53 protein-coding genes and 5 pseudogenes (1 of these 58 only partly in view) are annotated in these 55,926 nt (G+C 70.8%); 28 read left to right on the plus strand and 30 right to left on the minus strand.

All coding sequences use genetic code 11. The features are described 5' to 3' along the window. Together ABZ880_RS29170 and ABZ880_RS29175 are read right to left on the minus strand one after the other, a co-directional pair. Nucleotides 1–261: pseudogene (locus ABZ880_RS29170) on the minus strand (DNA-directed RNA polymerase subunit alpha); the annotation flags it as partial. Between the two features lie 344 nt (nt 262–605). Next, on the minus strand, nt 606–956 hold the full coding sequence (locus ABZ880_RS29175) for a metalloregulator ArsR/SmtB family transcription factor (RefSeq protein WP_361268432.1): 351 nt from the start codon (nt 954–956) through the stop codon (nt 606–608). Between the two features lie 214 nt (nt 957–1,170). Between ABZ880_RS29175 and ABZ880_RS29180 the strand changes: the two genes are divergently transcribed. Together ABZ880_RS29180 and ABZ880_RS29185 are read left to right on the plus strand one after the other, a co-directional pair. Continuing rightward, complete coding sequence (locus tag ABZ880_RS29180; protein ID WP_361268435.1) at nt 1,171–1,356, plus strand: hypothetical protein; 186 nt, start codon at nt 1,171–1,173, stop codon at nt 1,354–1,356. Nucleotides 1,357–1,390: 34 nt separating this feature from the next. Then, nucleotides 1,391–1,900, plus strand: coding sequence for a hypothetical protein (locus ABZ880_RS29185; RefSeq protein ID WP_361268438.1), 510 nt, complete (start codon nt 1,391–1,393; stop codon nt 1,898–1,900). 296 nt (nt 1,901–2,196) lie between these two features. Here ABZ880_RS29185 and ABZ880_RS29190 read toward each other — a convergent pair whose 3' ends face one another. The 6 genes from ABZ880_RS29190 to ABZ880_RS29215 form a co-directional block, all read right to left on the minus strand. Next, a complete protein-coding gene (locus ABZ880_RS29190; protein ID WP_361268441.1) occupies nt 2,197–2,610 on the minus strand; it encodes an anti-sigma factor antagonist in 414 nt (137 codons plus the stop codon). 36 nt (nt 2,611–2,646) lie between these two features. Continuing rightward, nucleotides 2,647–3,057 (minus strand): ATP-binding protein, encoded by a 411-nt coding sequence (locus ABZ880_RS29195; protein WP_361268444.1) that lies wholly within the window; start codon nt 3,055–3,057, stop codon nt 2,647–2,649. Then, nucleotides 3,057–3,500, minus strand: coding sequence for a pyridoxamine 5'-phosphate oxidase family protein (locus tag ABZ880_RS29200; protein ID WP_361268446.1), 444 nt, complete (start codon nt 3,498–3,500; stop codon nt 3,057–3,059). Before ABZ880_RS29200 ends, ABZ880_RS29195 begins: the two co-directional genes overlap by 1 nt. Beyond that, the gene (locus ABZ880_RS29205; RefSeq protein ID WP_361268449.1) at nt 3,497–5,221 is read right to left on the minus strand and encodes a SulP family inorganic anion transporter; all 1,725 of its coding nucleotides are present in this window, start codon (nt 5,219–5,221) and stop codon (nt 3,497–3,499) included. The genes ABZ880_RS29200 and ABZ880_RS29205 overlap by 4 nt, the downstream gene beginning before the upstream one ends. Continuing rightward, nucleotides 5,218–5,559, minus strand: coding sequence for a metalloregulator ArsR/SmtB family transcription factor (locus tag ABZ880_RS29210; protein ID WP_361268452.1), 342 nt, complete (start codon nt 5,557–5,559; stop codon nt 5,218–5,220). Before ABZ880_RS29210 ends, ABZ880_RS29205 begins: the two co-directional genes overlap by 4 nt. Before the next feature lie 163 nt (nt 5,560–5,722). After that, nucleotides 5,723–6,082: a zinc ribbon domain-containing protein YjdM gene (locus tag ABZ880_RS29215; RefSeq protein ID WP_361268454.1), complete on the minus strand. Its 360-nt coding sequence runs from the start codon at nt 6,080–6,082 to the stop codon at nt 5,723–5,725. 163 nt (nt 6,083–6,245) lie between these two features. Here ABZ880_RS29215 and ABZ880_RS29220 point away from each other — a divergent pair, with 163 nt between their 5' ends. The 8 genes and pseudogenes from ABZ880_RS29220 (at nt 6,246) to ABZ880_RS29255 (ending at nt 12,741) form a co-directional block, all read left to right on the plus strand. Beyond that, nucleotides 6,246–6,812, plus strand: coding sequence for a dihydrofolate reductase family protein (locus tag ABZ880_RS29220; RefSeq protein ID WP_361268457.1), 567 nt, complete (start codon nt 6,246–6,248; stop codon nt 6,810–6,812). A 60-nt stretch (nt 6,813–6,872) separates the two neighbouring features. Beyond that, on the plus strand, nt 6,873–7,100 hold the full coding sequence (locus tag ABZ880_RS29225) for a ClpX C4-type zinc finger protein (RefSeq protein ID WP_361268960.1): 228 nt from the start codon (nt 6,873–6,875) through the stop codon (nt 7,098–7,100). A gap of 36 nt (nt 7,101–7,136) precedes the next feature. Then, nucleotides 7,137–8,666, plus strand: a complete 1,530-nt coding sequence (locus ABZ880_RS29230) for an FAD-dependent monooxygenase (protein WP_361268460.1) — start codon at nt 7,137–7,139, stop codon at nt 8,664–8,666. Nucleotides 8,667–9,209: 543 nt separating this feature from the next. Next, a complete protein-coding gene (locus ABZ880_RS29235; RefSeq protein WP_361268463.1) occupies nt 9,210–9,800 on the plus strand; it encodes a hypothetical protein in 591 nt (196 codons plus the stop codon). A gap of 83 nt (nt 9,801–9,883) precedes the next feature. Then, nucleotides 9,884–10,006, plus strand: a pseudogene (locus ABZ880_RS29240) (IS630 family transposase); the annotation flags it as partial. Nucleotides 10,007–10,131: 125 nt separating this feature from the next. Beyond that, nucleotides 10,132–11,643, plus strand: coding sequence for a hypothetical protein (locus ABZ880_RS29245; protein ID WP_361268465.1), 1,512 nt, complete (start codon nt 10,132–10,134; stop codon nt 11,641–11,643). A gap of 68 nt (nt 11,644–11,711) precedes the next feature. Next, a pseudogene (locus ABZ880_RS29250) lies at nt 11,712–11,891 on the plus strand (hypothetical protein); the annotation flags it as partial. A 64-nt stretch (nt 11,892–11,955) separates the two neighbouring features. Next, complete coding sequence (locus ABZ880_RS29255) at nt 11,956–12,741, plus strand: hypothetical protein (protein WP_361268985.1); 786 nt, start codon at nt 11,956–11,958, stop codon at nt 12,739–12,741. Here ABZ880_RS29255 and ABZ880_RS29260 read toward each other — a convergent pair. Further along, a pseudogene (locus ABZ880_RS29260) lies at nt 12,730–13,079 on the minus strand (helix-turn-helix domain-containing protein); the annotation flags it as partial. The gene ABZ880_RS29255 and the pseudogene ABZ880_RS29260 sit on opposite strands and share 12 nt — an antisense overlap. A gap of 739 nt (nt 13,080–13,818) precedes the next feature. Here ABZ880_RS29260 and ABZ880_RS29265 point away from each other — a divergent pair. From ABZ880_RS29265 to ABZ880_RS29295, 7 genes are all read left to right on the plus strand, one after another. After that, the gene (locus tag ABZ880_RS29265) at nt 13,819–15,987 is read left to right on the plus strand and encodes a hypothetical protein (RefSeq protein ID WP_361268468.1); all 2,169 of its coding nucleotides are present in this window, start codon (nt 13,819–13,821) and stop codon (nt 15,985–15,987) included. Nucleotides 15,988–16,016: 29 nt separating this feature from the next. Beyond that, a complete protein-coding gene (locus tag ABZ880_RS29270; protein ID WP_361268471.1) occupies nt 16,017–17,633 on the plus strand; it encodes an ABC transporter substrate-binding protein in 1,617 nt (538 codons plus the stop codon). Between the two features lie 136 nt (nt 17,634–17,769). Then, entirely contained in the window at nt 17,770–18,468 is a 699-nt protein-coding gene (locus ABZ880_RS29275; protein ID WP_361268474.1) for a FadR/GntR family transcriptional regulator, read from the plus strand. Between the two features lie 40 nt (nt 18,469–18,508). After that, nucleotides 18,509–19,954, plus strand: a complete 1,446-nt coding sequence (locus ABZ880_RS29280; RefSeq protein WP_361268476.1) for a four-carbon acid sugar kinase family protein — start codon at nt 18,509–18,511, stop codon at nt 19,952–19,954. Beyond that, a complete protein-coding gene (locus ABZ880_RS29285) occupies nt 19,954–20,805 on the plus strand; it encodes a class II fructose-bisphosphate aldolase (RefSeq protein WP_361268479.1) in 852 nt (283 codons plus the stop codon). The genes ABZ880_RS29280 and ABZ880_RS29285 overlap by 1 nt, the downstream gene beginning before the upstream one ends. 113 nt (nt 20,806–20,918) lie before the next feature. Further along, nucleotides 20,919–21,836 (plus strand): NAD(P)-dependent oxidoreductase, encoded by a 918-nt coding sequence (locus tag ABZ880_RS29290; protein WP_361268482.1) that lies wholly within the window; start codon nt 20,919–20,921, stop codon nt 21,834–21,836. Beyond that, nucleotides 21,833–23,275, plus strand: a complete 1,443-nt coding sequence (locus tag ABZ880_RS29295; RefSeq protein WP_361268485.1) for an SLC13 family permease — start codon at nt 21,833–21,835, stop codon at nt 23,273–23,275. Before ABZ880_RS29290 ends, ABZ880_RS29295 begins: the two co-directional genes overlap by 4 nt. A gap of 74 nt (nt 23,276–23,349) precedes the next feature. Here the strand turns inward: ABZ880_RS29295 and ABZ880_RS29300 are convergent, their stop codons facing one another. The 4 genes from ABZ880_RS29300 to ABZ880_RS29315 form a co-directional block, all read right to left on the minus strand. Further along, nucleotides 23,350–24,993 (minus strand): DHA2 family efflux MFS transporter permease subunit, encoded by a 1,644-nt coding sequence (locus ABZ880_RS29300; protein ID WP_361268487.1) that lies wholly within the window; start codon nt 24,991–24,993, stop codon nt 23,350–23,352. Between the two features lie 196 nt (nt 24,994–25,189). Continuing rightward, nucleotides 25,190–26,338: an MBL fold metallo-hydrolase gene (locus ABZ880_RS29305; protein ID WP_361268489.1), complete on the minus strand. Its 1,149-nt coding sequence runs from the start codon at nt 26,336–26,338 to the stop codon at nt 25,190–25,192. Nucleotides 26,339–26,535: 197 nt separating this feature from the next. Continuing rightward, a complete protein-coding gene (locus tag ABZ880_RS29310) occupies nt 26,536–27,447 on the minus strand; it encodes a LysR family transcriptional regulator (RefSeq protein ID WP_361268492.1) in 912 nt (303 codons plus the stop codon). A gap of 245 nt (nt 27,448–27,692) precedes the next feature. Further along, nucleotides 27,693–28,298, minus strand: coding sequence for a TetR/AcrR family transcriptional regulator (locus ABZ880_RS29315; RefSeq protein ID WP_361268963.1), 606 nt, complete (start codon nt 28,296–28,298; stop codon nt 27,693–27,695). Between the two features lie 233 nt (nt 28,299–28,531). On the opposite strand from ABZ880_RS29315, the gene ABZ880_RS29320 reads away from it, so the two are divergent. The 9 genes and pseudogenes from ABZ880_RS29320 (at nt 28,532) to ABZ880_RS29360 (ending at nt 38,251) form a co-directional block, all read left to right on the plus strand. After that, on the plus strand, nt 28,532–29,878 hold the full coding sequence (locus ABZ880_RS29320; RefSeq protein ID WP_361268494.1) for an aminomethyl transferase family protein: 1,347 nt from the start codon (nt 28,532–28,534) through the stop codon (nt 29,876–29,878). A 186-nt stretch (nt 29,879–30,064) separates the two neighbouring features. Further along, a complete protein-coding gene (folP, locus tag ABZ880_RS29325) occupies nt 30,065–30,985 on the plus strand; it encodes a dihydropteroate synthase (protein WP_361268966.1) in 921 nt (306 codons plus the stop codon). 102 nt (nt 30,986–31,087) lie between these two features. Then, nucleotides 31,088–32,431, plus strand: a complete 1,344-nt coding sequence (locus ABZ880_RS29330) for an aminomethyl transferase family protein (RefSeq protein WP_361268497.1) — start codon at nt 31,088–31,090, stop codon at nt 32,429–32,431. Nucleotides 32,432–32,460: 29 nt separating this feature from the next. After that, nucleotides 32,461–33,333, plus strand: a complete 873-nt coding sequence (locus ABZ880_RS29335; RefSeq protein ID WP_361268500.1) for a methylenetetrahydrofolate reductase — start codon at nt 32,461–32,463, stop codon at nt 33,331–33,333. A gap of 5 nt (nt 33,334–33,338) precedes the next feature. Beyond that, on the plus strand, nt 33,339–34,235 hold the full coding sequence (purU, locus tag ABZ880_RS29340) for a formyltetrahydrofolate deformylase (RefSeq protein ID WP_361268969.1): 897 nt from the start codon (nt 33,339–33,341) through the stop codon (nt 34,233–34,235). A gap of 19 nt (nt 34,236–34,254) precedes the next feature. Next, nucleotides 34,255–35,121, plus strand: a complete 867-nt coding sequence (locus ABZ880_RS29345) for a bifunctional 5,10-methylenetetrahydrofolate dehydrogenase/5,10-methenyltetrahydrofolate cyclohydrolase (protein WP_361268503.1) — start codon at nt 34,255–34,257, stop codon at nt 35,119–35,121. Between the two features lie 118 nt (nt 35,122–35,239). Next, nucleotides 35,240–35,350, plus strand: a pseudogene (locus ABZ880_RS29350) (integrase); the annotation flags it as partial. Between the two features lie 290 nt (nt 35,351–35,640). After that, nucleotides 35,641–36,564 carry a LacI family DNA-binding transcriptional regulator gene (locus ABZ880_RS29355; RefSeq protein ID WP_361268505.1) on the plus strand — a complete coding sequence of 308 codons (924 nt, stop codon included), beginning with the start codon at nt 35,641–35,643 and terminating at the stop codon, nt 36,562–36,564. 307 nt (nt 36,565–36,871) lie between these two features. Further along, entirely contained in the window at nt 36,872–38,251 is a 1,380-nt protein-coding gene (locus ABZ880_RS29360) for an aminomethyl transferase family protein (protein ID WP_361268508.1), read from the plus strand. A gap of 151 nt (nt 38,252–38,402) precedes the next feature. Here the strand turns inward: ABZ880_RS29360 and ABZ880_RS29365 are convergent, their stop codons facing one another. The 6 genes from ABZ880_RS29365 to ABZ880_RS29390 form a co-directional block, all read right to left on the minus strand. Next, nucleotides 38,403–39,779: an alpha/beta hydrolase-fold protein gene (locus ABZ880_RS29365; protein ID WP_361268511.1), complete on the minus strand. Its 1,377-nt coding sequence runs from the start codon at nt 39,777–39,779 to the stop codon at nt 38,403–38,405. Between the two features lie 45 nt (nt 39,780–39,824). Next, complete coding sequence (locus ABZ880_RS29370; protein ID WP_361268514.1) at nt 39,825–41,204, minus strand: hypothetical protein; 1,380 nt, start codon at nt 41,202–41,204, stop codon at nt 39,825–39,827. Between the two features lie 563 nt (nt 41,205–41,767). Next, nucleotides 41,768–42,586 carry an ABC transporter ATP-binding protein gene (locus tag ABZ880_RS29375; RefSeq protein ID WP_361268516.1) on the minus strand — a complete coding sequence of 273 codons (819 nt, stop codon included), beginning with the start codon at nt 42,584–42,586 and terminating at the stop codon, nt 41,768–41,770. Between the two features lie 13 nt (nt 42,587–42,599). Next, nucleotides 42,600–43,382 carry an ABC transporter permease subunit gene (locus ABZ880_RS29380; protein WP_361268519.1) on the minus strand — a complete coding sequence of 261 codons (783 nt, stop codon included), beginning with the start codon at nt 43,380–43,382 and terminating at the stop codon, nt 42,600–42,602. Nucleotides 43,383–43,386: 4 nt separating this feature from the next. Continuing rightward, nucleotides 43,387–44,136, minus strand: coding sequence for an ABC transporter permease (locus tag ABZ880_RS29385; protein WP_361268971.1), 750 nt, complete (start codon nt 44,134–44,136; stop codon nt 43,387–43,389). A gap of 98 nt (nt 44,137–44,234) precedes the next feature. Beyond that, nucleotides 44,235–45,212, minus strand: coding sequence for an ABC transporter substrate-binding protein (locus ABZ880_RS29390; protein ID WP_361268522.1), 978 nt, complete (start codon nt 45,210–45,212; stop codon nt 44,235–44,237). A 370-nt stretch (nt 45,213–45,582) separates the two neighbouring features. Here ABZ880_RS29390 and ABZ880_RS29395 point away from each other — a divergent pair, with 370 nt between their 5' ends. Next, a complete protein-coding gene (locus tag ABZ880_RS29395; RefSeq protein ID WP_361268525.1) occupies nt 45,583–46,470 on the plus strand; it encodes a PaaX family transcriptional regulator C-terminal domain-containing protein in 888 nt (295 codons plus the stop codon). 46 nt (nt 46,471–46,516) lie between these two features. On the opposite strand, the gene ABZ880_RS29400 is transcribed toward ABZ880_RS29395, so the two are convergent. Continuing rightward, nucleotides 46,517–47,377 (minus strand): PaaX family transcriptional regulator C-terminal domain-containing protein, encoded by an 861-nt coding sequence (locus ABZ880_RS29400; protein ID WP_361268528.1) that lies wholly within the window; start codon nt 47,375–47,377, stop codon nt 46,517–46,519. Between the two features lie 155 nt (nt 47,378–47,532). Between ABZ880_RS29400 and ABZ880_RS29405 the strand changes: the two genes are divergently transcribed. Next, on the plus strand, nt 47,533–48,681 hold the full coding sequence (locus ABZ880_RS29405) for an acyl-CoA dehydrogenase family protein (protein WP_361268531.1): 1,149 nt from the start codon (nt 47,533–47,535) through the stop codon (nt 48,679–48,681). 40 nt (nt 48,682–48,721) lie between these two features. Here the strand turns inward: ABZ880_RS29405 and ABZ880_RS29410 are convergent, their stop codons facing one another. The 10 genes in view from ABZ880_RS29410 to ABZ880_RS29455 are tightly spaced (at most 31 nt apart) and all read right to left on the minus strand, a layout consistent with a single transcriptional unit that may run on beyond the window. Beyond that, on the minus strand, nt 48,722–49,252 hold the full coding sequence (locus ABZ880_RS29410) for an SRPBCC family protein (RefSeq protein WP_361268534.1): 531 nt from the start codon (nt 49,250–49,252) through the stop codon (nt 48,722–48,724). A gap of 31 nt (nt 49,253–49,283) precedes the next feature. Further along, complete coding sequence (gene paaE, locus ABZ880_RS29415) at nt 49,284–50,387, minus strand: 1,2-phenylacetyl-CoA epoxidase subunit PaaE (RefSeq protein ID WP_361268536.1); 1,104 nt, start codon at nt 50,385–50,387, stop codon at nt 49,284–49,286. After that, entirely contained in the window at nt 50,384–50,902 is a 519-nt protein-coding gene (gene paaD, locus ABZ880_RS29420) for a 1,2-phenylacetyl-CoA epoxidase subunit PaaD (RefSeq protein ID WP_361268538.1), read from the minus strand. Before paaD ends, paaE begins: the two co-directional genes overlap by 4 nt. Beyond that, nucleotides 50,896–51,762 carry a 1,2-phenylacetyl-CoA epoxidase subunit PaaC gene (paaC, locus tag ABZ880_RS29425; RefSeq protein ID WP_361268540.1) on the minus strand — a complete coding sequence of 289 codons (867 nt, stop codon included), beginning with the start codon at nt 51,760–51,762 and terminating at the stop codon, nt 50,896–50,898. Before paaC ends, paaD begins: the two co-directional genes overlap by 7 nt. A 19-nt stretch (nt 51,763–51,781) precedes the next feature. Next, nucleotides 51,782–52,078, minus strand: coding sequence for a 1,2-phenylacetyl-CoA epoxidase subunit PaaB (gene paaB, locus ABZ880_RS29430; protein ID WP_361268542.1), 297 nt, complete (start codon nt 52,076–52,078; stop codon nt 51,782–51,784). Continuing rightward, entirely contained in the window at nt 52,075–53,019 is a 945-nt protein-coding gene (gene paaA, locus ABZ880_RS29435) for a 1,2-phenylacetyl-CoA epoxidase subunit PaaA (RefSeq protein ID WP_361268545.1), read from the minus strand. Before paaA ends, paaB begins: the two co-directional genes overlap by 4 nt. 23 nt (nt 53,020–53,042) lie before the next feature. Beyond that, nucleotides 53,043–53,858 carry an enoyl-CoA hydratase-related protein gene (locus ABZ880_RS29440; RefSeq protein ID WP_361268548.1) on the minus strand — a complete coding sequence of 272 codons (816 nt, stop codon included), beginning with the start codon at nt 53,856–53,858 and terminating at the stop codon, nt 53,043–53,045. After that, nucleotides 53,849–54,712: a 3-hydroxyacyl-CoA dehydrogenase family protein gene (locus ABZ880_RS29445; RefSeq protein WP_361268550.1), complete on the minus strand. Its 864-nt coding sequence runs from the start codon at nt 54,710–54,712 to the stop codon at nt 53,849–53,851. The genes ABZ880_RS29440 and ABZ880_RS29445 overlap by 10 nt, the downstream gene beginning before the upstream one ends. Continuing rightward, nucleotides 54,709–55,500, minus strand: coding sequence for an enoyl-CoA hydratase/isomerase family protein (locus ABZ880_RS29450; RefSeq protein ID WP_361268553.1), 792 nt, complete (start codon nt 55,498–55,500; stop codon nt 54,709–54,711). Before ABZ880_RS29450 ends, ABZ880_RS29445 begins: the two co-directional genes overlap by 4 nt. Beyond that, on the minus strand, nt 55,497–55,926 hold the 3' end of the coding sequence (locus tag ABZ880_RS29455; protein ID WP_361268556.1) for a thiolase family protein. Its footprint extends 752 nt past the window's final position; only the last 430 of its 1,182 coding nucleotides appear in the window; its start codon lies beyond the right edge, outside the window; the stop codon is at nt 55,497–55,499. The genes ABZ880_RS29450 and ABZ880_RS29455 overlap by 4 nt, the downstream gene beginning before the upstream one ends.

Genomic DNA, 55,926 nt, shown 5'->3' on the forward strand with positions numbered 1-55,926 from the left:
CGAGGAGACGACCAGCTGCTTGATGTTGAGGATCAGGTCGGTGACGTCCTCCTTGACGCCCGGCACGGTGGTGAACTCGTGCAGAACGCCGTCGACGCGGATGGACGTGACCGCCGCACCCGGGATCGAGGAGAGGAGCGTACGACGCAGGGAGTTGCCGAGGGTGTAGCCGAAGCCCGGCTCCAGCGGCTCGATCACGAACCGGGAGCGGAACTCGTCGACGACCTCTTCGGTCAGAGACGGACGCTGAGCAATCAGCACGGGGTGTTGCCTCCAGTGGTTTGGCGCCCGCTATGTGACGCCGTGGATACCACGAAGGGTACGGGCGATACGGGCGATACGGTCTCCACAGAGGCCGAACGGCCCGACTCTCCGACCCGGCGCGGGTGTCGAAAGTGGCCAGGACGTGTCACCGGAGCGCGCGGATGTGGTGTTGGAGGCACGATCCGCTCCGACGCCGCAGGGACGTCATCGAAGCCTGGCTGCGGGTGGCGGGCGCGGTAGAGCACGGCGTCGACCGACGGGACCTGGGGTGAAGCGACCGCCTCCCGATGCCGCAGAGCGCTGTCAACTCCCGGGAGGCGGCCGCCGATTGAGGGCCGTCGCTACGACGGCGGTTTCCCCTCGACCTGGGCTGCTTGCAGGTCGGCGAGGAGTTCGGCCTGGCCGGCCAGCACGCCCTGGAGGATCGTGCGGGCCACCCGCAGCAGCTCGGCCACGTGCGGGCTGGTCAGCGAGTAGTACACGGTCGAGCCCTCCTTGCGGGTCACCACCAGGTTCGCCCGGCGCAGCACGGCCAGCTGCTGCGAGAGGTGCGCGGCCTCGATGCCGACCTCGGGCAGCATCTCCGCGACCGCGTGCTCGCGTTCGCTCAGCAGCTCCAGGACGCGGATGCGGGCGGGGTGGCCGAGAGTTTTGAAGAACTCGGCCTTCAGCTGGTACAGCGGCGTACTCACTGTGCCGACCCCTCCCTCGTACTGCAGCACGGCCTCACCGGCCGGTCCTCGGCGTATCGCATCCACCCACTCGTCAAGAACATGCGGCCCATCCTCGCGTGCGGCACCGGTCAGGCCGAATCCGTACCGGGAACGAGAGCCACCGATTTCAACAGTGATGACCTCAGCAGTTGCTAAGATTAGCAACTGCTGAGGTCATCTGAGTGAGGTTCATGTGAGGATCACACCGCTGCGCGGGTTCGGCGTCGCCTGGCTCAAGTGCCCGGCCTGCCGACTGAAGTGCCGCCCCACCGCCGTCGCCCCGGACGGCAGCTGCCCCCGCTGCGGCGAGCCCCGCCTGCTGAAACTGTCCCTCGGCGGCCGTCCCGACCGGCCCTCCCAGGACACCGACCACCACTGACCCGCGCACGGCAGGTGAGCCGGGGAGAGCTGCCATGGGTGAGTGGGACGTCCAGTCCGGCAGCGGGATCCGCTTCGAAGGGGGGCCCGCGGGAGCGGGCCGCCTCGCGACGGAAGCGGCCTGTCTGGTCACCGTGGATGTGCTGTCGTTCACCACGGCGGTGAGCGTCGCCGTCGACAGGGGCATCCGCGTCCTGTCCTTGCGGTGGCCGGGCGGGCTCGCCGTCGAGGACGGGCGCGGCGGTGCCGCGCAGGCCGCCGCCGCGTACGCGCGCCGGCCGGGCGCCCGGCCGGCCGCGCACCGCCACGCCGTCACACCGGACACTCCCTGGTCGCTGTCGCCCGCCCACCTGCGCGCCGCCCCCTTCGTGGCCCGCCGGGTGCTGCCGTCACCCAACGGCGCCGCGATCGCAGCGGCCGCGCCGTCCGGTGTGCAGGTGCTCGCCGCCTGCCTGCGCAACCTCACCGCGGTCGGCAACTGGCTCACCTCCCGCAATTACGGCACCCCCGAACGCCCCGTCGCTGTGATCGCCGCCGGGGAGTGATGGCCGGACGGCAGCCTGCGCCCCGCCCTGGAAGACCTCCTCGGCGCCGGAGCCCTCGTCCCCGAGCTGTTCTCCCAGGGCGTGGGTCCCCTCTCCACCGAGGCCGCCGCCGCGAAGGCGAGCTACGAAGGCACCGCCGACCTCGCCCACGCGCCCGCACCAGCGCCTCCGGCCGCGAGTTGGCGGCGATGGGGTTCGTCGAGGGCGTGGCGATCGCCACCGAGGAGGACGCCTCCGCCCTCGTTCCCGTACGGGACGGCGACGGCGCCTTCGCCTCCGGCTGACAGCCGGCGAGGTCAGTCGCCCGACTCGGCTGCCTGCGGCCACCCCGTGGTGCGCCACTCGTGACGCCCCTCCACCTGTCGGCCGTGCACTGCACTGTGCGCGGCGAGCGCGGCAGCCAGGTCGGCATGGACCGGGATGGGTGGGCAGTCGCCGGCGGGGACGAGGGAGCCGTCGGCGGGAATGGCGGCCAGCTCCAACACGCGGCCCGCCCGGGCGAGGCGACGGGCGGCTTCGGTGATCGCCAGCTGTCCCTCGGCCGACCAGCTGCGCAGCTCGGTCAGGTCGACGACGACCGGGCCCGTGCCACGCGCCAGCGCCCAGCCGACCGCACCGGTGAAGCGGCGGACGGCGTCGGGGCCCAGGTACCCGGCGACGGAGAGGATGCCGAGGTTCTCCTCGACGGTGTAGCGCCAGTCGATGGTCATGGTGGTGAACTTCCTTGCCGTGCGGCCCGGTCGGATTCAGAGGGGGAGGGTGATCGAGATGCTCTTGCCGTCTGTGTCGCCGTGCACGGCCGCGGTGCCGCCGAACTGCCGGGTGAGCTCCATGACGGTGCCGAGACCACCACCGGTGGCAGCTTCGTGCAGCGGCGGCTGGTGGGGGTGGCGGTCGTGGACGGCGAAGACCAGGCGGCTTCCGCTCGCCGCATACATGACCATGATCTGCGGGGACAGCTCGGCGGCGTGCCGGACGCTGTTGGTCACCAGCTCACTGAGGATCAGCAGCGCCACGTCCACGACGGGCCGGTGCAGGTCGATCCCCCATTCGGCCAGCGCCTGTTCGGCGGTCTCGCGGGCGAGGCGGACGGCGCTCGGCTCGGCGGGCAGCGTGACTATGTGCCGGTGGGGCAGGGCTTCGAGCTGCATCGCCATCAACCCTCCGCACCCCGGGTGAACCGGAAGCCGGTCAAGCTCTGCGAGCGGATGCGGACGAGGGTGTCGTGCAGACCGTGCACCCGGCCCGGCAGGGTCCGCTGGACGGGGGCACCTCCCATGCCCTTGAGGCAATGGGGGAGGGCCGCCTCGTCCGGGTCGGTGATCACGTCGGCCGGGCCGGTCGCGGTCACCGTCCAGCCGATGCCCGTCTCGGCGCCCACCTCGTCCACCTTGTACGTCACGGACAACGGCACCGCCGCGGCCGGAGTCGGCGTACGGACGATCAGGCCGCCGAACTCCCACACGTGCCGGGCCGGACGGACCACGGCCTGCCCCCGCCGCACGAACACCGGCCGCCTCGGAGCGCTGCCCTCCAGCAGCCACACCGCCTCCGCACCGGAGACGTCGGACATGCGCAGTACGGCCGGACGGGCACTCATCGGGCTGCTTCCTGTCTCGTGGCCTCGGTCGACCGGGCCGGGACGGTCGACAGGACACCGGCCATCTCCAGGTGATCGCGCGCGCCCCGGATCGCCTCGGGGGTGGTGGCGTACTCCTGGCCTTCGTGGCACAGCAGGTCCAGGGCGCCGACGGAGTCGAGGACCTGGCGCTGTCCGGGGCGTATCCCGGAGGCCAGGACGAAGATGCCGCGGCGGTTCAGCTTCTCCACGGCGTCCTTGAGGACCAGCGCCCCGGTGGCGTCCATGGTCGACACCCGGGACATGCGCAGGATGACGACCCGGACGTCGGCGACCTCGGTCAGCTCCAGCAGGAAGCGGTGCGCGGCGGCGAAGAACAGCGGCCCGTCGATGCGGTACGCCACGATGTGCTCGGCCAGCAGCGCGTGTTCCTCGGCGCTGTGGTCGCCCCGGTCGAGCGGGACCTGGTCGAAGCGGGCCTGCATGGCGACGGCCCGCAGGGCGAGGGCACCCGCCACCACCAGGCCGATGATCACCGCGTAGACCAGGTCCAGGGCGAGGGTGGCGGCGGCGGTCAGGACGAGGATGAGCGCGTCGGAGCGGGTGGCCCTCGCCATGGCCTTCAGCGAACCGACCTCGACCATGCGGATCGCGGTGGCCAGCAGGACGCCGGCGAGCGCGGCGAGCGGGATCTTCGAGACGAGGGGTGCGGCGGCGAAGACGATCACCGCGAGGACCGCGGCGTGGGTCAGGGCGGCCAGCCGGGAACTCGCGCCGGTGCGGACGTTGACAGCGGTGCGGGCGATCGCGCCCGTGGCCGGGACGCCGCCGAACAGCGGGGCGGCGATGTTGGCCAGGCCCTGACCGAACAGCTCCCGGTCCGGGTCGTGCTTCTGGCCCACGGTCATGCCGTCGGCGACCGACGCCGACAGCAGCGACTCCAGCGCGGCCAGGGCGGCGACCGCCACGGCCGGGGCGAGCAGCGTGCCGAGCGAGCCGAGCTCGAGGAACGACAACGACGGCACGGGCAGCCCGGACGGCAGGGCGCCGATCGGCTTGGCCGCGTCCAGGTGCGCGAGCTGTGCCACGACCGTCGCGGCGATCACGGCCAGGATGGAGAACGGGACGGTCGGCCGCAGGCGGGCACCGATCAGCATGACCGCGGCCACCGCGACCGCGAAGCCGACCGCAGTCCAGTGCGGGGCCTTGGCGAACTCCTCGACCGACCGCCAGGTCACCACCAGCACCCTGTCGCCCTCGGGCTTGGGCACGCCGAGGGCGTTCGGGATCTGCTGCAGGCCGATCACGCAGGCGATGCCGAGGGTGAAGCCCTCGACGACCGGGGCGGGCACGTACTGCATGTACTTGCCGGCCCGCAGCGCCGCCAGGCCGATGAGCATGACGCCCGCCATCAGACCTACGGTGAGCACCCCGGCCGGCCCGTACCGGCCCACGATCGGCACGAGGACCACCGTCATCGCACCGGTCGGCCCGGACACCTGCAGATTCGACCCGCCGAAGACCGCCGCCAGCGCGCCCGCGACGACGGCGGTCGCCAACCCCGCCGCCGCGCCGAGTCCCGAGGAGACACCGAAGCCCAGCGCCAGCGGCAGCGCGACGACGGCGACGGTCAGGCCGGCCAACAGGTCCCGGCGCGGGTTGCGCCGCATCTGAGCCAGATCGTCCCGGCCGGGCAGCAGCGTGGCGATCCGAGCCCGCGCCCGGCTGAAAGCCGTGGTCATCGCGCGACGACCTCGGCTTCCCGCAGCTCGGCCAGCAACTCGTTGCGACCGGCCAGCAGCTCGGTCAGGATCCGGCGCGCCGCCTTCATCAGGTCGGCCACGTCCCCGCCGGCCAGCTCGTAGACGACGGTCGAGCCTTCCCGCGTCGACGTGACGATCCCGGAGCGGCGCAGCACCGCCAGCTGCTGCGACAGGCTGGACGGCTCCACATCTATGGCCGTGAGCAGGTCCCGTACCGGCATCGGCCCGTCCTGCAGCAGCTCGAGCACCCGTATCCGTACGGGATGCCCCAGCATTCGGAAGAACTCGGCCTTGGCCTGGTACAGCGGAACGGACACGGCCCTCGGCCTCCCCTACACCCCATCCGGGGCAGACGCGGCGGGCTGTGTCCGCTACCTGCGAACACAGCGAACACAGCATCTAACCAATTGCGAAATTTTGCAATTCAGCATCCTGCTACAGCCTTGGTCACCCCGGCACGGAGGGGGTGTCGGCCGCGGATCAGGCCTTCTTGACCACGCTCGACTTGAGCTGCATCGCCCCGAAGCCGTCGACCTTGCAGTCGATGTCGTGGCCGTCGACCCCGTCGACCAGCCGGATGTTGCGCACCTTGGTCCCGGCCTTGATCCCCGAGGGGCTGCCCTTGACCTTGAGCGCCTTCACGACCACGACGCTGTCGCCGTCCTGCAGCACATTGCCGACGGCGTCCTTGACGACGCGCTCCCCGGCCAGGTCGCCGCCGCCGGCGCCGGCCTCGCCGGGAACCCATTCGTGGCCGCACTCGGGGCACACCACCAGGGCGTTCATCTCGTAGGTGTACTCACAGGAGCACTTGGGACAGGGAGGAAGATTCTCAAGCATCCCGTCAGCGTATCCGGCCCGTCACCTGGCACGTTCCCCACTGCCGGATCGCAGAGCGCCACAAAGGCGCGTACACATTTTCTGAGGGCTCGGGGCTGTCAGCGATGAGTTCTACGGTGTTCGGCGGTCGTACTGTCGAACCCGTTACCGAGGAGGACTCCGGATGCGCAGCGTGACCTACTCGATGAACGTCTCGCTCGACGGCTACATCGTCGGGCCGGACGGCAGCTTCGACTGGACGGCGCCCGACAAGGAGGTCTTTCGCTTCTGGATCGACGAGATCCGAGACGTGGGCGTCCACCTGATGGGACGACGGCTGTACGAGACGATGCTGTACTGGGAGACCGCCGACCAGGAGGGATCGCTCGACGACGCAGAGCTCGAATGGGCCGCGCTCTGGAACCCGCTCCCCAAGGTGGTGTTCTCCACCACGCTGTCGGCGGTGCAGGGCAATGCCCGCCTGGTCTCCGGCGGCCTGGCGGAGGAGATCGAGCGGTTGCGAGCCGAGCCGGGGGAGGGCGACATCGCGATCGGCGGCGCGACCCTCGCCGCCGAGGCGGCCGCGTCGGGTCTGATCGACGAGTACCGGGCCATGGTCTACCCGGTGCTGGTCGGCGGTGGCATTCCGTTCTTTCCCCGGCACGAGCGCCGGGTGGATCTCGAACTGGTCGAGACCCGCACCTTCAGCTCGCGGTTCGTCTACCTCCGCCACCGCGTGACGCGCCCGTAGGGGGCCGTTCGGTCAGCTCGCGGGGGTACGGCTGGCACCTGCGCCGTCTGCAGCAGGGACATCAAGCGCCAACGGCACTGCTACGTCAGCGTCCCCCGCACCCCCTTCGGCCGGCGCACCCGGCACAGGCGCCGCCCGGACGAGACCTCCGCCCGCTGCTCCTTCTGCGGCAAACCGGGCGTCGACGAGCGCCGCCCGGTCGCCGGTCCCGACGTGTGGATCTGCGCGGACTGCGTCACGCTGTGCGGCGAGATCCTCGCCCGGTCGGCGGGTGCCGGCTCCGCGTAGGACTTGGGCGAGGCGTTCGGGCACTACCGTGAATCCATGGCGGCACCCTTGGATGTGCTGGTGGTCGGCGCGGGGCCCACCGGGCTCGCGCTCGCCGCTCAACTGCGTGCCTACGGCGCCTCGTTCCGGATCGTCGACCGCTCCCTCGACCGGGTCCGTGAGTCGCGCGCGTTGGCCATCCAGCCGCGCACCCTGGAAGCTCTCGCCCCGTTCGGGGTGACCGACGAACTGATCGGACGCGGCAACCCCGCGATGCAGGTGAGGATCCATCTGCCGCGGCGGGTGGTGCAGCTGCCGTTGTTCGACATCGGGCTGGCCGACACCGCGTACCCCTTCCTCCTGTTCCTGTCGCAGGCGGAGACCGAAAGCGTGCTTTCTGAGCATCTGCGGGGTGAGGGCGTGGGCGTGGAGCGGGGCACGGAGCTGGTCGGCCTGGAGCGCGCGGGCTCGTCCGTCGCCTGCCGGCTCCGCCGCGGCGACGGCACCGAGCAGGCCGTGGCGGCGACGTACGTCGTGGGCTGCGACGGTGCGCACAGCACGGTACGGGCCCAGGCGGGGATCGGCTTCGAGGGGTACGCCTATCCGCAGACGTTCCTGCTGGCCGACCTGGAGGTCGACGGGCTGGAGCCGGGGGCCGTGCACACGTACATGAGCGGGGCCGGTGTGCTGTTGTTCTTCCCGCTCGGCTCGCCGGCCACCTGGCGGATGCTCACCATGCGGCCACCGGACGCCCCGGACACCCAGGTGACCCTGGGGCTGCTGCAGCACATCACCGACCGGTACGCCGGCGACCGGCTGGCGTTGCGTGATCCGGTGTGGATGACCGACTTCCGTCTCCACAACCGGGGAGCCGCCCGCTACCGGTCGGGGCCGTTCTTCCTTGCCGGGGACGCGGCCCACATCCACAGCCCGGCCGGCGCCCAGGGCATGAACACCGGTATCCAGGACGCGCTCAACCTGGGCTGGAAGCTCGCCCTGGTGAGCCGGGGGAGGGCTCCGGAGAAGTGGTTGGAGACGTACGAGGCCGAGCGCGCTCCGGTCGGCCGCAGCGTGCTGCGCTTCACCGACCGGGCGTTCACCATCGGCACCAGCAGCAACCCGGTCATCCGCTTCGCCCGCACCCGGCTCGCGCCGCGGCTGGCCCCGCTGGCGCTCCGGGCGACCGGGCCGCGCGGGCTGATCTTCCGTACGGTGTCGGAGCTGGGCATCCACTACCGGCGCGGTCCCGCCACCACGGCGGGCCCGCGGTCACCGAGGCGCGGTCCACGGGCGGGCGACCGGCTGCCCGACCTGCCGCACGGACTGCAGGCGCGGACCGCCGGGCCGGGATGGCACCTGCTCCTGTCCGGGCCGCAGGGACTGTGGCGCGAGGAACAGCTCGTCTCGCTGCTGAAGGGACGCGACGACCTGGTCGAGGTGCACCGGCTGGGGGACGAGAGCCCGTGGACGGGGGTGACCCACGGACTCGTACGCCCGGACGGCTACCTCGGCTACGTCGCTCGCGGCACCCACCTGGCGGGCCTGCGCACGTACCTCGACGGGTGGCTACCCGCACAGCACCGATGAAGACGGCGCGTCCGTAGTCGCAGAGCATGCGGGTCCGGGAGCGAGTTCGGCCCCTTGCGCATCGTGCGGCGGTCAGCACTGTCCGGGACGTCGAGGATCCCGTCGAGGTTGCGCTTGCCGGGGAAGACGGGGGCAGGCGTCGCCGCAGCCCATGGTGACGACGTCGGCGGCGCGCACGATCTCGTCGATCAGAGGAAGAAGGCTGCGCGGCAAGGGCCCGATGCCCATCGCCTCCACCTACGGCTGCCACTTCAAGAAGGCGTGCAGGCGTGCCAGTTGGGCGGCCTGGTCGATGCGGAAGGCAGGGCGAAGCAACGCCGGGCGGCCAGGGCGGTTCGTCGCCTCGACCGCCCTGGCCTACGGCGTGCCCATCCACGAGGTCTCGTCCTGCAGAACGCCAGGCGTCCCCTGGAGAGCGACACGCTGTCCCCGTGCGAGGGGCAACGAGCGCGTTCGGCTGCCTGGGCGCCGAGTAGGGGCTGAGTGGCCCGGCGGGTCCACGCGGGGCGCGGGGCAGCGGACGTGCGCCTTCCGTGCCCCCGGGTGATCGGGTACGTTCCTGCCCAACTACCGGAGGGGGACATCGAGTTGGACACCGACGTCGAGCGATTCCTGGCCCACCCGCGCTACTGGCTCATGTTCGCGCTGCCGTGGCCGGCAGCCGAGCCGAACGCCGACATGGCGGAGGCCGCCTACGCGATCGCGCCGCCGACGGTGTCGGGCCGGCAGCGTGACAGGCTGCTCTCGGACGCGGTCGACCTGCTCGGCTTCACCGAGGTGTACGCGCGTGAGCATCCGGACCTGCGCGTGGTCTGGCTCACCGATGTCACGCGCTGGCTGGAGTGGGAGAAGGGCAGCAGTTGGAGCGACCTCGGCGTGGATTGGGAGAACGCGCTCACGGAGCTGACGGCTCAGCCCCTGCTGGGGATGTACATGACGATCAGCCACCGGGCCTACCTGCACCTGGGCAACACGGCCCGGCGCTTTGAGGTGCAATACACCGACGGACGCAGCGAGTTGCTCGCGGACGACGAGCGGCGCGCGGTGCACGAGGCGTTCACGCGCAAGCTGGAGGCGGACTGGCCGGCGTACATCCGCGGCATGGTGCGAAGCGGCCGTCTCACCATTCGCTAGTGCTGTGACCGCGTTGGTTCGCCGCGTTGGTGGTCGTGGCGGTCGGATGTGCGGTGACGTCCGTTCCGATCACTGGAGGCGCGGTGGCTGAGCCCGTCGGTGTGCGCAGACTGACCGACCAAGAGGGGCAGAAGCGGCAGCAGATCGTGCGTCGGGGAAGTGCCGGCACGGTGCGCTATCGGCGGGCGATGATGCTGCTCACGTCACATCGTGCCCGGCAGCGCGGACACCTGAGCCCGGCTGGCCGCAACCATTTCCGCACCTCGCGGGTCACACCTGTGAAGCACGGCGGGCCGGGACCCTCCCGGCGCGCGGGGAAGGTTTCGGTCGGATGGCAAGACGATCACGGGTACGCGCGGTCGCAGCGGCGGCGGCGGGCGCGGTGGCGCTGGTGGCGGGGGTGTTCGGCACGGGTCCGGCCCGCGCCGACACGGCGGACGCCGCACGAAAGATGACGGTCCACTTCGCCGAGCACGAGCTCTTCATCGGGACGGAGCCGGCGAGCGTGAACCTGTCCTACCGGTGGAAGGTGGCCGGCGGGGGCACGGCACACGACGTCCACCTGACCGTCGACCTGTCCGGAGTGGCCGACTTCGCCGAGCCGCCACCGTCGGAGCACTGCAAGGACAACCTCTGCACGCTGGACCTGGCGTCCGCCACCTCGGACTTCCACGCCATCACGCTGGTGCCGAAGCCCGGTGCGGCCGTCGGCAGCAGCGGCACCGTGACCGTCTCCGGCACGGCGTCGGACGCCACCGTCACCGGCGACCACCTCACCTTGACCAACGGCGCGACGCAGCTGAAGGTGAGCGCGTCCGCCGAGCAGCTGAACCAGGTGCCGGGCGACACGCTGACCTTTCCGCTCGACGTGTGGAACAACGGCCAACTCCCGGCGGCCAAGGGGGTGGAGCTGCGGATCGACACCACAGCCGGGCTGCACCTCCAGGGCTCCTGGGCCAACTGCCGCGACGTGCCCGCGAGCGGCCGCGGGGGGCACATCGTGCGCGAGACCCTGTGCGACTTCCCCACTCCGGTGGAGCCCGGCCGGCAGTACGCGTTGTCGTCGCCGCTGCGCGTCAAGGTCGGCAACGAGGCCCTGCGCGACAAGATCTTCTACGAATTCACCCCGCTGACCAGCGCCGCCCCGGCGAACGGCCCCGGGACCCCGCTGACCCTGGTCCCGAGGGGCGCGATGCCGTCCGACGGGAACACCGACCGGTACTTCACCACCTACGTCAACAGCGTCAACCACGCCGACTTCGCCGTCACCGGGGACACCGCCACCGGGCGGCGCGGCGGTCACGCCACGCTGCACGCCACGGTGATCGACCGGGGACCGGCGGTGGTGCAGGACCTCCTCGACGACGAGGCCTGGCTCCCGGTCCTCGTCAAGCTGCCGCCGGGCACGAAGGCCACGAAGATCCCGGACAACTGCCAGCCGCCGCCCACGGACGACGGGTCGGACCCCGGCCCCCGGATGGGCCGGTCCTCCTACCAGTGCGACTTCGGCAACCCCGCCCCGGGGGACAGACACGTGCTGTCGTTCACCGTCGCTATCGGCCCCCGTACCCCGGCCGTCTCCACGGGCCAGGTCCGCACGCTGGAGGTCATGAAGGGGCTCGACCCCGACGCCTCCAACGACAGCGCTGCGCTGACCCTGCGGCTGGCGCAGGGCGGCTCCGCGGCCGGAGCGTCCGGCTCCGTTTCGGGCGGCCCTTCCGCAGGGTCCGGACCGCTGGCCGAGACCGGATTCGGCGGCTGGATCGCCTGGGCGGCCGGCGCGCTGCTGCTGGCCGGTGGTATGGCTGTAGCGCTCTCCCGACGGTCCCGCGGTGGGAACTGACACGTCGTCCGGGTGTCAGAACCAGTGCAGGGTTCATTGCCCGTCTTCTACGCAGAGCCGGCGGTGGTGTGTACCACCGCTGCCTGGCCCGCGACTACGAAGCCCTCCCGGCCCGCTCTGCCGCCATGATCTACCTTGCGATGACCGCCCTGATGGCCCGCCGACTCACCAGAGAATCCACCCCAACCTGGCGCGCGAAACGTGAGTCTTCCGTCATGGCCGGCGGGCAACTTCACCTGGGAGCATGATTGTCCATCGGGTGGACGGGGGGAAAGCGGGATGACCACTGCGCACAGACGGGTTCGTGCAGCCATGATCGTTGCGGCGGTGCTGGCGGCCGCCGGCTGTTCCGGCGGGGGCGGTGACGACGCCGATTCCAGCCCCTCCGCGACGACGACCGCGGCGGCCCCGGCCACCACCCCGTCGACCGCCTCGCCCACCCCCGCGGTCAAACCGTCGGACATCTACCCCACGAACGCGGCCGGCTGCCATCCGAACGCGAAGTGGAGTACGGCGAAGGCGGTGGACTGGGTCGACTGGGGGCAGGTCGGCACGCCCGCCCTGGGCCCGGGAGAGGTCCGGTTCCCCAAGTCCATGCCCGGCTTCGACGGGCCCCTGTGCGACCGGGTGACCGTCCAGGTCCAGTACTGGCGCGTCAACTACCGGCCGTCCAGCGCCACTTCGGCCGCCGACCCGCTTTCGAGTGAGGTGAACTACGACTACGCCCTGCGGTCCCTCAAGCGCACCGAACTGCACATCGACGGCCGCAAGGCCCACGACGTGAAGCCGCCGAAGGGCTTCGCCTCAACCAAGGCGAGCCCCTGCGACGGCTTCCTGGAGGCGATCTACGTCGGCGCACCGCTCAAGGACCGCGAACTGCCGACCAAGATCAGCACGGGCAACACGATCGTCGGCGACGACGTCACCTTCCCGACCAAGCGCGTGGTCGACTACCACGTGTTCGCGCCGTCCGCGCCCCAGCTCTGCGACGACAACGGCATCCCCACGGCGTCCCCCGCACCCTCCGGCTACCCGTCGTCCGGTCTCGGGCTCTCCACGCCGTCCTACCCCGCCTTCGACCTCACCCCGAAGAGCTGAGCGTGGGCAGGGCTGGTCCAGTTCGGCCGGGCGGGTGGTGGCCGTCGCCACGACGAAGTCCTCGTCGTCAGGGCCGAGTCGGCGGGGACGGCCTCCCGCCCATTGAGGGTTCAGGCAGGCCAGGCCGATCTCGTTGAACCGGTGGATCACGTCTCGGACAGTGTCCTCGTCGGCTCGGAGCAGCTGGGCGATCACCGGCACCCGTTCCCGCCGGCCGAGGCGAGCAGCATCATCGCCCGCCGATAGCGCACCGTGCCGACACTGCCCCGACGCACGATCTGCTGCAGCTTCTGCCCCTCTTGGTCGGTCAGTCTGCGCACACGGACGGGCTCAGCCACCGCGTCTGCAGTGATCGGAACGGACGTCACCGCACAGCCGACCGCCACGACCACCAACCCGGCGCACCTACGCGGTCACAGCACCAGGGCTCTTCTGATGGATCTCCGTGGGAGAAGGAGCGGCGTTCGGTGCGTGCTCTCGGCGTGCCGGGCGTCGCGACGCCGCGGAGATCCATCAGAAGAGCCCTAGCGGTGTCGCGGAGGCGGCAGGGGCAGGTGCCTGCGCACAAGCCGCGCAGGAGAACGGCCATTGCGGTCCGGCGGGACGGGCCACGTTTCGGGAGGGGTCCCGGAGGCCTGCGATACACACAGCAGGCCGCCCCGATCCCCCGAAGCCCGGGAGTGCCCGTGAACCGTCCCGCCGTAGGCGTCGTCGCCCTTGTGCTGCTCCTGGCCGGATGCGGCTCCGCGTCGGGCGGGGCCCATCCGGTGCGTCGGATCGCTCATCCTGATCTTCCCCGGTCTCGGCCCCGAACGTGTCCGGTGCCCGCATGGTGCGGCTGCGTTCCCGGGACCGGTCCCCGGAGAGGTCTTCGGACATCGAGTGGTCGCACGCCCGCAACTGAAGCCCGGCAGAACCTGTTCGCCGGGTTGGCTCCGGGCGCGTTCACTACTCCTCAACTCCCTTTACACGTACGCATCGTTGTCCGACAGAAGGACTCGTGTTCCACTGATTGTTTTCTGGCACATCGGTCACCGGTCATCCGATACCGGCGGGAGAGTTCTCCTTGGGGGGTCCGTGTGTGAAGACCTGGGGTTCGAAAGACTCCTTGGTGAGGAAGGCTTTTTCGCGCGCCTGCTCGGGCCGTCGGCGTCGGGCGGCAGCCGCAAGCTGCTGTACGGCCCCGACCTTCCCGTGGTGCTGCTCACCGGCTGCCCGGGCATGGGCAAGGGGCGGCTGCTGCGCGTCGTACGGGATCGTTTCGCCGCCAAGGTGCCGGTGATCCATCTGGACCTGGGCTCGCCGGTGTACGCGGATCGGGCGGGGCCGGAGCCGCACGCCCGCTCGGCCGCGACCGAGGCCCTGGTCGAGGTCGCCAAACGGCTGTGCATCTGGCAGGGGACGGGCGGCTCCTTCGTCTTTCCACGTCTCTTCACGGGCCTCGCGGTGATCGCGACCGGCGTCACGGAAGGCACTCGGGACGCGGTCGCGGCGGAGGTCGAACGGTACGAGGAGCTGCCCCAGAGGCAGCGATTCGGCGGCCGGGTGACAGGTGACTTCTGGCGGAGTGCGCTCCTCGGAGCCGGCCGGAACCTGCTGACGACCTATTTCGGACAGATGCTCGACTCGTACGAGGCCTCGGTGAGCACCGCGTTGGTGGATGCCCTCTTCGCGAGCCTGGCACCCCGGGGCAGGACGGAACTGGCGCGGATCTACGGCTCCTATCCGGGCGCGGCCCGTCAGCCCCGGATCGGGCTGCGCATCCTCGCCGACGATTTCCGGGACGGTGGCGAGGGGCGGGAACTCGCGGAAACCTTCCTCTTCCGGGCGCTGCGCGAGGACCTGGAGGCGGCGTACGCGTCGGCGTCCGGCTGGCTGCGCCGGGTGGGCCGCCCGGGGCTGTTGCTGGACCACGCCGAGTCACCGCTGGGGGAGCAGTTGCTACGCGCCGTGCTCACCGACCGCCGGCGTGGGCAGCGCGACCGCGTGGTGATCGTGGGTACGGCACGCCGGGCGGACGGCGGCGCCTTCCTGTACGGGGGTCTGCCGCCGCAGGAGGTGCAGGCCCCGGCGGAATTCCGGCCCGTCGACGGCGTGCCGCCCGCGTGGTCCCGGCACACGGACCCGGAAGCGGACCAGGCGCCGCTGGCCGACGGGGTCCTCCTGCTGCGTATGCCGCTTCTCACCGGCGACCAGCTCCGCCTGGAGACCGAGCGAAGACAGCGGCGCGCCGAACCCGAGGGCGGCGCGAACCGCCGACGCGTCGACGCCGCCGTGGCACGGCTGAGCGGCGGACGACCGCACACGGTGATCCGGCTGGCCGCCGCTGCCGCGGCCTTCCGGATGGCGGCGGACGCCAATGACCGGGACATCCTGGACGCCCCGCTGCACCTGGCCGGCGACGGCACCCAGGAGCGGCCCGTGGCGGACGTACTGCTGCAGGAGTTGGTGGAGGAGCAGCTGCCGGTCAGGCTGCCGACCGAACACCACGACCAGTGGCTCGATCTGCTCACCCATCTGTCGGTGGCGCACGACGAGGAGTGCGCGGACGTCCTGCTGCGCCATCATCAGGCGGGCCGCGTCCTGCGCTTGACGGCACATCAGGTCTCGCAGCTGCTCACCGACACCGGGTGGCCCCGCTGCGAACGGCACTTCATCGGGGACTTCGGGCTGCGTCAGCTGCTGGTGCACCGGTTGTACGGGCTGCGCCCCGACGGCGCCGCCTGGTACGCCGATCACCACCTGCTGCGGGATCACTTCGCCGGACGGGTGGCGGACGCGGGGGCGCCGAACGGCGGGGCGTTTCGGTCGCTCGTGGCGCACCAAATGAACCACGACCTGGTGTCCGGCGGGGTGGACGACGTGGTCCGTCACCTGGCCGCCACGCTGCCCGGCCGCCCGGGGGAGTGGTGCGCGGAGCTGCTGGAGATAGCCCAGGCACCGTATCCGGGCGGAGCCGACACCCGACGGGCGCGCGCCCAGGGCCTGGTGGCCGTGGAGGGACCGGCGTTGCGCCGCACCGTCGACGAGCTGCTGCACGCGGTGTGGCTGTGCGAGGAGCGGACCAGACCGACCGGAAGGGAGACCGCCCGCACCCTGGCCAAGCTGCTGGAGCTTCTCTCGATCATGGACTTCGAGGGCGCCGGGCAGCTCGGCAGGACGGCCACCGAGTGGAGCGGCCTCGCGGAGAACGAGCAGCCGTTACTGCGCTGCGCCTGCACCGAACAGCTCGGGCGAAGGAGGTGACGGGGATGCCCAGGTGGAGGACGCGGGGGATGCCCAGGTGGAAGAAGATCCTCTACACGGTGCTGGCCGTGGCGGTGGTCGCGACAGGGGGCTGGTACGGCTGGACCGTCCTCCACAGACCGGACACCTGTCACAAGGGGGTCGAGCGGATCGGCGGTGAGTGCATCGGCGTCAACGGTGAGGGCTACGACTTCGGCACACCGGAGATCCGCGACGTGGCCCGGGCCATCGCCCAGGAGAACGAGAAGATCGACGGTCAGCCCCATGTGACGGTGGCGATGATGCTGCCGCTCCAGTCGGACAAGGCGGCGCTGCGGCGGCAGATGCGCAGCGATCTGCAGGGGGCGTATCTGGGGCAGTTGCAGGCCAACGAGGGCGAGGGGGAGCCTCCGAAGATCCGGCTGGTGCTGGCCAACCCCGGGCGGGACTACCAGCAGCAGTCGAAGGTCGTGGACACCTTGCTGCGCATGGCCGACTCGTCCGAGGACAGGCTGCGCGCCGTCACGGGCTTCAACCTCAGCCTCGATGCGACGCAGGACGCCGTCGAGCGCCTGACGGAACACAAGATCCCGGTGCTCGCCTCCCGGATCAGCGGAGACCGGATCGCCAACAAGGACGCGGCCGACGGGATGGCGAAGCCGCAGTTCCCCGGCCTGGCCCGGATCCTCCCCACCAATCACGACGCGGCCCAGGCGCTGGCCAACTTCAACGGGGAACGGGGCCGGGAGAACCGCAGGACGGTGCTGGTCCACGACACGCGCCCGGACGGCTATGACGAGTCGCTGGCGAAGGCGTTCAGCGGGATCCAGGAGAAGGGGCCGGCCGGTCCTGCCGCGATGCCCTTCGAATCCCCGGCGATCGACGAGGCGGGTTCCACCGGCAACCAGTTCACCCAGATCGCCAACAACATCTGCGACTCCGACGCCGACATCGTCTACTTCGCGGGGCGCACGCTGCACCTGCGGATCTTCGCGCTCAAGCTCGCCGAGGTGGGCTGCAAGAACCGGCACTACACCATCATCAGCGGTTCCGACGCCGCCTCGCTGCGGCAGGACATGACGGAGAAGGACTGGGCGCAGCTGCGCGGTGCGGACGGCCGGGCGAAGGTGACGGTGCAGTACGCCGCTCCCGCGCACCCGGACGCCTGGAGCACCGAGCTGGCCGCCTGGAAGAAGAAGTGGGACGCCACCCATGACCGCGGGCCCACCCAGGCCGAGCTCCCCCAGTACCTCACCGAGCCCAAGGCGGCCCTGGACAAGCTGGACAAGCTGATCGACACCTTGCGTCGCAAGGGCACGGATCTCGGCTCCGCCCCGAACCTGGAGGACTCCCGGACGATGCTCGTCCACGACGGCCTGGTCACCATCGGCACCGCGCTGCACCAGGTGCAAAGCGGCGACGCCAAGAAGCTGCCCGGCCTGCAGGACGTCGGCAGGGAATGGTCCCAACTCCAGTCCCGCCACCGGGTCCAGGGCACCAGCGGCCTCATCTGCCTGACCAGCGTCGGCAACCCGTACGACAAGCCGGCCGCGGTCGTCGAACTGGATCCGGGCCGCGAGGGTCTCGGCAAGCTGAGGTTCGTCGGCCTCGGCTGGCCCACCGGCCGGGCCCAGCCGAAGAACTGCGTGATCCCCAGCACTACCTGACTGCGCTCTCCCCGTGCGCCTTCGACGAGCTTCCGGCTGAGGTATTGACGCGTCCCCCCTCCGGTGTCATCGTTTCCGGCACATAGACATCAGATGTCTGACGTCAGATGTGTTCATCGAACGAAGAGGTTCCGCCATGTCGCTCTCGGACGACCTCGCCGAGCAGCTGCTCACCGCGATCATCGACGGCCAGTACCCGCCGGACGCCGCCCTCCCGCCCGAGGGAGAGCTGTCGGAGCAGAGCGGGGTCAGCCGGCTGACCGTGCGGGAGGCGGTCAAGCAACTGCGTGCCCAGAACGTCGTCCGCGTGGTGCGCGGTCGGGGCACCTACGTCAACGCGCCGGACCGGTGGACCGCCCTGGAACCGGTGGTGCGCGTGGCCTCGCGCACCTCGAGCGGCGCCCTGTCGGAACGGCTGATCGAGGCGCGCCGGCTCATCGAGAACGGCGCGTGCGAGCTGGCAGCCTCCCGCCGCACCGAGGAGGACCTGGACGCGCTGCGCCAGCACCTGTCGGTGATGCGCGAGGCCGCCGACGCGGGGGACACCGAGCAGTTCGTGCAGGCCGACATCGACTTCCACGACACGGTGATGCGGGCGACGGGCAACCTGTTCGTCCCGCTGCTCTTCGAGCCGTTCGGCCCGCTGCTCGTCGAGGGGCGCCGGGAGACCTCGGCCGTCCCCGAGATCCGTACGAACGCCATCGCGCACCACGAGGCGGTGCTCGCCGCGCTGGAGTCCGGCAGCCCCGAGGCCGCCAGGGCCGCCATGGACGGCCATATGAACCAGACCGCGGACGACCTGCGCACCCATGTGATCAAGCGCGACCTCGACTGACGTTCCCCCTCAACTCCCCGTCACAGAGCAGGAATTCGCCATGTCCCTACCCCTCCATGCCCAGACGCGGCCCCTCCCCGAGGCCGTGGTGCTGGAAGGGCTCCCCCCGGTCCGCCAGGTGAGCGCGGCCGAGGTGGCCGCCCGTATCGCCGGCGGCCCCCGTCTCGTCGTCCTCGACGACGACCCGACTGGCACCCAGACCGTCGCCGACGTCCCGGTCCTGACCTCCTGGACGGTGGACGACCTGCGCTGGGCGCTGCGCCAGGACAGCTCCGCCTTCTTCGTCCTCACCAACACCCGCAGCCTCTCGCCCGAGGACGCCGCCGCCCGCAACCGCGAGGTGGTCCGCGCCCTGCACGCGGCGTCGGCGGCCGAGGCCACCGACTACGTCCTGGCCAGCCGCGGCGACTCGACCCTGCGCGGCCACTTCCCGCTGGAGACCGACGTCCTCGCCGAGGAGGTCACCGAGCTGGGCGTCGGCGCTCCGGACGGGGTCGTGCTGGTCCCCGCCTACATCGAGGCGGGCCGGCTGACCGTCGGCTCCTGCCACTGGATGCGCACGGCCGACGGGCTGCTGCCGGTCGGCGAGAGCGAGTTCGCCCGGGACGCCACCTTCGGCTACCGCAGCTCCTCGCTGCCCGAGTGGGTCGAGGAGCAGACCAGCGGACGCATACCCGCCGACGAGGTCCTGCGCATCACCCTCGACGACCTGCGCGGCGGCGGTCCGGAGCACACGGCACGGCTGCTGTCCTCGCTGCACGACGGACGGACCGCCGTCGTCGACGCGGTGTGCGACGACGATCTGCGGGTGCTGGCCCTGGCCCTCGCCCAGGCGGAGGAGAACGGCACGCGGCTGCTGTACCGGGTCGGGCCGTCCTTCGTCAGGGCCCGCGCCGGACAGGCCGGGCGGGCGCCGCTCACCCCGGCGGAACTGGGCCGGCTGCGCGGGGACGCGCCGCACGGGCTGATCGCCGTAGGGTCTCATGTCTCGCTGACGACACGGCAGTTGGACCGGTTGCGGGAGCGCGGCGGGATCGCCGAGTACGAACTCGACGTGGCCCTCCTGCTCGACGAGCGGCGCGACGCCCACATCGCCGAGGTCGCGGCCGCGGCCGCCGGCGCGCTGGACTCCGCGGACGCCGTGATCCGCACCTCGCGCACCCTGGTGACGGGGGCCGACGCGGACGACAGCCTGTCGATCTCCCGTCGGGTCTCCGCCGCGCTCGTGGAGGCCGTGCGACAGGTCAACGCCACACGTCGGCCCGCCTTCGTCGTCGCCAAGGGCGGCATCACCTCCAGCGACACCGCCACCCACGGCCTCCAGATCCGCCGCGCCTGGGCCCGGGGCACCTTGCTGCCCGGCATCGTCTCCCTCTGGGAGCCCGTGGACGGCCCCGCCACCGGCATCCCCTACATCGTCTTCGCCGGGAACGTCGGCGGCGCCGACGCCCTCGCCGACGCGGTCGACCTGCTCAGGAGCGCCTGATGCTGCTGCACGGAACCGATGCCCTGAAGCAGGCCGCGGCCACCGGCCAGGCCCTGCCCGGGTTCGTCGCCTACAACCTGGAGACGGTCCAGGGCATCACGGCCGCCGCCGAGGCCGCCGGACGGCCCGTCCTGATCCAGGCCGGCTCCAGCCCCTTCAAGCACGCCGGGCGCCAGGCCCTGATGCGGCTGGCGCTGGACGCCGCCGAACACTCCGCCGCCCGCCTCGGCGTCCACCTCGACCACAGCCGGGACCTGGAGGAGATCACGGCCTGCCTTCAAGCCGGCTACACCTCGGTCATGGTCGACGGATCCCACCTGCCGTTCGCCGAGAACATCGCGCTGACGAAGGAGACGGTCCGGCGGGCGCGTGACCACGGCGCCTGGGTGGAGGCCGAGTTGGGCGCTCTGTCCGGCGACGAGGACGTCTCCACCGACGCCGTCGCACCCACCGCCGCGATGACCGATCCGCAGCAGGCGGCCGACTTCGTGGCCGCGACGGGCGTGGACGCGCTCGCCGTCGCCGTCGGCAACGTCCACGGCTTCACCAAGCACCCGGTCCGCCTCGACCTGGCGCGGCTGGCCGCGATCCACGAGGCCGTACCGGTCCCGCTCGTCCTGCACGGAGCCAGCGGCCTGCCCGTCGAGGAACTGCACGGCGCCCTCGCGCGCGGCGTCGCCAAGGTCAACGTCAACGCCGAACTGCGCCGCGCCTACCTCGAAGCCGTCCGCACGACCCTGCCCACCGCACTGCCCGGCTCCGACGTCGTCTCCCTGTGGGCGGCGGGCCGCGACGCGGTCCGGAACACCGCCCTGGAAGTCATCGGCCGCCTCACCCCGCGAGCCGAGTGACCAGCTCCTGCGCCATCCCCTCGCAGGACCCGCTCCCCACTGCCGGGGCCTCCCCACCCCGTCAGCCAACCCGCAAAACCCGCTCCTCTCCTCATCTCCCCAGGAGGACAAAGATGTCTCCGCACCCCCGTCCCCATACGGCCGTCATCGGCCTGGGCGCCATGGGACTGCCCATGGCACGCCGCCTGAACGGCGAACTGCCCGTCTCCGTCTACGACATCGCCGCCGACCGGCGCTCCGCCCTGGCCGCCGAGGGCGCCCGCGACGCCGCGTCCCCGGCCGAGGCCGCCCGTGACGCCGACGTCGTCGTGCTCGCCGTACGCGACCAGGCGCAGGTCGAGGGCGCGCTGTTCGGCGAGAACGGCGCCGCCCAGGCCCTCCGCTCCGGCGCGGTCGTGATCCTCACCAGCACCGTCGGCCCCGAGCCGGCACGCACCACCGCATCGCGGCTCGCCGAGCGCGGTGTGCTGACCGTGGACGCACCCGTCAGCGGCGGCCCGGTACGGGCCGGCAACGGCGATCTGCTGATCGTCGTCGGCGCCGAGGACGTGGCGCTGAAGACGGCCCGGCCGGTCCTCGACCTGCTGTCGTCGACGCTCACTGTCGTCGGTCCCCGCCCCGGCGACGGCCAGGCGATGAAGGCCGTCAACCAGCTGCTGGCCGGCGTGCACATCGCGGCCGCCGCCGAGGCGATCGCACTCGCCCGCGGCCTCGGACTCGACCCGGGCACCGTCGTCGACAGCCTCAAGCACGGCGCCGCCGGCTCGTTCATGTTCGCCGACCGCGGGCCGCGCATGGTCCAGACGTACGACGACGGACCCGACCCCGAGGTCAAGTCGCGGCTGGACATCTTCGTCAAGGACATGGGCATCGTCACCGGCATCGCGAAGGACGCCCACGTCCCGGTGCCGCTGGCCGCCGCGGCCGAACAGCTCTACCTGCTCGGTGAGGGCGCCGGGCTCGGCGCCCGCGACGACTCCTCCGTCGTCACCGTCCTGTCTCCCAAGTCCCCGGAAGGAGAGGGACGATGAGCCACACCACCCTGCTGACCATCGCGGTCGCCGGTGTCGCGGCGCTGCTCCTGCTCATCCTCAAGGCCAAGGTCCAGCCCTTCGTCGCGCTCATGGTCATCAGCATCGGCGTGGCGCTCGCCGCGGGCGTGCCCGCCGCCGACCTGGTGAAGACCATCGAGGACGGCATGGGCTCCACCCTGGGCCACATCGCCACGATCATCGCGCTCGGCGCGATGATCGGCCGGATCATCGAACTCTCCGGCGGCGCCCACGCGTTCGCCCACTCCCTCATCGAGAAGTTCGGCTCCCGGCGCACCCCGCTCGCCCTGACCGTCGCCGGATTCGTCCTGGGCATCCCGGTCTTCTTCGAGGTCGGCCTGATCATCCTGATGCCGATCGCGTACGGAGTCGCCCGCGCCTCCCGCAAGCCGCTGCTGGTCTACGCGCTGCCGATGGGCGCCGCGATGCTCACCGTGCACGCGTTCCTGCCGCCGCACCCGGGCGCGGTCGCCGTCGCCGAGGCGATCGGTGCCAGCCAGGGCCTGGTGCTGCTGATGGGCATTCCCGTCACGGCCGTCGTCGTCCTGTTCGGCTACCTCGTCTCCCGTCGCCTCACCCGCCGCGAGTACCCGATGGACCCGGCGGTGTACGCCGAGGTGTACGGCGAACCGGAGACCGGGGGCGGCACCGTACCGGCCACCGCGGACACCGGCTCGGGCACCTCCGACGGCGGTCACGCCACCGCCGTACTGACCAAGCCCGCACCCTCGGAGACCGCGGTCCGCCCGCCGTCCTTCGGCATGGTCCTGGCGCTGATCGTCACGCCCATCCTGCTGATCCTCCTGGGCACCATCGGACAGAACACGCTCGCCGAGGGCTCCACCCTGCGCGCCGTGCTCACCGTCCTCGGCGCCCCGATGGTGGCCCTGCTCATCGACGTCGCCCTGTGCGGCTGGTTCCTGGGTGCGCGTCGCGGCTGGAACCGCGCGCACATCGCCGAGGTCATGGGCTCCGCACTGCCGCCCGTCGCGATGGTGATCCTGGTCGCCGGCGCGGGCGGTGTCTTCGGCAAGGTCCTGGTCGCCAGCGGCATCGGCGACGCCATCGCCGACGTCCTGGAACGCACGGGCCTGCCGGTACTGCTGCTGGCCTTCCTCACCTCCCTCGCCCTGCGGGCCGCGCAGGGGTCGGCGACGGTGGCCCTGATCACCACCGCCGGCATCCTCACCCCGCTGCTGCACCGCGCCGACCTCTCCACCGGCCAACTGTCGCTGGTGGCCCTGGCGATGGGCGCGGGCGCCCTGGCGCTGTCCCACATCAACGACGCCGGGTACTGGATGTTCACCAAGCTCGCCGGCCTCGACGTGGCGGCCGGGCTGCGCACCTGGACGGTCCTGACCACCGTCATGGGATGCGCGGGCTTCGCCCTCACCGCCGCACTGTGGCCACTGGTCTGACCCGCCGTCGATACACGCGGCTGCCTGCCCTGGCCTTCACCGGCCCGGGCGGGCAGCTTCGGTCTTTGGAACGCTCAGCCCGGCTCACCGCCGGTGGCAGCCCCAGCGGCTTCGGCAGGATGCGGCACCGCCTCGGCCGTCCCGCCGGTGGCGTACTTCGACGGGGTGCCAACGCCGATCAGGACGAGGGCGATCACGGCCGCCGCCAGCATGCCGATGCCGCCGACGAGGGCGCAGGTGTGCAGCGCGTCGGTGAAACTCGCGCCATAGGCCGACAGGGCCCGGCCGGTGGCCTCGGGTGTCTGCAGATGCAGGAATGCCCCTGCCTGGATACCGACGTCGGAGACCAGGCCGCCCACCTGTCCCCGGTCGGCGGGGCTCAGACCGGACCGCGCGAGGTGCCCGGGCAGCGCGGCCAGAGTGCGGTTGGTGAGGATCACGCCGAATACGGCGGGGCCGAGGGCGCCACCGATCTGGCGCAGGGCACTGTGGGCGGCGCCGGCCGTGCCCGCCAGCCGGTGCGGCAGGCTGTTCATCGCGATGGTGGTGATCGGTGCCATGGCCAATGCGATGCCGATGCCCAACACCCCGATGACCAGGGCGGCTTGGCCGGTGCCGGTGGAGGCGTGGAAGAGATTCACGCACAGCGCCCCGATGCCGCTCACCACCAGACCGATGACCAGCAGCAGCCCGGGTGAGGTGCGGTTCATCAGGCGACCGACCAGGGGGCCCAGCACGACGGTGAAGCCGTTGATCGCCACGAGCCGCACACCGATGTCCCACGTGGACGCGTGGTGGACGAGCCCGAAGTACTCGCTCAGCGCGAAGACGAGGCCGACCTGGGCGAACAGGGTGAGGGCCATCACGAGCGCGGCGCCGGAGAACGCCGGTGAGGTGAACAGACGCACGTCCAGCATGGGGCAGGGGGACCGGAGTTCCACCAGGACGAAGGCCGGCAGGCCGACGGCGGCCACCAGGAACGCGATCACGACCTCGGCCGAACCCCACCCGATGCTGCCGCCCTCGATGACGCCGTACACCAGCCCCGTGATGGCGACGATGGCGAGGAGCTGACCGGGGATGTCCAGGTGACGTTCCCGCTCGGCGCGGGACTCGCTCAGGACGACGGCCCCGACCACGGCCGTGATCACGCCGATCACCAGGGAGGGCAGGAAGACCCACCGCCAGCTCGCGTGTTCTACGATCACGCCGTTGATCAGCGGACCCAGCGTCAGACCAAGACCGAGGGAGGCCGTCCACAGCGCGATCACCCTGGCGCGTTTGTGGCGGTCCGGACAGACATCGCTGATCAGGGCGAGTGTGGAGGGGAGCAGGGCGGCGGTGCCCACGCCGGCGAGTGCCTGGCCCACGCAGACCTGCACGACGCCGTCGGCGGTCAGGCACACCAGGCAGCCGAGGCAGAACAGGCACAGACCGGCGAGCCAGGTCTTCTTGCGGCCGTACAGGTCGCCGACCATGCCGCAGGTCAGGAGCAGGGCCGCGGTGGGCAGGATGAACGCGTCGGTGATCCACTGAAGCCCGGCGGTCGAGGCGTCGAGCGCCTGCTGGATGACCGGCAGCGCGACGGAGACGCCGACGACCGGCAGGTAGGAGACGAACACGCCCACGCAGGCCAGCACGATGGTGGCCGTGACATGTCGGGATGCGGGCTGCGGTTGTGCGGACTGTGGCGGGACATGGGGAGTGATGGCCGGCATGACACCTCGAATGAGTGGCGTGGCGGGGGGACTTGGAAGCAGGAGAGGCTCGCCTGGTCCGCCACCGACGTCAGCCGTTACTGGTCAGTCAGACCGCTTCGGACCGTATACCGGCCGGACCCCTGCGGAGATGCCCTCGGACCTGCAAACCAAGGTGAACGGCGGCGACGGCACCCGCTGTTGACGTGTCCCGCGCCTACTCGCGGCGGACGTCGCCGCGCCCCACCGGGACGTGCAGAAGGTCGGCCCCCAGGAGCATGCGCCCGCCGTAGCCGGACCGGCGTGCGCTGTCGCGCAGCAGGCGCCGCCAGGTCGCGTCGGAGACGGCGGCCGGGTTTCCCGGACCGAGATGGGTGGCCACCAGGGCGCCGGCACCGGACTCGGCCGCGATCCTGCCGAGTTCGGCCACGTCGGTGTGGGTGGCCAGGATGTGGTCGATGAGGGTTTGCGACAGGCCCAGATCCGCCAGCCCGGCGGGGTGGAGCGCCTCGTGGACCAGGACGTCGGCGTCCCGGGCGAGCGTGATGACGTTGGGGGTTGGGGCGGTGTCGCCGGAGAACACGACACTGCCGTGGTCGGTGTCGAAGCGGTAGGCGTAGGCGGGGAACACCGCGCCGTGCGGGACGAGCACGGCGGTCACCTTGACGTCGTCGTTCTCCATGACGGTGAAGGGCCGCATGGTGGGGGCGGTGTTGGCCGCGGAGGCGGCGACCCCGGCCGGCGGCAGCACGTCGTGGACGTCGAGCAGCGTGGCCGGGTCGATGCCGATGTGTTCGCTCATGAAGAAGGTGGGCGCGGCGGCGTACGCCTGCCCGGCCAGTCTGGTCATCTCGACGGTCCCCGGAAGCGGGCCGGCAGCGCCGGTCACGGTGGAGGGGATGCCGGCGGCTCCGGGGCCGTAGACGGACGCGGGTGTGCGGAAACCCTGGTCTCCGGAGGCCCCGGCGGACAGCAGCGGGAATGCGTAGTAGTCGACGATGTGGTCGGCGTGCAGGTGGGTGAGGAAGATCCCGGCCAGCGAGGGCATGGAGAGACCGGCGCGCAGGTACTGGGTCACGGCTCCGCGGCCGCAGTCGACGACGTACGTCCTGCCGTTGACCACCAGTGCGGACGAGATGCCGTACCGGCCCGCCAGCGGCGGCGGCCCGCTGTTGGTGCCCAGCAGCACGAGCGACAAGGGCGTGTGGGCAGGTTCGGCCGTGGCGGGTGTCGCTGCCAGCAGCGATGTGGCGGCCACGGCCGAGGCGGCCACGGCGCCCAGTACCGCTCTGCGAGAGGTGTGATGCGACTCGCCCTGTGGCGAGCTGGTCGTCGGATGGCGTGTCGGCTGGTCGTTCTGGCACATGGGCGGCGGCTCCTCTGCGATGCGCAGGACGTGATGAGAGCGGTCGGGCGAACGCAGCGCGACCCGACCCGCTCGTCGTCCTGGCGCTGCACGCGGAAACCGCGATCACTGGCGGGATGCTGCCCTCCGCCGTAGGCCAGGGGGAGTGCATACGGCGCAAACTAAGTTGACGATCATCTACTGGTGGGCTGCGCCCGTCACGTCCGGATCGCCGGGCTGGGGTTGTCCTTGAACCATTGCGCGAGGAACTCGAGCAGGGTGGCGATCTTTCGCGGCACCGTCTGGCCGGGGCCGTAGACCGCGTACAACGGGCGTTCGGGGACGGGCACTTGGGGGAGCTGGAGACTCAGTGCCCCGGAGACCAGGTCCTCGTGTGCCGACCGCTGCGGGAGCAGGGCGATGCCGCGGCCCTGAAGGGCGGCCTTCTGCAGGGCGATGTACGAGTTCGAGGAGAAGGCCACATTGCGGATCTTGTGCAGGCTGGAGTTCGAACCGTGCCCGAGACGCCAGACCGGCTCGTTCACGTGCACCAGACACTCGTGGTCGGCCAGATCGCCGGGGTGGTCAAGTGCACCGCGGCGTTTGACGTAGTCCTCGGACGCGCACAGGGCGAAGGGAAGGGACGCGATCTTCTTGAGGTGGACCCGGGAGTCCCGCAGGTCCCGTGTGTGCAGCGCGACGTCGAAGCCACTGTCCAGGAAGTCGTACGTGCGCTCCGAGACGCCTCCCAGTTCGAACCGTACGGCGATCTTCGGATGGGCGGCGGCGAAGGCGGCGATGGCATCGCCGACGTCGAGGCTGCCGATCCACTTGGGGCACACGACGTTCAGAGGGCCTTCCGCCCGGTCGTGCAGATGGCCGATGAGGGCCTCCTCCGTCTCGATCTCGGCGAGGATGCGGGCGGCGAACTCGGAGTAGCGCAGGCCCGTCTCGGTCAGGCTGACCGAGCGGGACGTGCGGTTGACCAGGCGGACACCGATCTGCCGTTCCAGTTCCGCCACGTGACGTGAGACGAGGGAGCCCGACGAGTTCAGTGCGCGGGCGGCGCCACTGAAACTGCCGAGCTGCGCGACGATGACGAAGCTGCGCATCAGAAGCATGCGGTCCATGGAAGTCCCTCCCGTCGGCCACGGCTCGGGCGTCCCTCCGGCCGTGTGGGACATGGGGCTGGTGAGAGGTGCTGAGGCACCTCGGCTAGCGGCTAAAACGATTAAGTGGACGCTAGCAGACACTCCTCGCTTCAGGCGAGAGCGAGAGCGGGAGCCGGCGGCCCGCGGCGGCAGCGCGCAGCTCCGCGGAGCCTTCCGCGGCGAATGCGTCTGCTTCTGTGTCCCGCGCCCGCGCCCGCGTGGGCTCAGGCGCGCGCGGTGGTCGTACCGTGCAGGAAGACCCGGACCGCGGCGGAGATGCTCGCTCGGACCTCCGCGTCGTTGGGCTTGTGCGGCGAGTTCGTCAGGAGCCGCATCTGGGCGTCGCCGAGCATCGCCTGGTACAGCTGCGCCGCCGCGCGGGTGGGGTCGGTGACAGTGATCTCGCCGGCGTCATGGGCCTGCTGCAGATAGCCGGCCAGTACGCCCTGGCCGGCTGCGGGGCCGTGCTCGAAGAAGGCCCGGCCCACGCCCGGCATGCGGTCCGCCTCCGCGGTGACCAGCCGGTGCAGGGCGATGGCCTGCGGGGTGAGGACCAGGGCGGCGAAATGGCCGCCCAGGGCCGTGAGTGTCTCGCCGAGATCGGAGCTGGGGGGAGTGAAGGACTGGACCGGCTTCGACCACTCGTCGCACAGGGCTTCCACCGACGCCTGGAACAGCTCGGCCTTGTCCGTGAAGTGCCGGTAGAGCGTCGCCTTGGACCCGCCGACCTCGGTCAGCACATCCTCCATCGTGACGCCGGAGTACCCCTTGGTGAGGAACAGCTCGCCCGCCGCCCGCAGGATCAGCTCCCGGCGGTCCGCTGCTCTCATCCTCTGCACGGCAGACATCGTATAAGTGCCACCTCTTGCTCATCCGCGGAACTCGACAGTACTGTACGGTACAGTACCGCTGCTGGCCCGGGGCGCATCCCTGTCCGCGCCTGCACGATCGCGTCGCAGCCGCTCGCCCGACTGACGCGCGCCCCCGTTCTTCGCCACGTCGGCATCTCTCCCACCCCCTGTGGAAGCGCCCGCAGCCGCATCGGCATGACATGGAGGAAGCAATGGCACATCTCGAGGACCAGATACGCGAAGCCGGAGGCCCGCTGGCGCTGCTGCGCGGCGGCCGGTCGGGGGCGTACCCCTTCCCGATCCGGGCCGAGTTCACCAACTGGCGTGATGAGCAGGAGAGTTGGCGTACGACCGCCGCGCTGATGGATCTCTCCCACCACATGACCGACCTCACGGTGGAGGGTCCCGACTGCTATCGCCTGCTGTCCGAGCTCGGCGCGAACAGCTTCGAGGGCTTCGGCCCGATGCAGGCCAAGCAGTTCATCGCCGTCAACCACGACGGCTACCAGATCGGCGACTGCATCCTGTTCTGCCTCGCCGACAAGCTGGTCCGCCTCGTCGGACGCCCGCCGGCCCTCAACTGGGTCCAGTTCCACGCCGAGACCGGCGGTTACGACGTCACCCTGCGCCGCGACGAGCGCACCGCGCAGAACCCGCACGGCCGCGAGTTCTACCGCCTGCAGCTGCAGGGCCCGCACGCCGCCCGCATCTTCGAGGACGCCAACGGCGGCCCCCTGCCGGACATCCCCTTCTTCACCATGGGCAGGTTCCACATCGGCAAGTACGAGGTCACCGCCCTCAACCACCGCATGTCCGGCTTCCCCGGACTGGAGTTCTTCGGCCCCTATGCGGATCTCGACGGCGTCCGCGACACGCTCCTGGAGGCGGGCGAGTCGTACGGGATCCGCCAGGTCGGCGGTCGCGCCTACGCCTCAGTCGCCACCGAGTCCGGCTGGATCGCCTCCACGGTTCCCGCCGTCTACTCGGGCGAGAACATGAGGCCGTACCGCGAGTGGCTGGGCGCGCGCAGCTTCGAGGCGAACCTCTCCACCGGCGGCAGCTTCGTCCCGGATCAGGTCGACGACTACTACGTCACCCCCTACGACCTGGGCTACGGCCACATCCTCAAGTTCGACCACGACTTCGTCGGCCGCGCGGCGCTGGAGCGGATGCGCGGACGCAAGCACCGCAAGAAGGCCTGGCTGTCCTGGCACCGCGACGACGTCGCCCGCGTCTACGCCAGCATGTACGAGCAGGGCGACCGGCGCTTCAAGTACATCGAGACGCCCGCCGCGTTCTACTCCGCCTCGCAGTTCGACCGCGTCGAGGCCGACGGCCGGCTCATCGGGCTGTCGACGCTGTGCAGCTACTCGGCCAACGTCCGCGGCTGGATCTCCGTTTGCATGATCGACGCGGACGAACTGGGCTACGGACGCGAGGTCGACCTGGTCTGGGGCGAACCGAACGGCGGCTCAGCCAACCCGACGGTCGAACGGCACGCGCAGACCACGATCCGGGCCACCATTTCCCGCCGGCCCTTCGCGAGCGACAAGCGCTGATGCGTCAGCGCGCGCCGACCCCCGTTCGGGGCGCAACGTTAGCTTTCGCTCGGCGAACGGGGGTACGTGTGCGTATCACTAGATCGATTAAGTCTCGGTCTGTAACGTGGGCGTCCTGATCGATTCAGCATTCCTTTTTCCCCGCGGCGGGACGCGGGACCAAGGGGGTTGCCACCGATGCCAACCATGCAAGACCCCGCCCTGAGGCGGTCGAGAACACCGACAGAGCTGCAGGGGCTGCCCCGACCGGGCCGGTGCCTGGTCATGGGGATCCTCAACGCGACACCCGACTCCTTCTCCGACGGCGGCCTGTACGCCGACCACCGGTCCGCGATCGACCGGGGGCTGCAACTCGCCGCCCAGGGTGCGGACATCGTCGACGTGGGCGGCGAGTCCACCCGGCCCGGGGCCCGGCCCGTGGGTCTGGAGGAGGAGCTGGCGCGGACCATCCCGGTGGTGCGCGAACTCGCCCGCGCAGGCGTGTGCACGAGCATCGACACCATGCACGCACCCGTGGCCCGAGCCGCCGTCGAGGCGGGAGCGCGTCTGGTCAACGACATCAGCGGCGGCCTGGCCGACCCGGCCATGGCGTCGACCGTCGCGGCGGCCGACGTCCCGTACGTCGCCATGCACTGGCGTGCACCGAGCCTCGAGATGGACCGCCACGCCGACTACGGCGACGTCGTGTCCGACGTCAACGCCGAACTCACCTGCCGACTCCGGCAGTTGACGGACCAGGGAGTCGACCCGACCCGCATCCTCCTCGACCCCGGACTCGGCTTCGCGAAGCGCCCCGAGCGCGACTGGACGCTGCTGGCCCACCTGGGCTCGCTGCGGCAACTCGGGTTCCCGCTGCTCGTCGGCGCATCGAGGAAGCGCTTCATCGGTGCAGCCCTCGCGAGCGGGGGTGCCGGTGAAGTCCCGCCCCGCGGACGGGACATGGCGACGGCCGCGGTCTGTGCGCTGGCGGCCGTCGGGGGAGCGTTCTGCGTGCGCGTCCATGACGTTCGCGCCGGCCTCGACGCGGTGTGCATGGCGGCCGCGTACCTCGAGCACTGCGACCGCGGACGCCAACCGGTCGGCGCCGGGCGCGAGTTGCGGCCGTAAGAGAGCCCCACATCTGCACCGCCCTGGGTGAGGGTCGCTTCATCGCCATCGCTAGATCGATTTAGTATCCGCATTGAAGATCGTTACGAGTCAGGAGCCGCAATGACAGTCCCCACCCTCCAGGACGGCATCGACAAGGCCGGATCGCCGATCAAGCTGCTGTGGCAGCCGAACGCCGAGCCGTGGACGCCCGAGGTGGTCGAGCGCGAGTACGCGGGCTGGCGACAGGAGCAGGCCGCCTGGCACGAGGGCGTGGCGTTGCTCAACCTCTCGCACCACATGTACGACATGTGGATCGAAGGCCCGGACGCCACCCGGGTGTTGGCCGACCATGGCGTCAACAACTTCGAGAAGTTCGCCATCGGACAGGCCAAGCAGTACGTCCCGGTCACCCGGGCCGGACACATCGTCACCGACGGCATCCTGCTCCGGCAGGCCGAGAACAAGTACCTGCTCAGCGGGATTCCGGCCGCGCAGCACTGGGTGCAGTACCACGCGGAGAAGGGCGGCTACGACGTCGGCTTCGTGACCGACCCGTCGTCCGCCTTCCGCCCGGGCGGCGGTGAACCGAGGCTCTTCCGGTACCAGATCCAGGGCCCGCTGGCGGCGGAGCTGGTGGAGAAGACCTTCGGCGGGCCGCTGCCGGAGACCAAGTTCTTCCACGCCACGGAGGTCACCCTCGGCGGACGGACCTTCCATGCCCTGCGCCATGGCATGGCCGGACAGGCCGGCTACGAATTCCTCGGCCCCTGGGAGCACGCCGCATACGTCCACGAGGCGTTCCTCAAGGCAGGCGAGCCGCTCGGCCTGGTCCAGGTCGGTGCGCTGGCGTACGCCACACCGAGCGTGGAGAGCGGCTGGATCCCCTCGCCGGTACCCGGCATCTACACCGACCCCGACCTCGCGGAATACCGCACCTACCTGCCCCTGTTCGGCATCGAGGGCAAGCGCCCGCTGAACGGCAGCTTCTTCTCGGAGGACATCGAGGACTACTACGTCTCCCCGTACGAGCTCGGCTACGGGAAACTGATCCACTTCGGCCACGACTTCGTGGGCCGTGACGCCCTGCAGAAGGCCAAGCACGGGCCGCTGCGCACCAAGGTCACGCTCGTCCTCGACCCCGACGACGTCCGCACCGCCATCGGGCAGGGCGAGGACCCCGGCTTCGTCCTCACCTACGCCCGCCACCGCGTCGAGAGCGCCACCGGCCTGGTGGGCACCACCATGCAGAGCGCGTCGATCGACCCGGTGGGCACCGTGCTCGCGCAGACCCTGATCGACGCCGAACACGCCGTCCCCGGCACCGAAGTGACCGTCGTCTGGGGCGAGCACCCCGGTTCCGGCACCGACCCCGAGGCGGACCTCGGTTTCCCCCGCATCCGCGCGACCGTCCAGCCCGCTCCGTTCAACGAGCACGCGCGGACCCTCTACCGCCGCAACCGCTGACGCCGTACCGGAAAGCGAGACGCACGACGATGAACAACGCGAGCACGGTACGAACAGCGGTCAGTACCTCGCTACTCGAGGACTTCTCCCTGGAGATGACGGGGAAGGACGTCGCCAAACTGGAGGAGGCCCGCGACAGCATCCCTCAGGGCACCCGGATCAATATCACCTTCCTCGGCAACGAGGATCTCGAGATGCGGCTGGACGCCGCCCGGGCCGTCAAACGGCTCGGCTTCGTCGCCGTACCGCACATATCCGCCCGCCGCCTCGGTTCCCGCGCCGACTTCGAGCGCTTCCTGGCCGGCCTGCAGAGCGACGGCACGTCCGACAACGTCTTCCTCGTCGGCGGCGACCCGGCCCACCCCGAGGGCCCCTACGCCGACTCCCTGTCCCTGATCGACACGGGACTGCTGCGGGAGTACGGCGTACGGAACGTCGGCATCACCGGATACCCCGAGGGTCATCCCGCGATCGACGGCGGCGCGCTCTGGACCGCGCTGCAGGACAAGCACTCCGCCCTCGCCGGGCAGCCGTTGGAGGGCGGCATCATCACGCAGTTCGGGTTCGACGTCGATCCGGTGCTGGCCTGGGTGGAAGAGGTACGGCGGCGCGGTATCGGGCTGCCGGTCAGGATCGGGGTGCCCGGGCCCGCAGGAGTGCGCCGGCTGATGTCGTACGCGGCCCGTTTCGGCGTCGGCACCAGCGCCTCCGTCGTCAAGAAGTACGGGTTCTCGCTGACCAACCTCATGGGCACCGCGGGCCCGGACCGGTTTCTGCGTGACCTCGCCGCTGCTCACGACCCCGCCCGCCACGGCGACTTGAAGATCCACTTCTATACGTTCGGCGGGCTCAGGGCCACCTCCGAGTGGGCCGCCCGCTTCCGGAAGGACAGCCTGGCATGACCGTCATGCAAGACGCCCCGGTCCGCACAGCGACGGGTAAGCAGCCTGCGCAGCAGGCCTCGCTCATCCTGCAGGGCGCCGACGCCACCGGCATCGTCGCCGCCGTGACCTCGGTCCTCAGCAGCCACGGCGCGAACATCGTCTCCCTGGACCAGTACTCCGACAATCCGCAGGGCGGCGCCTTCTTCCAGCGCACCGTCCTCGGCCTCGACGGACTGCAGGCCGCGCTGCCCGCCCTGCGGGCCGACCTGGACAAGGAGTTGGTGGAGGGGTTCGGGCTGCGCTACACGCTCCGCGACCTCTCCATACCCAAACGGGTGGCGATCTTCGCGTCGAAGTCCGACCACTGTCTGCTGGACCTGCTGTGGCGCCACCGGCAGGGTCAACTGCCCGTCACCGTCTCGATGGTGATCTCCAATCACCCGGATGTGGCAGAGGAGGTCCGGTCGTTCGGCATCCCCTTCTTCCACGTCCCCTGCCAAGGTGCGGACAAGTCGGCAGCGGAGGCAGAGCACCTGCGGCTGCTGAAGGGCAACGTCGACTTCGTCGTCCTGGCCCGCTACATGCAGATCCTGTCGGGGGACTTCATCGCTCAGGTCGGCGTCCCGATCATCAACATCCACCACTCCTTCCTGCCCGCCTTCATCGGCGCCGGCCCCTACGCCAAGGCCAAGGAACGGGGCGTGAAGCTGGTGGGTGCCACCGCGCACTACGTCACCGAGGACCTCGACGAGGGCCCGATCATCGAGCAGGACGTCGTCCGGGTCACCCACGCCCACACCGCGTCCGACCTCACCCACCGCGGGGCCGACGTGGAACGCGCGGTGCTCTCCCGCGCGGTGCTGTGGCACGCCGAGGACCGGGTCATCCGCAACGGCAACCACACCATCGTCTTCGCCTGAACGGGAGCGGTTCGCCACCATGACAACCACCATTGACGGCACCAGGATCGCCCGGCGAATCCGTGCACGGGTCGCCGAGGAGGTCGCCGCCGCAGGCCCGGGCAGAGCCCCTGGCCTGGCGACCGTCCTCGTCGGCGACGATCCGGCCAGCGCGGTGTACGTCGCCGCCAAACGGCGCGCGATCAGGGAAGCCGGCCTGCGCGACTTCCATCGCCACCTGCCCCAGCACGCCATGTACGACGACGTAGCCGCCGTAATCGACGAACTCGCGGCCGAGCCACAGGTCTCCGGCATCCTGCTCCAACTCCCGCTGCCCGCACACCTGGACGCGGCCGCGCTGATCGACCGCATCCCCGTCACCAAGGACGTCGACGGCCTGACCACCGCCAGCCTCGGCCTTCTCGCCCGAGGCGAGCACGGGCTGCGCCCGTGCACCCCGAGCGGCGTCATCGAACTCCTCGACGCCGAGGGCATCCCGCTGCGGGGCGCGAACGTCGCGGTGGTCGGCTGGGGCGAGCTCGTCGGAAAGCCCCTGACACAGCTGCTGCTACGGCGCGGGGCAACCGTGTCGGTGGCACACGAACACACCACCGACCTGGCCGCGGTCACCCGGCCCGCCGACATCGTCGTCGTCGCCACCGGCGTGCGCGGACTCGTCGGCCCCGAACACGTCGGACCCGGCGCCGTCGTCATCGACGCGGGCATCCACCGCACCCCCTCGGGCCTGACCGGCGACGTCCGCTCGGCGGAACTCGACGGCATCGCCGACCGCATCACACCCGTCCCCGGAGGCGTGGGTCCCATGACCATCGCCATGCTCCTGGTCAACACGCTGCGGGCCGCCCAATGGGGTGCCGAACGCCAGGCTGTCGCAGCGTGCGTCTAGCCAGAGGACCTGATCAACTCGCGTTGTCTCTTCTTGCCCCGGGCGTTGTCGGGGATCTTGGGGGAGCTGGGTTTTTGCCGGCAGGACCCGCCCGGTCAGACCGGCGAGCAGCCGGCGCAAGGCCCTCGCCGAGTACCTCGGCCACGCAGACCTCGGCCTGACGCCACGGGTGTACGCCCGCCTCATGCCCTCCAGCCGGGACCGGACAAGCAAAGCTGTGGCAGCTGTCCACCTCCGGCGACGTGCTGCTCGTCGGCTCGTTCACTCCAGAGAAAGGGCTCTGACGGACGAAGTCAGTCAGCTCGTTCACTTGGCGAAGACGGCAAGTCGCAGATTCCGCGATGAAGCGCAGAACATTTCTTCTCCCCGCCTGATCCTGAGACGTCGCACTGAGCCCCAATCAAGGGCCAAGCCAAGGCCGCGCGACCTTGGCTTGGCCCAGACGACTTGAACGATCTATTCGCGTAGGGTAGCCATCAGCGCTTAATCGTTCTAGACGGTCAGAGGGAGTGTGCCGACATGGGCCGTTCGGGCCGGGTGACGCTGAGCGATGTGGCCAAGGCGTCCGGCGTGTCGCGGGCGACCGTGAGCTTCGTGCTCAACGACGACCCACGCCAGACGATCTCCGCGGCCACCCGGGAGCGGGTCATGGAGGCCGCCCAGGACCTGGGATACGTCCCGCACGGCATCGCCCGCGCACTGCGCGAGGGCTCCTCCCGCATCGTCGTCCTCAACGTCGACTGGGGCATGGAGGGCAACTTCTCCCGGAGCTATGTGCGGGGCCTGGACGAGGAACTGGCCGAACACGACCACATCCTGCTGGTCCGGCACGGACACTCGATCCCGGAGGCCACGCAGAAGGTCCTCGACACCATCGCGCCGCGGGCGGTGCTGCGGCTCGGCGAGGCCTACATGCGGGGCCATGTACCGGCCGAGGACTGGGAGAACGGCTTCGCCGCCAACGCCGCACTGCAGATCGGCCACCTCGCCGACCACGGGCACACCCGGATCGCCATGGCCCTGCCCGACCACGACTTCCCGCTGACCGAGGCCCGGCTCGGCTTCGCCCAGGAGGCCGCCCGCAGGCGGGCGTTGCCGCCGCTGGAGCGGTTCGTCGTCCCCCGGCCGCGGGCGGCCGGCGCGGCCGCCGTCGAGGCCTTCCTGGTGGCGCACGCGGGCGTGACGGCCCTGGCCGCCTTCGACGACGACATCGCGCTGCGCAGCCTCACGGCCCTGCGTGATCTGGGGCTGCGCGTCCCCGAGGACGTGGCGGTGATCGGCTTCGACGAGACCGAGCACGGCTCGCTGTCCACGCCCGCGCTCACCACGATCCACATCGACGCGGAGGTCCTCGGCCGGATCGCGGCCCGCGAGGCCCTGGGCATCGACACCGGGGGGCTGGCGCCCGTTGCCGGCCGGGTTGTGGTCCGCGCGTCGGTGTGACGCCGGCGCGCGACGACGGTGCCCGGACGTGTGCGCCGGGTCCGGCCCTGCGTGCTGCGCGCCCCCTGGAAACGATCTCTGTCACGTCCGTCGCCGTCGCCGTGATCGTCTGCTACGGTCCCACTTAACCGATCTAGTTGCCCGATCCGGTTGCTTCTCCGTGACCGGACGAGCGAAGAAGCAACTGCATGATTCGGGTGGCTTCGACTCTTACGCCCCTTGCCCTGCACCCCCGCCGATGCGTGGTCGCGTGCTGCGGCGTTCCACGGCCGGACCGGACTGGGTCGCCGGAGAAGTCGAAGCGCCCGTGAGCAGGAGGATCTGCGTGGACATGGCCGAGGCTCAGCGCAGCACGTACGAAGCGGTTTTGCGGCTGAAGGACGCCTCCTTCATCGCCGAGCGGCCGGCATACTTCAGCCCGGCCGCGGCGGCCCAGGACCAGAGCAATGCCCAGGGCGCCTTCGCGCATTTCGCGCAGATCCTGCTGCCGTTGGAGTACACCGACTGGACCGAGGAGTGCGCCGCGCACGTCACGTCCTGCTACCTCGGCGACTGGTCCAGCCTGCACAAGGTCGTCGTGCGGGGGCGGCAGGCGCTGGAGTTCCTCGCCTGGCTGGGCATCAGGGACCTGTCCCGCTTCGAGCACGGGCAGATCAAGCACCACGTCCAGCTCGACCAGAACGGCTGGGTGGCGTCCGAAGGGATCCTGTGCCGCCTGGGCGAGGAGGAGTTCCTGTACACGGCCGGCAGCGGGGATTGGCTGATCTGGCAGCTGAGCCAGGGGAGTTGGGACGCGGAGGTCGAGGACGTCAGCCCCGACCGGTTCATCTTCGGCATCCAGGGCCCGGCGTCCCTGGACACGCTGGAGAAGCTGACGGGGGAAAGCCTGCGCGACATTGCCTTCAGCCGGAGCCGGATGTCCGGCATCGGCGGAGTCCCGGTGCGGGTCCTGCGTACAGGCATCTCGGGCGAGCTCGGCTACGAACTGCACGGGCCTGCCGGGCACGCCAACGAGATCTGGTCGGCCGTCGTGGCGAGCGGCCGTTCCTTCGGGATCCGTCAACTGGGCCTGCGCTCCCAGCCGGTGCAGCACATCGAGGCGGGCATCGCCACGAACGGCCTGGACTACCTTCCCGCCTCCATCCTGACCCCGGGCGCACCGCGGCAGTTCAGGAGTGGCACGCCGGGTGGCAGCTTCGCACCGGAGAACGGCATCACGGACTACTTCCGCAAGCCAGGTGAGCTCGGTTGGGGTTTCCGCAAGGGGGTCCCCGACCGTGACTTCCTGGGCCGGGCCGCGCTGGCAGCGGACGCCGCCGAGGGAGCGCAGGGGCGCACGCTCGTGGGCCTGCGCTGGAACTCCGGGGACGTCGCCGGCCTCCTCACCGCGCATCTCGGCGACGGCGAGTTGCCCGACCCGATGGAGGTCCCGCGCGGCCGTGGTCCGGTCTTCGACCAGGTCCTGGCCGGCGGCCGGCGGGTGGGCGTGTCCACCGGGCGCACCGTCAGCGTGAACCTGCGGGCGACCATCTCCCTCTGCGTGATCGACGAGAGCCATGCCGGCCCCGGGAACGAAGTGGTGGTGCTGTGGGGCCGGCCGGGAACCCCGCAGCGTGAGGTCCGGGCGACGGTCACCACGCTGCCCTTCAAACCGGACCGGCGCCGGACCGACGTGTCGATGCTGTGAGGCGACGACGGTGGACCGGCCCGGCTGCCGCACCAGCAGAGCCGGCCGGACATCGCATGAGTGGGAGGTACTGCTGGAGCGCATGCTGTCGGCTCCAGCAGCGGTCGGCGCGTGCTGCCCGAACCGGCTGAGACGACCTCACCACCCGTGCTCACAGGGACTGTTGCATGATCCAGTCGCGGATCCCGGGAATCGAGTACGCGATCTGCCAGGTACCCGTGTGCGCGTTCAGGGCGCCCGTCGTGTCGGTGACCGTTCCCGACTGGAAGGCGGCGTAGTTCACGGGTGCCTTCTGCTTCTCCAGGTTGCGTACGTCCGCGGCGAACTGCGCGGCGGTGGAGCCCGCGTCCCACACCGCGGCGCCGACCTTGGTCCCTTCCGCCTTGATGACCTGGGTGATGGCGTTCTCGCCGGGATACGCCTTCGTGTCGTCCTGCGCGACGAGGATCCACAGCTTCTTCTGTGCCAGTGATGCCGCTTCGCTGTCCGGCCACTGGCCCGCGACGATGTAGCCGGCCGCGAAGAGCTCCGGGTACCTGATGTTCAGCCCGAGCGAGAGCATCGCGCCCATCGACTGTCCGGTGGTGTAGCGCCGCTTGGGGTCGATGCGGTACTTCTCCGTGACCGCCTCGACGAGGTCGGCGGTGGTCTCGAAGAGCGAGGTCGGCTTGTAGGTGTCGTCGATCACGACCTCGCCGTACTCGGGCGCGAGCACGAACGACTCGTGCCTGGCCTGCGCTTCGGGGTCGGCCCAGCAGACGGCGCCGAGTCCCTGAACGAGAGGGCCGACGGTGTCCACGTTGACGACGCTCGCGTCGTGCATGAACAACACCAGCGGATACCTCTTGCGCGGGTCGTAGCCCTTGGGAATGAACAGGTTGTACTTGAGCGTGCGCCCGGTCGTCGGGTCGTCGAAGGTGAACTGCCTGAAGTCGTCGACGATCAGGTTCACCACCGCACTGGTGGCGACCGCGGTGTCGCTCGCGGCATAGCGTGCTCCGCGGCTGGTGGTGACCGTACCGGTCTGGGCCACGGTGGCCTTCGCGGGCACGATCGGACCGCCCGGCGTGGTGTCACCGGCCGTCGGGCCGCCCGTGCCCGGGCCGGGGGCGGCGGACGCCGAGGCGGTCTCGCTCGCGCTGCTCGACGCGCCGACGGCGTCCTTTCCCCACAGCAGCGCCGCCTTGTCGTCGGGCGAGAGCTCGACGATGACATACCGGCCGTCCCGGCCCCGCTCCGCGAGTCCCGCGCTCCGGTTCGCGTAGACCTTCGTGACCGTACGGTCGGCGACCGCGAACGCCGAGCTCGAAAGCGACGAGTCCGCGATGTCGTGGTCGTACTCGACCGCCACGGCGATGAGCTTCTGCCCCTCGCCGTAGACCTTGGTGATCGCCGTGGCTGCGGTGATGTGCCCGGTCCTCGATGCCGAGTCGTCCGAGCCGGAGGCCGCGGCGACGGCACCGCCGCCCAGAACGGCCGCGGTCCCTATTCCGGCGGATCCGGCGATGAGCGTACGCCTGGTGACCAAAGCAAACTCCTTTAACGGTGGGGGGAGTTGAAGAAAGTGGGGGGATCAGCCGCGCAGCGAGCGCAGCAGGTCGCCGATCTTGGCCGCGACCGTCTCGGCCGCGCCCTGGGCGTAGGAGGAGTCCATCGCCTCGTATGTGATCCGGGCATAGCTCTGGGCTTCGGCCATGTTCTTGGCGCCGCCCTCGAGCATCGACATCACCGCGGTGTGCGGGAACGGGGAGTGCTTCTTGATGCCGAGCGCGGTGTCGGTGGACAGTTCCGGCGCCACGCCGACGAACACGCCGTCACCGACCTGCAGTATCCAGATCGGCACGTCGGCGGTGCCGGTCGGTGTGAAGTCGTACGACGTGGTCGGCGCCGTCGGGTGTCCCATCGTCACCGTGTCGACCGTGACGGTGTCGGTCAGCAGGCGCAGCGTCGCCCCCGCAGGCGGGCCGGAGGTCTTGATGGTCTCGCTGACCCGCACGGCCTCGGTGCCCAGGCGTTCGCCCTGCACCGTCAGCAGGATCCAGCCCGCGTCCTTCGCGTCGGCCTGTGACCACTGCCCGTCCTTGTCGATGGTGTACCGCTTGGAGCGGAACGCGGGGGACTGGTCGCCGCACGAGCCGACGAGGAAGAACCCGACGACGTCGCCGCCGTACTGCTTCTCGAGGTGGTTCGCCGCCGCGCCGGCCAGGTCGGCGCTGATCGGCAGGTCCCCGTTCGCCATGACCGACTCCATCATGACCGAGGACTGGACGCTGTAGTTCATGAGCACGGCGATCGGTTCGCCGTTCAGGTCGTCGAAGCGGGTGACGCCGATGCTCTTGTCGGAGGTGCCTGCCTCGCCGGTGCCCAGCCACCAGCCGTCGGCCGTGCGGACATCCCGGTTGACGTTGACGTCGCACTTGCCGGTGCCGTACCCGACGCGCGCGGGCTGCAGGCTCGTCACCGCTGCCGCCACCGCGGTCGAGGTGGCCGCGGTGATGTTCTGCACGTACTGGGCGGCGCCGGCGCTGCTCGAACTCGCCTGCACATGCGGGGCGGAGAAGGTGTGCGTCACGGTCACCACGATGTCGTCGGGCGCCACACCGGCCGCTTTGGACACGACTGCCCGTATCCGGGCGATCGCCTCCGCGCTGATCGACGTCAGGTCCAGTACGACGAGGGCGATGCGCCGGGAGCCGCTCTCCACCAGCAGGACGCGCACGTGGAGGTCGTCGTGGACGGTGGTGAAACCGTCCAACGGCAGCAGGGACGACGGGATGCCGATGGCGGCCCGTCCGGCTCCCGCCTTGAGCGAAGCCTGGGCCGCCTGCGCCGCACCCGTGCCGCTCGCGAGGGACGCGGCCGCCACTGTGGCGGCGATGGAGCCGTTCAGAAACGACCGCCGGTATAACTGGCCGTCCTGCCGCACCGTCCGGTCTTCGTTGATCGGCGTCAAAATTCTCTCCTTACAGCTGGAACGACGGCCTGCCCGGATTCGGCGTTTGCGGTAAATCGCGAGCGACTAGGGACCGTATTTCCGAACAGGCGCAGCGAAAAGGGAAATGCGGATCCGGCGTTCCGTGACACTGGCATTGATGCCGCGGGCGGTCAACGACGGCGGCGCGGGATCAATGATTGCGCATGACGACGGCATGCCGCGAGCAGGCCTCATGGCTGCGTACTGCGGTAACTCTGAGGAAATCCACAGAAAGCATGGGAAGTTCAGAGTTCATGCGTCGCTCATTCTTCTCGGCGATAGTCGCCCGCGCGGCCGCTGGCAATCGCATCGAAACCTGACGGATGCTCAAAATGCTCTGGGTGCCGCTGTGAGGAAGGCGGCGCTGAGCGCCGACGGCCGGGAGACCACGGAGAAGATCCGCCGTACCAACGACGGTCGAGGCCTACACCGGCATCCGCGCTGAGCGCCGCCCAGAAAAGCAGACTCCTCGCGGTTGCCGAGGCGTTCGTGGGACGCCCGAATGCCGACGCGGCCAAGGTCCGCATGCCCAACGGCAACGGCTACGGCCGGGAGTTGCTACGCACGCTCGCGGCGGGGGCCTCCGTGTCGCCGCTGTGGTGCTTGGCGCGCTGGATCTGTTCGTAGACGTGCGCGCGCAGTTCGCCGAAGCGGGCGCTGGAGCGGGTGTGCAACTGGTCGCGCTCGTCGGGCAGATCGATGGGCAGGTCCTCCTGCACCACGGTCGGCGACTTCGACAGGATGATCGTGCGCTGGCCGAGGTAGACGGCTTCGTCGATGTCGTGGGTGACGAACAGGACCGTGACGCCCAGCTCGTGCCACAGGCGCCGGATGAGGTCCTCCAGGTCGGCGCGGGTCTGCGCGTCGACCGCCGCGAACGGCTCGTCCATGAGCAGCACCTTCGGCTCGTAGGCGACGGCGCGGGCGATGGCGACGCGCTGCTGCATACCGCCGGAGAGCTGCCAGGGATACGCGTGGTGGGCGTCGGCCAGGCCCACCACCTCCAGGGCGTGGTCGACGAGTTCCCTCTCGCGTGCCTTGCCGAGCTTCTTGCGGCGCAGCGGGAGGGCCACGTTGTCGCGCACGTTCATCCAGGCGAACAGCGAGCGGCCGTACTCCTGGAAGACCACCGCCATGCCGGGCGGCGGCCCGCTGACCGGGCGGCCGTCCAGCATCACCTCGCCGCCGGTGGGAGTGAGCAGTCCGGCCATGCACTTCAGCAGGGTCGTCTTGCCGCAGCCCGACGGGCCGACGAGGCACACCAGTTCACCGGCGTCGATGTGGAAGCTGAGACTGCGCAGCGCCTCGACGGTGCGGTTCCGGCCGGTGTAGGTCATCTGCAGGTTGCGTACGTCGAGCATCGACGTCTCCTTCTCAGGTGTTGCGCTGGGCGCGGCGCAGGCCGTGGTACCAGGCCAGGACCCGGTTCTCGGCGAGGCGGAAGAGCAGGGACAGGGCGAAGCCGAGCAGGCCCAGCAGCAGGACGCCGCTCCACATCTCCGGGATGGCGAAGGTGCGTTGGAACTGCACGATGGTGAAGCCGAGTCCGTTGCTGGCGGCGAACATCTCGCTGATGACCATGAGGATGATGCCGATCGACAGCGACTGCCGCATGCCCGTGACGATCTGCGGGCTGGCCGAGCGCAGCACGAGGTGCCACAGACGGGACGGGCCGGTGATGCCGTAGGAGCGGCAGGTGTCGCCGAGCACCTCGTCGACGGCGCGGACGCCCTCGACCGTGTTGAGCAGGATCGGCCACACGCAGCCGCTGGCGACGACGATGACCTTCATGGTGTCGCCGATGCCCGCGAACAGCATGATCACGGGTACGAGCACCGGGGGAGGGATGGCCCGGAAGAGCTCCAGCACGGGCTCCAGCACGTCCCGTACGACGCGGTGCATGCCGACCAGGAGGCCGAGTCCGACACCGACGACGACGGCGAGGAGGTAGCCCACGGTCAGCCGGAGCAGGCTCGGCAGGACGTCGGCCGTCAGCCGGTCGCCCACCCACACCTCCCCGAACTTTCGCAGGATGGCGGAGAGCGGTGGCACGTAGAAGTCGGTGCTGCCGGCGGTGGCGAACCACCACACGGCGAACAGCACCGCGGGCAGACCCAGCACGAGCAGAACCCGTCGGCCCACTGCGAGGATGCTCATCAGGTCATCCCTCCCTGCGCTGGGACTGGTGCCAGTGCAGTGCCCGCCGCTCGACGGCCCGCGCCACCACGTTGATCGCCACCCCCAGCAGCCCGGTGACCAGCACCAGGGCGTACACCCGGGGTACGGCGCCGGAGTTCTGCGCGACGGCGATCTCGTGGCCGAGGCCGGGTGAGCCGATGACGAGTTCCGCCGTGATCGCGAGGACCAGCGCCACGGCGGATGCCAGCCGCACGCCCGTCATCACGTACGGCAGCGCGGTGGGCCACAGGACGTACCGCACCCGTCCCCACCTGCCGAGCAGATAGCTGCGGGCGGTGTCGTCCGCGACCGGGTCGACGTCGTGCGTGCCGGCCAGCACCTGGACGAGCACCTGCCAGAAGGAGGCGTACACCACCAGCAGCAACGTCGACTGCAGGTCGGTGCCGTAGAGCAGCACCGCCACCGGGATCAGCGCCACCGACGGGATGGGCCGCAGGAACTCGATGGTGGAGGCGGTCATCGCGCGCAGCACGGGAACGGAGCCGATCACCACGCCGACCACCACCCCGGCCACGACCGCGACGGCCAGGCCCAGGCCCCACCCGGTCAGGGTGTCGCCGAGCGCCGCCCAGAAGGTGTTCTCGCCGAGCAGGTGCCCCAGGGTGCGCCCCGTCTGTGAGGCGGGCGGAAGGTAGTCGGGCGAGACCGCTCCGGTGTGGGGGAGTACCTCCAGGAGCGCCACCAGACCGGCCAGACCGGCGAGCCCGCGCAGCGCGGTGACGCTGCCGGGCCCGCGCCGGGCGGGGGCCCCGCCGGGACCGTCACCGGTCCCGGCGGGCTTCGTCTTCACGGACGAGACGGCCGCAGGCGTCACTGGAACAGCGCCTTCAGGTCGGGCTTCTTGTCGCCGAAGATGCCGTCCTGCTCACCGAGCGAGGCCAGCTTCTCCAGGGACGCCGTGTTGTACGCGGCGGGCCAGGAGGGCAGCGTCAGGTTCTTCAGCACCTCGCCGTCGATCTTGGTGTAGGTGGTGAGGATCTGGCGCGCCTCGTCCGGGTGCGCGGAGGCGTACGTGAGCGACTCGGCCATCGCCTCGGCGAACTTCTTCACCAGGTCGGGGTTCTTCTGCGCCACCTGGGTCGAGGTGAAGTAGGTGGCCAGCGTGAGCTTGGGGTCGGTCTCCGCGAACGGTGAGGTCACGACCCGGGCGCCCTGGGACTTGGCGATCGTCAGAGCCGGTTCGGCCATCCAGGCCGCGTCCACCTGGCCGCCGTCGAGGGCGGCCGGCATCTGGTCGAAGGCCAGCTCGACGAACTTCACCTTCGACGGGTCACCGCCGTCCTTGCGCACCGCCTCGCGCACCGTGGTGTCACCGATGTTCTGCAGGGTGTTCACCGCCACCGTGTGCCCGGCGAGATCCTTGGCCGACTTGATCGGGCTGTTCTTCTTGACCGCCACGCCGCTGACGTCGGTCGTGGTGTTCCCGGTCGTGGCCGAACCGTTGGCCACCGACTTCACCGGAACTCCCTTGGTCTGGGCGATCATCAGCGAGGTGGTGTTGCTGAACCCGAACTGGAACTGTCCGCTCACCACGCCGGGAATGATCGCGGCGCCGCCCTGGGCGCTCTCCATCTGCAGAGCGATCCCGCGGCTCTTGAAGAAGCCCTTCTTCTGGCCCAGATAGAGCGGTGCCACATCGACGATCGGGACGATGCCGACCTTGACCTGGGTGGTCTTGCCGCTGCCCGAGGCCGATGCACCGCCGGCGTCGGCGGACGATGACCCGCATCCGGCCGCACCGGCGGCCATGACCACTGCTGTCGCAAGCCCGAGAATGCGCCGTCGCATGGGGCTCCTCCTGACGGAAGCGTGAATGAGGATGATGCGCATTTGAGCGCATTTATGCACAATTGAGCGAGTGGCGCGGACGCCAGGTCGTTGCCGAACGTGTCGTCAATCGGGGTGCTGCGGGAGTTCTGGGTGGGACTCCCGGTTGCTCCGTCGGTGCGGAGTGGGGGGCGGGTCGTCGCATGGAGCGGCTCGCTGCGCAATGACGGGTGTGTCGACCGTGATGTTGTGCAGCTTCTTGACGGGCGCAATCTACACGCCTACCTTCGCGCTGTCATTCCCCCCGGGCGAAGAAGACTCCGCAGGTTCGGCGCCACGCCCTCCAGCAGGACAAAGGAGCTCAACGCATGGCCCTCACGAACTCCTGCACATGACGCTCTCCCAGGTGAACCTGTCCGACGTGGACGGCGAGAACGCCGGTGTCACCGACCCGGACTTCCCGAGCGGCCCTCAACTGCGCCCGCAGTCGCTCCTGTTCGCCTTCTTCGGCGACCACGTCCTGGAGAAGGGCCCGCTGTGTGTGTACTCGCGCAGCATCATCGACGCCCTGGGGCGTGTGGGAGTCGGGGAGCAGGCCGTCCGCTCCACCCTCACCCGCATGGTCAACCGCGGCCTGCTGCAGCGCCGGCGGCAGGGGCGCCGCATGTACTTCGGTCTGACCCCGCACGCGACGCAGATACTCCACGACGGCCGCAGGCGCATCTGGCACACCAGCCCGGTCAACGACGACTGGGACGGATCCTGGACCCTGCTCGGCTTCTCGCTGCCCGAAGCCTGGCGGCGCCAGCGCCACGACCTGCGCTCCCGGCTCACCTGGTCCGGGTTCGGCCCCCTCTTCAGCGGCCTGTGGATCGCGCCGGGCGATGTCGACATCTCCGAGATCGTCACCGAACTCGGCATCGCCGCCCACGTCAAGATCTTCCATGCCCGCGCCGACGTCGCGACCGACGTCGACGTGATGATCCGTGACACCTGGGACCTGGCGTCCATCGCCGCCCGCTACACCGCCTTCGAGCAGCGGTGGACCGGCCGCGTCGGCAGCCCCTGCGGCGACCCGCTGGGCACCCATCTGCGTCTGGTCGCCGAGTGGCTGGGCACCATCCGCACCGACCCCCGGCTGCCCGCCCGGCACCTGCCCCCCGACTGGCCCGCCCGCTCGGCGGAAGCGACCTTCCGGCGCATCGCCGAACAGGCGGGGGAGCCTGCCCGCCGGGTGGCCGCCGATCTGCTGGAGACGACTCCTCCGGAAGCCTCCTGAGCGGTGCTACGGCGCCGGGGGCGCCCGGCGGTCACGTCGGCGCGCGTCACTGCTCGGCAGGGTCGCCGACCACCGAGGCGACGTACTCGAAGGCCAGTGCCTCGAAGCGCTCCCTCAACTCGTGCGCGACTTCCTGGGCGGCCTCGCCCTGCCAGCCCGCGGGCAGCAGTTCTGCCGGAAGGCCCGGGTCCAGATAGGGGAAGCGCATCCACTGCTCGAGCGCCAGGGTGTGCAGGGCGAAGGCGTCGCCGGGTTCGGTGACCGAGCCCGGCCTGCTGACGGATCTCAGTACCGGCGACCACGCGCCCAGGAACTTGTCGTACGAGGCGGCGAGTTCCTCGAGGTTCCAGGCCCGGCGGGCGAGCGCGGCGGTGTCGCCGAGGCCTTCATGGCGGGCGGTGAAGGCGTCGACGTACTGCTCAAGGCCGAGCCGGCGCACCCACTTCAGCACGGTGGGAAGGACCCGGGCGGGAGCGATCCACAGGCCGCTGTCGAGCTGGCCCATGCCGAGCCAGACGAGGCGTTTGCGCAGGGTGTAGCGCTTCTCCCGGTCGGCTTCGGGGACCGAGAAGGAGACGATGACCCAACCGTCCTCCAGCCGTGCCGGTTTCAGCGGGGCGTAGACCACCTCGTCGCCCTCCTCGAAGATGAGCTGCGCCTTGGCGGTCGCGGCATAGCCGCGCACCGTGCCGCGCCGCTGCGGTACGAGCAGATCGCGGCGGGTCATCCGGGTCACGGCCGAGCGCGTCGCCTGGGCCGGTACGCCCAGCTGTTCCATGAGCGTGATCAGGTCGGCCACCGAGGACCAGCCCCGCAACAGCCTCGAGTAGCGCCCGTGGGCGGCCAGGATCAGCAGCTGGGTGCTGTTCTTCGCCTCGTCCTGCGGCAGGTCCACGGGCAGCGTCATCACTCGCCTTTCGTCCTGAGGTCGTTGGCGTCCCCATTTTCCTCCCGACCGGCACCCCCAATTTATGTCGGATCTCTTCCGGTCAAGCGAGATCCGACATACTCTGCCGTCTGTGTCGGCCGTGCCTGATGTACGAACGAGGAGGCATGCCCTGTATGAAGCGCGAGCTCTACGACACCGACCACAAGGACTTCCGGGCCATGGCGAGGGCTTTTGTCGCCAAGGAGGTCATCCCGCACCTTGCCTCGTGGGAGCTGGCCGGCCAGGTCGACCGTTCGCTGTTTCGGGCCGCGGGCGCCGCCGGACTGCTCGGGCTCGGAGTGGAGGAGGAGTACGGCGGCAGCGGCGTGGACGACTTCCGCTACAACGCGGTCCTCAACGAGGAGTTGTGCCGGGCCGGCGCCACCTCGGTCGTCATGAACATCAACGGCTTCACCGACCTGATCGCCCCCTACTTCCGCGAACTCGCCACCCCCGAGCAGAAGTCGCGCTGGCTGCCGGGGCTCGCGGACGGAAGCCTGGTCGCGGCCATCGCCATGACCGAGCCCGGCGCCGGCAGCGATCTGCGCGGGATACGCACGCGTGCCCAACGGGCCGCGGACGGCTATCTGCTGAACGGCACGAAGACCTTCATCAGCAACGGGATCCTCGCCGACCTGGTGATCGTGGTCGCCCGTACCACCGCCGACGACGGGCAGGAGGCGCTCAGTCTGTTCGTGGTGGAGCGGGGCATGCCGGGCTTCGAACGAGGCCGCAAGCTGGACAAGCTCGGCCTGTCCGCCCAGGACACGGCCGAACTGTCCCTCACCGACGTGCCCGTGCCGACCGCGAACCTGCTCGGTGAGGAAGGGCGGGGCATGCAGTACCTGAAGCGGAACCTGCCGCAGGAGCGCCTCAGCGTCACCGTCACCGCTGCCGCCACCATGCGGCGCGTCCTCGACGAGACGATCGCCTACACCCGGGACCGGATCGTCTTCGACCGCCCGCTCTCATCCCTCCAGGCGACGAGGTTCACCCTGGCCGAGCTGGCGACCGAGACGGAGATCGCCCGGACCTTCACGGACCGCTGCGTCGGCGAACTGGCCGCCGGCCGTCTGACCGCCACAGAGGCGGCGATGGCCAAGTGGTGGGTGACCGAGCGCCAGCAGCATCTCGTCTCCCGCTGTCTGCAACTGCACGGCGGATACGGCTACATGACGGAGTACCCGATCGCCAAGGACTTCGTCGACACCCGCGCCAGCACGCTGTTCGCCGGCACGACCGAGATCATGAAAGAGATCATCGGCAAGTCGCTGCTGCGGTGATGCGACCACACGGCAGCAGCAGCGATCCCGGCGGTACGGCCTAGTCCGGCTGTTCGGCCAGTTCCTTCACGCCGCGCAGGGTGGCTTCGATGTTCGTGCGCAGCTCGGCGATCCTGAAGGCGACGATCTCTTCCTCGCGGTCGGGCATGTGGTCGATCGCCAGGCTGACCCCCGAACGGCCCGGACCGATCCGGGCGATGTGCCGCAGTTGAGTGCCGGTCCCCTCGGGGCCCAGTTCGAAGCGCCAGGTGGCCAGCCGGTCGGCGGGGCGCCGCGACGGGGTGCCGAACCGGCCGTCCTCGTCGACGACCGCCCAGCAGAACACCCGCTGCTCCTCCAGTTCGACGATGTGCGAGACGGTCCGCCACTCGCCGATCATCCGGTGGCGGTTGTAGCCCGCGAAACGCGCCCCCACGGCAGGCCCCTGCACGCCGTCGAGCCATTCCACACGCTGGAGTTCAGGACTCAGGCGGGCCGGCAGGGCGATGTCGGTCACCAGGGTCCACACCCGCGACAAAGCCGCTTCCACGTGGACGTCACCACTCGCGCTCGGCGCCTCGGCGTACCGCACGGGCTTCCTCCCAAGTTTTGCTCCCGCGTCCTCAACTGTCGAAGTCGACCGTGAGGGTGTCGGAGGCGGCGTAGGTCTGGCAAGTGAGGACGTAGCCCGCGGAGACCTCCGCCGGTTCCAGGGCGTAGTTGCGGCGCATGTCGGCGTCGCCGTCGGTGACGAGGGCGCGGCAGGTTCCGCAGACTCCGCCCTTGCAGGCGAACGGCAGGTCGGGGCGGGCCTGTTGGGCGGCGTCGAGGATGCTCCGGTGGCGTGGCGCGGTGAACGTGGTCGCCCTGCTGTCGAGGACCACGGTGACCTCGCTCGTCGGGCCCCGGTCGGTGACGTCGTCGTGGTCGGCGGAGGATGCGGGGGCCGATTCCTCGTCCGCGTGGAACAGTTCCTGGTGGACGCGGTCCGTCGGGACGCCGAGCCCGGTGAGGAGCGTTCGGGCGTCGCGCACCATGCCGTGCGGACCGCACAGCCACCAGTGGGACACCTCCCGGACGTCGAGGAGCGCGTCCAGCAGCGCGGTCAGCCGCACGCTGTCCAGACGGCCGGAGAGCAACTCCGCCTCGCGCGGCTCGCGGGACAACACGTGCGCGAGGTGGAAGCGGGCCGGGTGGCGGTCCTTCAGGTCCGCCAGCTCGTCCGCGAACATCACCGTGCCGGCGCGCCGGTTGCCGTACAGGAGCGTGACGTGCGCGTCCGCGTCCGCGGTCAGCACGGACGCGGCGATGGACAGCATCGGCGTGATGCCGGACCCGGCGGCGAGCAGGACATGATGGCCGAGGCCGTCGGTGACGGTCAGGTCCGGGGTGAACGCACCCGCCGGAGGCATGACTTGGAGGGTGTCCCCGGGCTTGACGCCGTGCACCAGCCAGGACGAGAACAACCCGCCCGGGACCACACGGACGCCGATGCGCGGTGCCGTACCGGCCGGTGAGCAGATCGAGTACGAGCGCCGCTCGTCACGACCGTCGATCTCGCGGCGCACGGTGAGGCACTGACCCGGCCGGAACGCGAACTCGGCGGCGAGACGGCGGGGGACCTCCAGGGTGAGGGCGGCGGCGTCGGCGCACAGCGGTTCCACGGCGTACACCCGCAGGGCGTGGAAGGCCGGGCGGCGGCGGGACCGGACGGAAGGCAGGGTCATGGCAGGTCCTTGACGTGCGGGAACGGCTCCAGACAGGCACGGCAGCGGCGAAGTGCCGTACAGGCGGTGGCGGCGAAGCGCGAGATCTCCTCGGTGTCGGCCGAGGCGCAACGCGGGCAAGGGACTGGGGCCGGCGCGGTGGCAAGGCTCAGCCAGATCCGGGCCGGCTGCGAACCCTGCGCGTCTCGTGGGCCGGGCGGTGCGATGCCGTGCTCCGCCAGCTTGCGACGGCCCTCGTCCGTGATGCGGTCCGTCGTCCACGGTGGATCGAGCACCGTGACGACCCGCACGTCGGCGAAGCCGGCCGCCCGCAGCCGGGCAGCCACCTCCGCGCGCATCTCGGCCACGGCGGGGCAGCCCGCGTAGGTCGGGGTGAGCCGTGCGACGACGGTTCCGTGCGGTGTCACCTCGATGCCGTGCAGCACGCCGAGGTCGGCGAGCGTCAGCATCGGCAGCTCGGGGTCGGGGGCCTCGGCGGCGATCCGCAGGGCCCGTTCGGGCGAGGCCGTCACCACGACGCCTCCGGGTGGGCGCGGGCGACGCTCTGCAGCTCGGCCAGGAGCGGTGCCAGGTGCGGGGTGTGGTCTCCGTTCCTGCCGGAACCCGGGACCGGGGCCGCCGGCGGGTCGAGCGGGGACGCGTCGGCGGACCGGTTCAGGCCGGCATCGGCCAGCACATGGAACAGCTCCAGGCGCGTCCTTGCGGCGACGGCGACCGGATCCGCGCCGAGGCGCGCGGCCGTACGGTCCGTCAGCAGCTCGTCCAGCCAGGGGGCGAGGGCGTCGAGCGCGGCCCGCACCCGGCCGGCCGACTCGTCGGTGCCGTCACCGAGCCGTATCGTCCACTCGGCGGCCCAACGGCGGTGGTAGGCAAGCTCCTTGACGCTCTTGGCGGCGATCGCGGCCAGGACCGGGTCGGGGGCCGCGGTGAGCGCCTCGCACACGGCCAGCCGCCAGATGGACAAGACCAGCAGGCGGGCGACGGTGAACGCGAAGTCGCCGCCCGGCAGTTCGGCGAGGCGTACGTTGCGGAAGTCCTCCGGGTCGCGGAAGTAGGCGTACGCATCCTCGTCGCGGCCCGTGCCGTCGGCGCGACCGGCGCGCGCGTACAGCAGCCGCGCCTGGCCCAGGAGGTCGAGGCCGATGTTGGCCAGCGCCAGCTCCTCCTCCAACTCCGGGGCGCGGGTGCACCATTCGGCCAGCCGCTGCGCGGACACCAGGGCGTCGTCGCCGAGCGCCGCACAGCAGGCGGCCAGGTCGTCCGCGTCGACCCCGTCGGGCACCGCCTGGTCGACGCCGTGCAGCGGGTCGGTGAAGCCGGTGCCGAACGCCCAGCGCGCGCTGTCGCCGTCGACGTACAGGTCCTCGTCGTTCATGCGCTGCTCCTCGGTGTCGCTAGATGTGGGGTACGTCGTCGGGGATGTCGTAGAAGGTGGGGTGGCGGTAGACCTTGTCGCCACTGGGCGCGAAGAAGGGGTCCTTCTCGTCGGGCGCGGAGGCGGCGATGGTGTCCGAGCGCACGGCCCAGATGCTCACGCCCTCGTTGCGCCGGGTGTAGAGGTCGCGGGCGTGGAGCAGGGCCATGTCGTCGTCGGCGGCGCGCAGGGAGCCGACATGGACGTGGTTGAGTCCGCGCTTGCCGCGGACGAACACCTCGTACAGCGGCCAGCCGGCCCTGGTGATCGCACTCATGCTGCCGTCCCCTTCCGCTTGGCCGCGTGGGCGACGGCCGCCGCACGCACCCAGGCGCCCTCCTCGTGAGCGGCCCGGCGCCGGGCGATCCGCTCCGCGTTGCACGGCCCGTCACCCGAGACGACCCGCTTCAGCTCGTCCCAGTCGGGGGTGCCGAAGTCGTGGTGGCCGCGCTCCTCGTTCCACCGCAACTCCGGGTCGGGCAGGGTGACGCCCAGCTTCTCGGCCTGCGGGACGGTCATGTCGACGAAGCGCTGCCGCAGGACGTCGTTGGAGTGCCGCTTGATCCTCCAGGCCATGGAGCGGGCCGAGTTGGGGGAGTCGTCGTCGGGCGGGCCGAACATCATCAGGGACGGCCACCACCAGCGGTCGACGGCGTCCTGCACCATGGCGCGCTGCTCGCCGGTGCCGCGCATCATGGTCAACAGCAGTTCGTAGCCCTGCCGTTGGTGGAAGGACTCCTCCTTGCAGACGCGGACCATGGCGCGTCCGTACGGGCCGTAGGAGGTGCGGCACAGGGGGACCTGGTTGCAGATGGCCGCGCCGTCCACGAACCAGCCGATCACTCCGACGTCGGCGAAGGTGCGGGTGGGGTAGTTGAAGATCGAGGAGTACTTCTGACGGCCGTCGATCAGCCGCTCGGTCAGCTCCGTGCGGTCGGCGCCGAGCGTCTCGGCCGCCGAGTAGAGATACAGCCCGTGCCCGGCCTCGTCCTGCACCTTGGCGAACAGGATCGCCTTCCGGCGCAGCGAGGGCGCCCGGGTGATCCACTCGCCCTCCGGCTGCATGCCGATGACCTCGGAGTGGGCGTGCTGGGCGATCTGCCGCACGAGTGTGGCCCGGTAGGCGTCGGGCATCCGGTCGCGGGGTTCGATGCGCCGGTCGCGGGCGATGGCGTCCTCGAAGGCGGACATGTCCGTGGAGGCAGGTGGTTCTGTCATCGGTGCTCCTTCGGGGTGGGTGGTCAGCGGCCGCGGAAGTCCGGCCCGCGCCGTTCGAGGAAGGCGGTGACGGCCTCGCGGTGGTCGTCGGTGGTGCCGAGCCGCCGCTGGACGACCGACTCGCGCTCCAGTGCCGCAGGCAGGGCCGTGGTGCTCGCCGACCGCAGCAGCGCCTTGGTCTCCCGGTGTGCGGCGGTGGGCCCGGCGGCCAGCGCACGGGCCAGGGTCACGCCCTCGGCGGCAGCAGCGCCGTTTGCCACGACGCGGTGCACCAGCCCCCACTGCTCGGCGTCCCGCGCGGTGAAGGTGTCGCCGAGCAGCATGAGTCCGGCGGTGCGCGAGGGGCCCAGCTGCCGGGCCAGGGCGCGGGCCACGCCCGAGTCCGAGGCGAGGCCGACACCGCCGAACGCGGTGGCGAAACGGGCGCCCTCGGCCGCCACGCGTAGGTCTGCGCAGAGCGCGAGGCCCAGTCCGGCGCCGACGCAGGAGCCCTCCACCGCGACGACGAGTGGGATGGGCAGTGCGTGCAGCTCCTTCACCAGCGGGTTGTAGTGCTCGGGGATGTTGGCGAAGGCGGTGGCGGGCGAGGTCTTGAGCAGGTGGGCGTGCTCCTTGAGGTCCTGGCCGACGCAGAAGTGCCGGCCGCGGGCGGTGATCAGCGCCGCCCGCACCTCGCGCCGGGCGTCCGTGGTCAGCCGCCGGGCGGCCATCAGGAGGGCGCTGCGCAGGTGTGCGTCGAGGGCGTTGCCGGTGGTGCGGCCGCGCAGTTCGATCACGGCCACGGAGTCGGTGACCTCGTACGACACGCCGTGCGATCTCGGAATCTCGGTCACTGCCATCGATAGAACCCCTGACCGCTCTTGCGGCCCAGCTCACCGCGGGCGACCTTCTCCCGCAGCAGCCGCGGCGGTGCGAACCGTTCGCCGAGCGTGGCGCGCAGGTGCTCCGCGATGGCGAGCCGTACGTCGAGTCCCACCACGTCGGTCAGGCGCAGCGGGCCCATCGGGTGCCGGTAGCCGAGGCTCATGGCCGTGTCGATGGCGTCGGGGTCGGCGACGCCTTCCTCGACCATGCGGATCGCCTCCAGACCGAGGGCGAGGCCGAGGCGGCTGCTGGCGAATCCGGGCGAGTCCTTGACGACGACGTCCTGTTTGCCGAGGGCATGCGTCCAGCGGACCGCCGCGGCCCGGGTCGCCTCCGCCGTGTCGGGGGCCAGGACCAGCTCGACGAGGGCGGACACGGGCACGGGATTGAAGAAGTGCATCCCCAGGAACCGCCCCGGACGCCGCAGCACCGCCGCGAGGGCGGTGACCGACAGGGAGCTGGTGTTGCTGGCCAGCACGCACCCGCCGTGCACGACATCCTCCGCGGCGGCCAGCAACTGCGCCTTGAGCGCCGCCTCTTCGAAGACGGCCTCGACGACCAGGTCCGTGCCGTGCGGCAGTTGGGCGATCGAGGAGACGACGGTGACACGGTCCGGTACGCCGAGGTCCGGCGGCCCGGCGAGCGTCCCGCGCTCCGCCGCCTGCCGAAGTCCCTTGGTGATCCGCTCCATTGCCGCGGCCGCGGTCGAGCCGTCGCGCTCCAACACGACCACCCGCGACCCCGCGGCCGCGAACGACTGGGCGATACCGGCACCCATGCGACCGCCGCCGATCACCCCCACCACAGCGGGTGGTGCTGCCGTGCTCATCCCCGGCCTCCCTTCTTCTCCAGGAAGCGCGTCATGCGCTCCTCCTTGTCCGGGCTCTCGAAGAGCACCGCCTGGGCGAGGTCGTCGGCCACCGGATGAGCCCCGGAGGCGTCGGTGACGAGCTTGGTGAGCCGCAGGGCGAGCGCCGAGGAACGGGACATCCGGTCGAGCAGCGCGTGCGCCTCGGCCATCAGCCGGTCCGTCGGTACGACGTCCAGGACCAGCCCGCAGGCGAGCGCGGCACGGGCGTCGAGGGTGCGCCCGGCGAGCAGGACCTGCTTGGCCACCGACTCGCCCACCAGCTCCCGCAGCCGCCAGCACGCACCGGCTGCGGCGAGGATCCCCAGACCCGGCTCGGGGTTGCCGAAGACCGCGTCGGGCCCGGCGATCCTGAGATCGCAGGCGTACGCCAACTCGGCGCCGCCGCCCAGCGCCCAGCCCGGCACCGCGGCCACGGTCGGCAGCGGCAGCCTGCGCACCCGCTGGAACAGGCGGCTGTTGATCCCCTCAAGGGCCTCGTCCCGCCCGCGCCGCCGCAGTTCACCGATGTCGGCGCCGCCGGCGAAGACCCCGCCGTGCCCGGTGAGCAGGAGGAGCTTCGGAGCGCGCTCCAACTCCTCGCACACCCGGTGGAGTTCGGCGATCATGCGCCCGTTGACGGCGTTGCGGGCGGCGGGCCGACGCAGGGTGACGACCGTGCGGTCCGTGCGCTGCTCGACCGACAGGGTCTCGTACGACGGGCTTTCCTTACCGGAGTTGTCGTACGCCGGTCTCTCAGCCGTGCTCATATCCGCTCCACGAGCATGGCCACGCCCTGTCCGACCCCGACGCACAGGGTCGCCAACCCCCGGCGGCCGCCTTCGCGTTCCAGTCGGCCCAGCAGGGTGAGCAGGATGCGGGCGCCGGAGCAGCCCAAGGGGTGGCCCAGGGCGATGGCGCCGCCGTCGGCGTTGACGCGGTCCGGGTCGAGCTTCAACCGGCGTATGACGGCGAGGGCCTGGGCGGCGAAGGCCTCGTTGAGTTCGACGGCGTCGAGGTCGGCGGCCGTCCAGCCCGCCCGGTCCAGGGCCTTCGCGGTGGCCGGTACCGGGCCGAGGCCCATCAGGTGCGGCTCGGCCCCGGCCGAGGCGGCGGTGACGACACGGGCCCGGGGCGTGAGCCCGCACCGCTGCACGGTCGCCCCGCTCGCGACCACCAGCGCGGCCGCCCCGTCG

This window comes from Streptomyces sp. NPDC047043, assembly GCF_040644055.1.
In the GTDB taxonomy this organism is placed as follows: Bacteria; Actinomycetota; Actinomycetes; order Streptomycetales; family Streptomycetaceae; genus Streptomyces.

Coding starts and splice junctions, on each gene's coding strand:
- ABZ880_RS29300 (WP_361268487.1), bottom strand. CDS start 24,993: ATGCCGGCCATCACTCCCCATGTCCCGCCACAGTCCGCACAACCGCAG.
- ABZ880_RS29405 (WP_361268531.1), top strand. CDS start 47,533: ATGAAGCGCGAGCTCTACGACACCGACCACAAGGACTTCCGGGCCATG.
- paaE (WP_361268536.1), bottom strand. CDS start 50,387: ATGACCCTGCCTTCCGTCCGGTCCCGCCGCCGCCCGGCCTTCCACGCC.
- ABZ880_RS29450 (WP_361268553.1), bottom strand. CDS start 55,500: ATGAGCACGGCTGAGAGACCGGCGTACGACAACTCCGGTAAGGAAAGC.
- paaB (WP_361268542.1), bottom strand. CDS start 52,078: ATGAGTGCGATCACCAGGGCCGGCTGGCCGCTGTACGAGGTGTTCGTC.
- ABZ880_RS29205 (WP_361268449.1), bottom strand. CDS start 5,221: ATGACCACGGCTTTCAGCCGGGCGCGGGCTCGGATCGCCACGCTGCTG.
- paaA (WP_361268545.1), bottom strand. CDS start 53,019: ATGACAGAACCACCTGCCTCCACGGACATGTCCGCCTTCGAGGACGCC.
- ABZ880_RS29355 (WP_361268505.1), top strand. CDS start 35,641: ATGGGCCGTTCGGGCCGGGTGACGCTGAGCGATGTGGCCAAGGCGTCC.
- ABZ880_RS29220 (WP_361268457.1), top strand. CDS start 6,246: ATGCGCAGCGTGACCTACTCGATGAACGTCTCGCTCGACGGCTACATC.
- ABZ880_RS29245 (WP_361268465.1), top strand. CDS start 10,132: ATGGCAAGACGATCACGGGTACGCGCGGTCGCAGCGGCGGCGGCGGGC.
- ABZ880_RS29275 (WP_361268474.1), top strand. CDS start 17,770: ATGTCGCTCTCGGACGACCTCGCCGAGCAGCTGCTCACCGCGATCATC.
- ABZ880_RS29315 (WP_361268963.1), bottom strand. CDS start 28,298: ATGAGAGCAGCGGACCGCCGGGAGCTGATCCTGCGGGCGGCGGGCGAG.
- ABZ880_RS29195 (WP_361268444.1), bottom strand. CDS start 3,057: ATGGCGATGCAGCTCGAAGCCCTGCCCCACCGGCACATAGTCACGCTG.
- ABZ880_RS29440 (WP_361268548.1), bottom strand. CDS start 53,858: ATGGCAGTGACCGAGATTCCGAGATCGCACGGCGTGTCGTACGAGGTC.
- ABZ880_RS29290 (WP_361268482.1), top strand. CDS start 20,919: ATGTCTCCGCACCCCCGTCCCCATACGGCCGTCATCGGCCTGGGCGCC.
- ABZ880_RS29345 (WP_361268503.1), top strand. CDS start 34,255: ATGACAACCACCATTGACGGCACCAGGATCGCCCGGCGAATCCGTGCA.
- ABZ880_RS29375 (WP_361268516.1), bottom strand. CDS start 42,586: ATGCTCGACGTACGCAACCTGCAGATGACCTACACCGGCCGGAACCGC.
- ABZ880_RS29400 (WP_361268528.1), bottom strand. CDS start 47,377: ATGACGCTGCCCGTGGACCTGCCGCAGGACGAGGCGAAGAACAGCACC.
- ABZ880_RS29445 (WP_361268550.1), bottom strand. CDS start 54,712: ATGAGCACGGCAGCACCACCCGCTGTGGTGGGGGTGATCGGCGGCGGT.
- ABZ880_RS29270 (WP_361268471.1), top strand. CDS start 16,017: ATGCCCAGGTGGAAGAAGATCCTCTACACGGTGCTGGCCGTGGCGGTG.
- ABZ880_RS29390 (WP_361268522.1), bottom strand. CDS start 45,212: ATGCGACGGCGCATTCTCGGGCTTGCGACAGCAGTGGTCATGGCCGCC.
- paaC (WP_361268540.1), bottom strand. CDS start 51,762: ATGAACGACGAGGACCTGTACGTCGACGGCGACAGCGCGCGCTGGGCG.
- folP (WP_361268966.1), top strand. CDS start 30,065: ATGCAAGACCCCGCCCTGAGGCGGTCGAGAACACCGACAGAGCTGCAG.
- ABZ880_RS29305 (WP_361268489.1), bottom strand. CDS start 26,338: ATGTGCCAGAACGACCAGCCGACACGCCATCCGACGACCAGCTCGCCA.
- ABZ880_RS29320 (WP_361268494.1), top strand. CDS start 28,532: ATGGCACATCTCGAGGACCAGATACGCGAAGCCGGAGGCCCGCTGGCG.
- ABZ880_RS29200 (WP_361268446.1), bottom strand. CDS start 3,500: ATGAGTGCCCGTCCGGCCGTACTGCGCATGTCCGACGTCTCCGGTGCG.
- ABZ880_RS29285 (WP_361268479.1), top strand. CDS start 19,954: ATGCTGCTGCACGGAACCGATGCCCTGAAGCAGGCCGCGGCCACCGGC.
- ABZ880_RS29380 (WP_361268519.1), bottom strand. CDS start 43,382: ATGAGCATCCTCGCAGTGGGCCGACGGGTTCTGCTCGTGCTGGGTCTG.
- ABZ880_RS29255 (WP_361268985.1), top strand. CDS start 11,956: ATGATCGTTGCGGCGGTGCTGGCGGCCGCCGGCTGTTCCGGCGGGGGC.
- ABZ880_RS29230 (WP_361268460.1), top strand. CDS start 7,137: ATGGCGGCACCCTTGGATGTGCTGGTGGTCGGCGCGGGGCCCACCGGG.
- ABZ880_RS29310 (WP_361268492.1), bottom strand. CDS start 27,447: ATGGACCGCATGCTTCTGATGCGCAGCTTCGTCATCGTCGCGCAGCTC.
- ABZ880_RS29295 (WP_361268485.1), top strand. CDS start 21,833: ATGAGCCACACCACCCTGCTGACCATCGCGGTCGCCGGTGTCGCGGCG.
- ABZ880_RS29190 (WP_361268441.1), bottom strand. CDS start 2,610: ATGACCATCGACTGGCGCTACACCGTCGAGGAGAACCTCGGCATCCTC.
- purU (WP_361268969.1), top strand. CDS start 33,339: ATGCAAGACGCCCCGGTCCGCACAGCGACGGGTAAGCAGCCTGCGCAG.
- ABZ880_RS29395 (WP_361268525.1), top strand. CDS start 45,583: ATGACGCTCTCCCAGGTGAACCTGTCCGACGTGGACGGCGAGAACGCC.
- ABZ880_RS29185 (WP_361268438.1), top strand. CDS start 1,391: ATGGGTGAGTGGGACGTCCAGTCCGGCAGCGGGATCCGCTTCGAAGGG.
- ABZ880_RS29330 (WP_361268497.1), top strand. CDS start 31,088: ATGACAGTCCCCACCCTCCAGGACGGCATCGACAAGGCCGGATCGCCG.
- ABZ880_RS29215 (WP_361268454.1), bottom strand. CDS start 6,082: ATGCTTGAGAATCTTCCTCCCTGTCCCAAGTGCTCCTGTGAGTACACC.
- ABZ880_RS29280 (WP_361268476.1), top strand. CDS start 18,509: ATGTCCCTACCCCTCCATGCCCAGACGCGGCCCCTCCCCGAGGCCGTG.
- ABZ880_RS29335 (WP_361268500.1), top strand. CDS start 32,461: ATGAACAACGCGAGCACGGTACGAACAGCGGTCAGTACCTCGCTACTC.